General features: G+C 38.9%; 62 protein-coding genes (1 of these 62 running past the window's edge). 35 read left to right on the top strand and 27 right to left on the bottom strand.

Annotated features, from left to right (window positions below):
* Positions 1–51: 51 nt before the first annotated feature.
* A complete protein-coding gene (locus AC1DDK_RS22950; RefSeq protein ID WP_337716561.1) occupies positions 52–240 on the top strand; it encodes a hypothetical protein in 189 nt (62 codons plus the stop codon).
* 156 nt (positions 241–396) lie between these two features.
* Here the strand turns inward: AC1DDK_RS22950 and AC1DDK_RS22955 are convergent, their stop codons facing one another.
* The 6 genes from AC1DDK_RS22955 to AC1DDK_RS22980 all read right to left on the bottom strand — a co-directional run bounded on the left by AC1DDK_RS22955 (position 397) and on the right by AC1DDK_RS22980 (position 5,004).
* On the bottom strand, positions 397–1,473 hold the full coding sequence (locus AC1DDK_RS22955) for a serine hydrolase domain-containing protein (protein ID WP_172659784.1): 1,077 nt from the start codon (positions 1,471–1,473) through the stop codon (positions 397–399).
* A gap of 97 nt (positions 1,474–1,570) precedes the next feature.
* Positions 1,571–2,419, bottom strand: a complete 849-nt coding sequence (locus tag AC1DDK_RS22960) for an alpha/beta fold hydrolase (protein WP_288878995.1) — start codon at positions 2,417–2,419, stop codon at positions 1,571–1,573.
* 321 nt (positions 2,420–2,740) lie between these two features.
* A complete protein-coding gene (locus AC1DDK_RS22965) occupies positions 2,741–3,712 on the bottom strand; it encodes an aldo/keto reductase (RefSeq protein WP_172659786.1) in 972 nt (323 codons plus the stop codon).
* A 79-nt stretch (positions 3,713–3,791) separates the two neighbouring features.
* Positions 3,792–4,361 carry a Crp/Fnr family transcriptional regulator gene (locus AC1DDK_RS22970; protein WP_288878996.1) on the bottom strand — a complete coding sequence of 190 codons (570 nt, stop codon included), beginning with the start codon at positions 4,359–4,361 and terminating at the stop codon, positions 3,792–3,794.
* A 141-nt stretch (positions 4,362–4,502) separates the two neighbouring features.
* Complete coding sequence (locus AC1DDK_RS22975; RefSeq protein ID WP_430709565.1) at positions 4,503–4,724, bottom strand: putative toxin-antitoxin system toxin component, PIN family; 222 nt, start codon at positions 4,722–4,724, stop codon at positions 4,503–4,505.
* A 76-nt stretch (positions 4,725–4,800) separates the two neighbouring features.
* On the bottom strand, positions 4,801–5,004 hold the full coding sequence (locus tag AC1DDK_RS22980; protein ID WP_216854316.1) for a hypothetical protein: 204 nt from the start codon (positions 5,002–5,004) through the stop codon (positions 4,801–4,803).
* A 413-nt stretch (positions 5,005–5,417) separates the two neighbouring features.
* Here AC1DDK_RS22980 and AC1DDK_RS22985 point away from each other — a divergent pair, with 413 nt between their 5' ends.
* The 3 genes from AC1DDK_RS22985 to AC1DDK_RS22995 all read left to right on the top strand — a co-directional run bounded on the left by AC1DDK_RS22985 (position 5,418) and on the right by AC1DDK_RS22995 (position 6,538).
* A complete protein-coding gene (locus AC1DDK_RS22985) occupies positions 5,418–5,552 on the top strand; it encodes a hypothetical protein (protein ID WP_337716563.1) in 135 nt (44 codons plus the stop codon).
* Between the two features lie 97 nt (positions 5,553–5,649).
* Positions 5,650–5,997 carry a hypothetical protein gene (locus AC1DDK_RS22990; RefSeq protein WP_172659789.1) on the top strand — a complete coding sequence of 116 codons (348 nt, stop codon included), beginning with the start codon at positions 5,650–5,652 and terminating at the stop codon, positions 5,995–5,997.
* A 118-nt stretch (positions 5,998–6,115) separates the two neighbouring features.
* Positions 6,116–6,538, top strand: a complete 423-nt coding sequence (locus AC1DDK_RS22995; protein ID WP_172659790.1) for a DUF1016 N-terminal domain-containing protein — start codon at positions 6,116–6,118, stop codon at positions 6,536–6,538.
* On the opposite strand, the gene AC1DDK_RS23000 is transcribed toward AC1DDK_RS22995, so the two are convergent.
* A complete protein-coding gene (locus tag AC1DDK_RS23000) occupies positions 6,513–6,773 on the bottom strand; it encodes a hypothetical protein (protein WP_172659791.1) in 261 nt (86 codons plus the stop codon). The two genes, AC1DDK_RS22995 and AC1DDK_RS23000, sit on opposite strands and share 26 nt — an antisense overlap.
* Positions 6,774–7,095: 322 nt before the next feature.
* On the opposite strand from AC1DDK_RS23000, the gene AC1DDK_RS23005 reads away from it, so the two are divergent.
* The 6 genes from AC1DDK_RS23005 to AC1DDK_RS23030 are packed head-to-tail and all read left to right on the top strand — an operon-like array spanning position 7,096 to position 10,720.
* Positions 7,096–7,629 carry a YceI family protein gene (locus AC1DDK_RS23005; RefSeq protein WP_172659792.1) on the top strand — a complete coding sequence of 178 codons (534 nt, stop codon included), beginning with the start codon at positions 7,096–7,098 and terminating at the stop codon, positions 7,627–7,629.
* 11 nt (positions 7,630–7,640) lie between these two features.
* Positions 7,641–7,859 (top strand): tautomerase family protein, encoded by a 219-nt coding sequence (locus AC1DDK_RS23010; protein WP_172659793.1) that lies wholly within the window; start codon positions 7,641–7,643, stop codon positions 7,857–7,859.
* Positions 7,860–7,863: 4 nt separating this feature from the next.
* Positions 7,864–8,598, top strand: coding sequence for an SDR family NAD(P)-dependent oxidoreductase (locus AC1DDK_RS23015; RefSeq protein ID WP_288879000.1), 735 nt, complete (start codon positions 7,864–7,866; stop codon positions 8,596–8,598).
* Positions 8,599–8,622: 24 nt separating this feature from the next.
* On the top strand, positions 8,623–9,003 hold the full coding sequence (locus AC1DDK_RS23020; RefSeq protein WP_172659795.1) for a nuclear transport factor 2 family protein: 381 nt from the start codon (positions 8,623–8,625) through the stop codon (positions 9,001–9,003).
* 44 nt (positions 9,004–9,047) lie between these two features.
* Entirely contained in the window at positions 9,048–9,626 is a 579-nt protein-coding gene (locus AC1DDK_RS23025; RefSeq protein ID WP_172659796.1) for a Crp/Fnr family transcriptional regulator, read from the top strand.
* Positions 9,627–9,637: 11 nt separating this feature from the next.
* Positions 9,638–10,720, top strand: coding sequence for an NAD(P)H-dependent flavin oxidoreductase (locus AC1DDK_RS23030; protein ID WP_246269425.1), 1,083 nt, complete (start codon positions 9,638–9,640; stop codon positions 10,718–10,720).
* On the opposite strand, the gene AC1DDK_RS23035 is transcribed toward AC1DDK_RS23030, so the two are convergent.
* Positions 10,715–12,124, bottom strand: coding sequence for an aminotransferase-like domain-containing protein (locus AC1DDK_RS23035; protein ID WP_337716566.1), 1,410 nt, complete (start codon positions 12,122–12,124; stop codon positions 10,715–10,717). The genes AC1DDK_RS23030 and AC1DDK_RS23035 overlap by 6 nt on opposite strands.
* A gap of 92 nt (positions 12,125–12,216) precedes the next feature.
* Here AC1DDK_RS23035 and AC1DDK_RS23040 point away from each other — a divergent pair, with 92 nt between their 5' ends.
* Complete coding sequence (locus AC1DDK_RS23040) at positions 12,217–12,660, top strand: GNAT family N-acetyltransferase (RefSeq protein ID WP_172659798.1); 444 nt, start codon at positions 12,217–12,219, stop codon at positions 12,658–12,660.
* A 35-nt stretch (positions 12,661–12,695) separates the two neighbouring features.
* Complete coding sequence (locus tag AC1DDK_RS23045; RefSeq protein WP_172659799.1) at positions 12,696–14,162, top strand: WG repeat-containing protein; 1,467 nt, start codon at positions 12,696–12,698, stop codon at positions 14,160–14,162.
* A gap of 4 nt (positions 14,163–14,166) precedes the next feature.
* Here the strand turns inward: AC1DDK_RS23045 and AC1DDK_RS23050 are convergent, their stop codons facing one another.
* Together AC1DDK_RS23050 and AC1DDK_RS23055 are read right to left on the bottom strand one after the other, a co-directional pair.
* The gene (locus AC1DDK_RS23050) at positions 14,167–14,712 is read right to left on the bottom strand and encodes a GNAT family N-acetyltransferase (RefSeq protein ID WP_172659800.1); all 546 of its coding nucleotides are present in this window, start codon (positions 14,710–14,712) and stop codon (positions 14,167–14,169) included.
* A 129-nt stretch (positions 14,713–14,841) separates the two neighbouring features.
* Positions 14,842–15,264: a MerR family transcriptional regulator gene (locus AC1DDK_RS23055; protein WP_172659801.1), complete on the bottom strand. Its 423-nt coding sequence runs from the start codon at positions 15,262–15,264 to the stop codon at positions 14,842–14,844.
* A gap of 122 nt (positions 15,265–15,386) precedes the next feature.
* Here AC1DDK_RS23055 and AC1DDK_RS23060 point away from each other — a divergent pair, with 122 nt between their 5' ends.
* The gene (locus tag AC1DDK_RS23060; RefSeq protein ID WP_172659802.1) at positions 15,387–16,262 is read left to right on the top strand and encodes an alpha/beta fold hydrolase; all 876 of its coding nucleotides are present in this window, start codon (positions 15,387–15,389) and stop codon (positions 16,260–16,262) included.
* A 19-nt stretch (positions 16,263–16,281) separates the two neighbouring features.
* On the opposite strand, the gene AC1DDK_RS23065 is transcribed toward AC1DDK_RS23060, so the two are convergent.
* Positions 16,282–17,367 carry a metallophosphoesterase gene (locus tag AC1DDK_RS23065; RefSeq protein ID WP_337716568.1) on the bottom strand — a complete coding sequence of 362 codons (1,086 nt, stop codon included), beginning with the start codon at positions 17,365–17,367 and terminating at the stop codon, positions 16,282–16,284.
* Positions 17,368–17,477: 110 nt separating this feature from the next.
* On the opposite strand from AC1DDK_RS23065, the gene AC1DDK_RS23070 reads away from it, so the two are divergent.
* Together AC1DDK_RS23070 and AC1DDK_RS23075 are read left to right on the top strand one after the other, a co-directional pair.
* Positions 17,478–18,368, top strand: coding sequence for an SDR family NAD(P)-dependent oxidoreductase (locus AC1DDK_RS23070; RefSeq protein ID WP_337716570.1), 891 nt, complete (start codon positions 17,478–17,480; stop codon positions 18,366–18,368).
* Between the two features lie 20 nt (positions 18,369–18,388).
* Positions 18,389–19,183, top strand: coding sequence for a helix-turn-helix domain-containing protein (locus AC1DDK_RS23075; protein ID WP_288879006.1), 795 nt, complete (start codon positions 18,389–18,391; stop codon positions 19,181–19,183).
* Here the strand turns inward: AC1DDK_RS23075 and AC1DDK_RS23080 are convergent.
* The 5 genes from AC1DDK_RS23080 to AC1DDK_RS23100 are packed head-to-tail and all read right to left on the bottom strand — an operon-like array spanning position 19,180 to position 21,541.
* Positions 19,180–19,758: a YdeI/OmpD-associated family protein gene (locus AC1DDK_RS23080; RefSeq protein ID WP_172659806.1), complete on the bottom strand. Its 579-nt coding sequence runs from the start codon at positions 19,756–19,758 to the stop codon at positions 19,180–19,182. The two genes, AC1DDK_RS23075 and AC1DDK_RS23080, sit on opposite strands and share 4 nt — an antisense overlap.
* Positions 19,759–19,782: 24 nt before the next feature.
* The gene (locus AC1DDK_RS23085) at positions 19,783–20,349 is read right to left on the bottom strand and encodes a DUF4256 domain-containing protein (RefSeq protein ID WP_172659807.1); all 567 of its coding nucleotides are present in this window, start codon (positions 20,347–20,349) and stop codon (positions 19,783–19,785) included.
* 4 nt (positions 20,350–20,353) lie between these two features.
* Positions 20,354–20,737 (bottom strand): DoxX family protein, encoded by a 384-nt coding sequence (locus AC1DDK_RS23090; protein WP_172659808.1) that lies wholly within the window; start codon positions 20,735–20,737, stop codon positions 20,354–20,356.
* 6 nt (positions 20,738–20,743) lie between these two features.
* Positions 20,744–21,211, bottom strand: a complete 468-nt coding sequence (locus AC1DDK_RS23095; RefSeq protein ID WP_172659809.1) for an SRPBCC family protein — start codon at positions 21,209–21,211, stop codon at positions 20,744–20,746.
* 6 nt (positions 21,212–21,217) lie between these two features.
* Positions 21,218–21,541 carry an ArsR/SmtB family transcription factor gene (locus AC1DDK_RS23100; protein WP_172659810.1) on the bottom strand — a complete coding sequence of 108 codons (324 nt, stop codon included), beginning with the start codon at positions 21,539–21,541 and terminating at the stop codon, positions 21,218–21,220.
* A gap of 124 nt (positions 21,542–21,665) precedes the next feature.
* Here AC1DDK_RS23100 and AC1DDK_RS23105 point away from each other — a divergent pair, with 124 nt between their 5' ends.
* Entirely contained in the window at positions 21,666–22,247 is a 582-nt protein-coding gene (locus tag AC1DDK_RS23105) for a YdeI/OmpD-associated family protein (RefSeq protein ID WP_172659811.1), read from the top strand.
* Between the two features lie 214 nt (positions 22,248–22,461).
* Positions 22,462–23,901 carry an amino acid permease gene (locus AC1DDK_RS23110; protein WP_172659812.1) on the top strand — a complete coding sequence of 480 codons (1,440 nt, stop codon included), beginning with the start codon at positions 22,462–22,464 and terminating at the stop codon, positions 23,899–23,901.
* Positions 23,902–24,032: 131 nt separating this feature from the next.
* On the opposite strand, the gene AC1DDK_RS23115 is transcribed toward AC1DDK_RS23110, so the two are convergent.
* Positions 24,033–25,271, bottom strand: coding sequence for an MFS transporter (locus tag AC1DDK_RS23115; RefSeq protein WP_477634089.1), 1,239 nt, complete (start codon positions 25,269–25,271; stop codon positions 24,033–24,035).
* Between the two features lie 99 nt (positions 25,272–25,370).
* On the opposite strand from AC1DDK_RS23115, the gene AC1DDK_RS23120 reads away from it, so the two are divergent.
* The 3 genes from AC1DDK_RS23120 (at position 25,371) to AC1DDK_RS23130 (ending at position 30,466) form a co-directional block, all read left to right on the top strand.
* The gene (locus tag AC1DDK_RS23120; RefSeq protein ID WP_172659814.1) at positions 25,371–26,246 is read left to right on the top strand and encodes a LysR substrate-binding domain-containing protein; all 876 of its coding nucleotides are present in this window, start codon (positions 25,371–25,373) and stop codon (positions 26,244–26,246) included.
* Positions 26,247–26,341: 95 nt separating this feature from the next.
* Entirely contained in the window at positions 26,342–28,435 is a 2,094-nt protein-coding gene (locus AC1DDK_RS23125; RefSeq protein ID WP_337716571.1) for a CehA/McbA family metallohydrolase domain-containing protein, read from the top strand.
* A gap of 69 nt (positions 28,436–28,504) precedes the next feature.
* On the top strand, positions 28,505–30,466 hold the full coding sequence (locus tag AC1DDK_RS23130) for a beta-L-arabinofuranosidase domain-containing protein (RefSeq protein ID WP_477634090.1): 1,962 nt from the start codon (positions 28,505–28,507) through the stop codon (positions 30,464–30,466).
* Positions 30,467–30,508: 42 nt separating this feature from the next.
* Here AC1DDK_RS23130 and AC1DDK_RS23135 read toward each other — a convergent pair whose 3' ends face one another.
* The 5 genes from AC1DDK_RS23135 to AC1DDK_RS23155 are packed head-to-tail and all read right to left on the bottom strand — an operon-like array spanning position 30,509 to position 37,148.
* On the bottom strand, positions 30,509–30,916 hold the full coding sequence (locus AC1DDK_RS23135; protein ID WP_172659817.1) for a response regulator: 408 nt from the start codon (positions 30,914–30,916) through the stop codon (positions 30,509–30,511).
* Positions 30,906–31,985 carry a hybrid sensor histidine kinase/response regulator gene (locus AC1DDK_RS23140; protein WP_172659818.1) on the bottom strand — a complete coding sequence of 360 codons (1,080 nt, stop codon included), beginning with the start codon at positions 31,983–31,985 and terminating at the stop codon, positions 30,906–30,908. The genes AC1DDK_RS23135 and AC1DDK_RS23140 overlap by 11 nt, the downstream gene beginning before the upstream one ends.
* Positions 31,986–32,001: 16 nt before the next feature.
* Entirely contained in the window at positions 32,002–34,155 is a 2,154-nt protein-coding gene (locus AC1DDK_RS23145; protein WP_172659819.1) for a sensor histidine kinase, read from the bottom strand.
* The gene (locus AC1DDK_RS23150; RefSeq protein ID WP_048906766.1) at positions 34,148–34,843 is read right to left on the bottom strand and encodes a hypothetical protein; all 696 of its coding nucleotides are present in this window, start codon (positions 34,841–34,843) and stop codon (positions 34,148–34,150) included. Before AC1DDK_RS23150 ends, AC1DDK_RS23145 begins: the two co-directional genes overlap by 8 nt.
* Before the next feature lie 7 nt (positions 34,844–34,850).
* The gene (locus AC1DDK_RS23155; RefSeq protein ID WP_477634091.1) at positions 34,851–37,148 is read right to left on the bottom strand and encodes an Rv1355c family protein; all 2,298 of its coding nucleotides are present in this window, start codon (positions 37,146–37,148) and stop codon (positions 34,851–34,853) included.
* 125 nt (positions 37,149–37,273) lie between these two features.
* Here AC1DDK_RS23155 and AC1DDK_RS23160 point away from each other — a divergent pair, with 125 nt between their 5' ends.
* The 4 genes from AC1DDK_RS23160 to AC1DDK_RS23175 all read left to right on the top strand — a co-directional run bounded on the left by AC1DDK_RS23160 (position 37,274) and on the right by AC1DDK_RS23175 (position 41,659).
* Complete coding sequence (locus AC1DDK_RS23160; protein WP_172659821.1) at positions 37,274–37,738, top strand: response regulator; 465 nt, start codon at positions 37,274–37,276, stop codon at positions 37,736–37,738.
* 193 nt (positions 37,739–37,931) lie between these two features.
* Positions 37,932–38,402 carry a response regulator gene (locus AC1DDK_RS23165; protein ID WP_172659822.1) on the top strand — a complete coding sequence of 157 codons (471 nt, stop codon included), beginning with the start codon at positions 37,932–37,934 and terminating at the stop codon, positions 38,400–38,402.
* Between the two features lie 19 nt (positions 38,403–38,421).
* On the top strand, positions 38,422–40,641 hold the full coding sequence (locus AC1DDK_RS23170) for a T9SS type B sorting domain-containing protein (RefSeq protein WP_477634092.1): 2,220 nt from the start codon (positions 38,422–38,424) through the stop codon (positions 40,639–40,641).
* 1 nt (position 40,642) lies between these two features.
* A complete protein-coding gene (locus tag AC1DDK_RS23175) occupies positions 40,643–41,659 on the top strand; it encodes a PorP/SprF family type IX secretion system membrane protein (RefSeq protein ID WP_172659824.1) in 1,017 nt (338 codons plus the stop codon).
* A gap of 8 nt (positions 41,660–41,667) precedes the next feature.
* Here the strand turns inward: AC1DDK_RS23175 and rpoN are convergent, their stop codons facing one another.
* On the bottom strand, positions 41,668–43,140 hold the full coding sequence (gene rpoN / locus AC1DDK_RS23180) for an RNA polymerase factor sigma-54 (protein ID WP_172660307.1): 1,473 nt from the start codon (positions 43,138–43,140) through the stop codon (positions 41,668–41,670).
* 598 nt (positions 43,141–43,738) lie between these two features.
* Entirely contained in the window at positions 43,739–44,038 is a 300-nt protein-coding gene (locus AC1DDK_RS23185; RefSeq protein WP_353935603.1) for an Lrp/AsnC family transcriptional regulator, read from the bottom strand.
* A gap of 270 nt (positions 44,039–44,308) precedes the next feature.
* On the opposite strand from AC1DDK_RS23185, the gene mscL reads away from it, so the two are divergent.
* A complete protein-coding gene (gene mscL, locus AC1DDK_RS23190; RefSeq protein ID WP_288879021.1) occupies positions 44,309–44,737 on the top strand; it encodes a large conductance mechanosensitive channel protein MscL in 429 nt (142 codons plus the stop codon).
* Position 44,738: 1 nt separating this feature from the next.
* Here the strand turns inward: mscL and AC1DDK_RS23195 are convergent, their stop codons facing one another.
* Positions 44,739–45,605 (bottom strand): ChaN family lipoprotein, encoded by an 867-nt coding sequence (locus AC1DDK_RS23195; protein ID WP_172659827.1) that lies wholly within the window; start codon positions 45,603–45,605, stop codon positions 44,739–44,741.
* Between the two features lie 197 nt (positions 45,606–45,802).
* On the opposite strand from AC1DDK_RS23195, the gene AC1DDK_RS23200 reads away from it, so the two are divergent.
* From AC1DDK_RS23200 to tsaB, 8 genes are all read left to right on the top strand, one after another.
* Positions 45,803–46,576: a LiaF transmembrane domain-containing protein gene (locus tag AC1DDK_RS23200; protein ID WP_172659828.1), complete on the top strand. Its 774-nt coding sequence runs from the start codon at positions 45,803–45,805 to the stop codon at positions 46,574–46,576.
* 11 nt (positions 46,577–46,587) lie between these two features.
* Positions 46,588–46,959, top strand: coding sequence for a DUF4288 domain-containing protein (locus tag AC1DDK_RS23205; RefSeq protein WP_172659829.1), 372 nt, complete (start codon positions 46,588–46,590; stop codon positions 46,957–46,959).
* On the top strand, positions 46,949–48,010 hold the full coding sequence (locus AC1DDK_RS23210) for a sensor histidine kinase (RefSeq protein WP_246269427.1): 1,062 nt from the start codon (positions 46,949–46,951) through the stop codon (positions 48,008–48,010). The genes AC1DDK_RS23205 and AC1DDK_RS23210 overlap by 11 nt, the downstream gene beginning before the upstream one ends.
* Positions 47,988–48,728 (top strand): LytR/AlgR family response regulator transcription factor, encoded by a 741-nt coding sequence (locus AC1DDK_RS23215; protein ID WP_337716579.1) that lies wholly within the window; start codon positions 47,988–47,990, stop codon positions 48,726–48,728. Before AC1DDK_RS23210 ends, AC1DDK_RS23215 begins: the two co-directional genes overlap by 23 nt.
* A gap of 88 nt (positions 48,729–48,816) precedes the next feature.
* Entirely contained in the window at positions 48,817–48,975 is a 159-nt protein-coding gene (gene rpmH, locus AC1DDK_RS23220) for a 50S ribosomal protein L34 (protein WP_055133745.1), read from the top strand.
* Between the two features lie 64 nt (positions 48,976–49,039).
* Positions 49,040–49,453 carry a ribonuclease P protein component gene (gene rnpA / locus AC1DDK_RS23225; RefSeq protein WP_288879022.1) on the top strand — a complete coding sequence of 138 codons (414 nt, stop codon included), beginning with the start codon at positions 49,040–49,042 and terminating at the stop codon, positions 49,451–49,453.
* Positions 49,440–49,670 (top strand): membrane protein insertion efficiency factor YidD, encoded by a 231-nt coding sequence (yidD, locus tag AC1DDK_RS23230; RefSeq protein WP_172659832.1) that lies wholly within the window; start codon positions 49,440–49,442, stop codon positions 49,668–49,670. Before rnpA ends, yidD begins: the two co-directional genes overlap by 14 nt.
* 21 nt (positions 49,671–49,691) lie before the next feature.
* Complete coding sequence (gene tsaB / locus AC1DDK_RS23235; protein ID WP_172659833.1) at positions 49,692–50,375, top strand: tRNA (adenosine(37)-N6)-threonylcarbamoyltransferase complex dimerization subunit type 1 TsaB; 684 nt, start codon at positions 49,692–49,694, stop codon at positions 50,373–50,375.
* 129 nt (positions 50,376–50,504) lie between these two features.
* Here tsaB and AC1DDK_RS23240 read toward each other — a convergent pair whose 3' ends face one another.
* Positions 50,505–51,953 carry a DUF5723 family protein gene (locus AC1DDK_RS23240; RefSeq protein ID WP_172659834.1) on the bottom strand — a complete coding sequence of 483 codons (1,449 nt, stop codon included), beginning with the start codon at positions 51,951–51,953 and terminating at the stop codon, positions 50,505–50,507.
* Positions 51,950–53,533 carry a hypothetical protein gene (locus tag AC1DDK_RS23245; protein WP_337716582.1) on the bottom strand — a complete coding sequence of 528 codons (1,584 nt, stop codon included), beginning with the start codon at positions 53,531–53,533 and terminating at the stop codon, positions 51,950–51,952. Before AC1DDK_RS23245 ends, AC1DDK_RS23240 begins: the two co-directional genes overlap by 4 nt.
* A gap of 97 nt (positions 53,534–53,630) precedes the next feature.
* Here AC1DDK_RS23245 and AC1DDK_RS23250 point away from each other — a divergent pair, with 97 nt between their 5' ends.
* Positions 53,631–54,026, top strand: coding sequence for a DUF423 domain-containing protein (locus AC1DDK_RS23250; protein WP_172659836.1), 396 nt, complete (start codon positions 53,631–53,633; stop codon positions 54,024–54,026).
* Positions 54,026–56,279, top strand: partial view of a replication restart helicase PriA gene (priA, locus tag AC1DDK_RS23255; RefSeq protein WP_477634093.1) — the 5' portion only. It continues 248 nt past the right edge of the window; 2,254 of the gene's 2,502 nt are visible here — the first part of the coding sequence; its start codon is at positions 54,026–54,028; its stop codon lies off the right edge, out of view. Before AC1DDK_RS23250 ends, priA begins: the two co-directional genes overlap by 1 nt.

Consider the following 56,279-nt stretch of genomic DNA (forward strand, 5'->3'; position numbering starts at 1 on the left):
AATTTCTATTTGAGTTCCTGATGAAAGGGAGGCAGAAGTCTAAATCGAGACATGAGTCCAAACTCTGACGAAAGGATAGTTTACTTCTGCTTCCTTCTCATTCTAAAAATAATCAAAACAAATCTAAAGGACGATGGGAGAACCGAGCTCTTCAGCGCAGCTAAATCTCTTGGTTATGAAGCGGTAGCAAGTGATTTGCATGAGCAAGAGATCCCTCGGTTCCCCGGGATGACGGGTTAGGGTTGCTGGCACCAGGCAAATCCTTGCGATAATTTGATTGCAGGGATTTTTATTTTTTACTAAGGGCAACTTGCTCAAACGGGATCCTGAAACAAGTTCAGGATGACGACCGATCAGGAGGGGATGACGAGCGATCGGGTAGTGATGATGACGTGGCTATTCCATAATTTTATCTGCAAGTTTTGCTGCAAAATCATCCATATTGACTGTTCCGGTATTGCTTAGAATGATGATTGTTGAGTCATCTTCCAGGATATGAAAAAGCATTGCCTGAGCACCCATAATGCTGCCCGGTCTTTTAATAATGGTATACATCTTATTGTTGATCTTATAATCAAGATAGACCCATACACCCAGGCCATACTCGCCCAGGCCGGAGCTGAACATCTGTTTCAATGTTTCAGGTTTCAGGAGCTTTCCACCGAACAAAGCATTTGAAAACTTAAGGATATCATCCACTGTGGAGTACATTGCTCCGGAAGCATACCAGTTTTCGATATACGCGGGAAGGTCTGGTACCAGTTTTTTGATGTCATTCCTATAGAAATAAGTATTTGCCAGACCGTTTATAATTGTGTTCTGAGTCAGCATTCCGGAATTGGTTAAGCTTAGTGGAACCAGTATTTTTTCCCGTAAAACTTTCTCAAAACTTTTGCCACTCAACTTCTCGATGATTTTTCCCAGGATAATAAAATCAGCATTGTTGTAGTCAAATTCTTTGCCCGGTTCTTTTACCAGTTCCATACTGCAAAATTTCTCGAGCATCTGGTCGGAGGTATTTGGTAACTGATATTGAGGGAGCCCGTTCTTTAGTACTCCCTCGAGCGATGACCCGTTTTCATCCATATTACGCATGCCCGATGTCATGTTGAGTAGTTGCCTTATGGTTACTTTGTTTCCGCCGGCGCCTTTGTATTCAGGTAGATATGTGATGATCGGCTTTTCTAGGTCTATGTTTCCCTGCTCTACCAGTTGCAAAATGAGTACGGAGGTGAAAGCCTTTGTGATTGAAGCGACTTTATATCTGGTTTCAGGTTTATTCAGAATGTTTAAGGAAAAGTCGGCCAGACCAAAACTTTTTTTATATACGGGATGCGATTTTTTGGCAATCAGAATTGTTCCGTTGAAGTTGCTCTTTTTAACATAGGCATCGATAAAAGCCGCAGTCTTGTCGGGTTGTGCGAAAGCGATTGCGACTGTGAAGAGCAATAAGATGGTGAATGGTCCTCTCATGGTGTAAGTATTTGTATAATAGGACCTAATGAGAGAGAGAATGGTTGCATAAGAGGATTGATCACATCCCAAGCGCTCCAAAATACCTAAAGATTTCTTATTTATCGAGAAAGCTTTCCATCATTGGAATAACATAGTCTTCTTCTTTGGAATTGGATTTTAGGGTTGTTATTTCACCGATGTACTCACCATGTACGCCTGGTATTATGGCTAGTTTTGAGTCGGCAATCTGTCTGCTCATTTCTATAGCGTGCTCGGGTTTTATAACATCTTTATCGCCTATTATGATTAGCGTTTTGGCTTTAATGGATTTGATCTGTTCGTCTGGTATGTCTTTAAAATTTACCATGCGCTTTGCGTCTCTGTCGTGCATTATTTGAAGGCCTTTTGGATCAGGTGTTACAGCCAGATAAGCATCTTTTAGCTCCTGGGGCATATTTGTTAAGTTCGCTTGTTTCATGAAATCCCAAAATTGTGGAGGCATTCCATTTCGTTTAGAAAGTGCAGAGCCGAGAACGATTTTATCTACAATTTGAGGGTGGCGAATGGCTATTTGTATAGTGGTTGTGCCTCCGTTACTGAAACCAAAGAAGTCGGCCTTGTCAATTTTCAAATTCTTTAAAAGGGTTGCAACGTCGTCTGCGTCTTGTTCAAAGGTTGCATCTTTACCTCTGTCACTGGTTCTTCCGTGAGCCTGCAGTTCAACAGCAATAATCTTTCTGTGTTTAGCAAGCATCGGAATAACTCTTCCAAATGTTGTTTGAATGGTAGAGCCGCCACCGTGAAGTAAAACAAGGGGTTTGCCGTCTCCATAAATTTCGTAGTACATTTTAATCCCGTTGACTTCTGAGTAGCCGTGAGTTTTGGTTTGTTCCGGGCGGTTTGTATTGTTACAGGATGATAGTATCAGAGCTGTTAAAACAAGATGTGCGATTGTTCTTTTCATTTTGTAAATTTTGATAATGCAACCATTTGATTGCAAATATAAGAACAACCAAATGGTTGCGCAAATGTTTTTAAAAAAAGGTCTGGTTTTGTAAAAGGGGATTACCGGGGAGCTTGCTCAGAAGAGATCCTGACCCGTCAGAGCTGCGAAGCAAAACAAGTTCAGGATGATGGGGTGGTAGCGATGTGCTGAGTCTAGTTGTCGTCATCTCGACGCCAGGAGAGATATCATGGTTATGCTACTTCAAGAGATCTCTCTCTGCGTTCGAGATGACGGGTGTAGTGGTTAGGATGACGACAGACCAGGGCGGGTGATGTTTTATTATTTGCCTAGTATTGATTGTAGCTGTGCGGGGTAGCGGGCGCCGGAGATTTTGATTGTTGCTAATGCGGCGGTTATTCTGGAGTGAGCGTCATCAGTTAGCAAAAGGTTTGCGCTACCAATATTTTCTATGAGGCGGGTTAATTTTGTTGTGCCGGGTATGGGAACGATCCAGGGTTTTTGAGCCAAGAGCCAGGCTAATGCTATTTGTGCAGATGTAGCGTTGTTGTCTTTTGCAATAGAAATAAGTAAATCGACTAATGCCTGATTGGCTTCTCTGTTTTCTTTGCTGAAGCGAGGTGCCATGCTTCTGCCGTCGGTTTTATCAAATTCTGTGTCGGGGTTTATTGTGCCGGTAAGAAATCCTTTGCCCAATGGACTGAACGGTACAAAGCCAATACCCAATTCTTCTAAAGTTGGTATTATTTCTTTTTCGGGGTCGCGGTAAAACATGGAATATTCGCTTTGCAATGCTGTAACAGGCTGAACTGCGTGTGCTTTACGGATTGTTTCTGCATTTGCCTCGGATAAACCGAAGTGCTTTACTTTACCTTCCTGGATTAAGTCTTTTACTGTGCCTGCAACCTCTTCAATAGGTACATTGGGATCAACTCTGTGTTGGTAGAACAGATCAATATAATCGGTTTTGAACCGCTGCAAAGAGGCTTCGGCAACGGCTCTAATGTTTTCAGGGCGACTGTCCATTCCCAACATTGTTTTACCTTCCCTGAAGCCAAATTTTGTTGCAATGACTACTTGCTTGCGAAACGAAGAAAGGGCCTGACCCAGTAATTCTTCATTGTCGCCATAAGCTTGGGCTGTATCAAAAAAAGTAATGCCTTCTTCAAATGCGGAACGTAATAATTTAACGACTTCGCCTTTTCCAGGTGCATCGGGAAAGCTTAATCCCATACAGCCAAAACCTAATGCAGATACTTCTAATCCGCTATTTCCTAATTTTCTTGTTTTCATTTTTTATTGCTTTTGAAACTACTGTAGCAAAGTTGGTTCAATAAAAAATGGAATCATTTGCCATTTGGCAAAAAGTGATTTAGCGAATGTTTTTTCTTATTCTGCTCAATGAAGATTGGGTGATGCCCAGATAAGAAGCCACATATGATAGTGGTATACGATTTACCAAGGTTGGGAATTTTTCGAGAAATTCAAGGTAGCGTGTGGCGGCATCCTGCGAGACCAACTGACTTCTTCTTTCTAATTTTTTTCTCAGATATGTTGCCGTTATTTTTTGAATGATGCTATCCCAACCAGCAATGGTTTCGGAAATTTCTTTCCAGTCCTTTTTTGAAAATACAACGAGTTTGGTGTCGGTAACGGCTTGTAAATATTCGGAAGGGGTATAGCTTGTTTCCCCGTCATGGCCGTCCAGAATCAAATGGTTTTCTTCGATAAAGTAGCGAGTATGTTCTTCGCCTTCATTGTTATAATAGAAAACCCGAAGAATGCCGTGCGTAATAAAGCCAATCTTTGTTACCACTTTTCCTGCTTCCCAGAAATGTTCGTCTTTATGAAGTGTTACTTCATACGCTTTGCTTGAAATAAAGTCAATTTGTTGAGTGGTCAAATTGCCGAATTGTAAAACGTATGGTATAAAGCTTTTCATAGGGTAAAGATAAGTTTTTATTAACCTAGGGGAGATGATTAGCTTTTTACGAAATCGCTTATCGTCAGGGTTGTAGTTTTATTATACTTTTCTAGAACCAATAAATCATCATCTCCGGTTAATAATATGTCTGCTTTACCATCATGAGCAAGAGATAATAAAAAAATTGTCTTTTGTATCTCTGCATACTTCCACTTTTGCGGTCACCTCAACAAAGTCGGCATATTCCTGGATGGTCTCTAAGAGTTCCTCAACATCAGAAGCAGGAAAGAAACGGCGAAATTTAGGTCTGCGAGTTACTTCAAGAAATTCTTCCAATAATTCAGCACTAAAAACCAAAACACATTTCTTTGAAAAAAGAATATCGTCGAGTTTTGATTAGTTTTTAGAAATTAAAAAACTAATCCAAAGATTAGTATCTAAGATAACCCGTTGTGGTTTACTTTTCATATCGCTTTGCTCTCACCAACTCGACCTCTTTGGTAATTTCGTCAAGTGAAGGTGCCGATTTAGCTTTGGAACGCAGCTTTTTCAGAATATGAGCAAAACCACTTTTCGACGGACTTTGAACAGAAATAAGATTTAGGTCAGCAAGGTCTTTAATTAATTTTGCTGCCTTCGGATTTAGTATATCAATTGTCATGGTACTCATAGTTCAAAAACAAACATTCTTTACACAAAAGCCAAACCAATTTAATCTACCACTAAATATGGTGACGCCCAATTGGCCAGACACTGTCTGGCCAATTGGGGTAAAACTGATACGGTCGCCGAGATAACGGACTATGAGGTGTTTATTACGAATAACATCTTTTAGTGGCCTACTTTTACATCGTTTAATGGCCTAATTCGTTATGCTGAATTTATTTCAGCATCCCGCATATGCTATTCAAAACCTGCTCAAATGAGATCCTGAAATAAATTTGCTTCGCAGCTTCTTCGAGGTCAGGATGACGAGCGACTGGGAGTTGTTCGAGATGACGGGGAGTAGAGAATTATGCGAGTTCAAGAGATCTCTCTCTGCGTTCCTTAAAAAGAGTAGCTCATTGTGGTTTTGTGGAATGCTTACAAGGAGATTTTGTACAGACCATTGAGGGGAATACAAATGTAGAGGGCAGCAGAGAGGGTGATGGTGTTTACAGGCAATTAAGGCATAAAAGAACGATTGCCAAGTACGCTGATGGGCTGTAGTACAGGTTAGTGGATGCTAAAAAAATGTTTTTTTGGTAATTTAATTTTGAAATATTACTAAAAATATTAGTAAATTTGTCTATTCAATTTTACTGATATGGGCAACAGACCTCAACGAGAACATAAACCGTTATTTGAATATTCAGCTAAATATGAGCAAACGGTTAGAACAATAGATTTGATCAGAAAAATATTTAATAATGCGCTTAAGCAAAGGCTATGGGTGTTTGAGCCATCGGTGAAAAGATGGTTCAGTCCTGAGGAGTTCATGGAAATGTATGAGCGGTATGACAACCTGGATCCGAAATGGATTGCAAAGATTGAAGTGCGTGATCCGATGGAGGGGTTGGAAGCTGCGGATACACAGGTTGAGAGTATACTTGCCAGAAAGGCTATATTGACAAAGAAGATTATAGATTACGAAAGGTCTAAGCAGAAAAAATAGCAGAAAAGAAAAGTATTTTAAGCTGCATAGAATGGGAGTAAGTTTTAATGGCGGGATTACATTTGCTTTTGAGGAGTAAAAAAGTATAGCTTTGACTATACACTTTTTACACTTACATATGAATTTTGATTTTCATGTTCAACAGATTGAAAGTACACACACACTCTTAAACCAAGCTGCAGTTAAAGCTGTAAATATTCATTTGACGCTACGCAACTGGCTTATTGGGTTTTACATCGTTGAATTTGAACAAAAGGGAGAAAATCGATTGGAATATGGAGCTAAGTTGCTTCATCGCTTGTCTGCCAATCTAAACCAAAAGAAGCTTTTGAATATTAATGAACGAGAGCTACGACGATTCAGATCATTTTATCAAATCTATGCTAGTTTAGGGGATATTTTTTCGAAAGAAGCAATTCGGGGGACATGCTTAAAGGAAAACGATATTCCCTTTAAGCAGTTGCCAGATTATCAGGATACAGGAACAGCTCAGGAAAGAGTAAAAGTGATTTTACCTAATAAACCGACTTCCAGATCTTAAATGTGTTCTGATGGTTCCCGTCTATTTGCCTGATGACAAGGCAAAGGTGTTCTTCTCTCTGAGGGAAATATTTGTCAATGATTTGCTGAGTTTGCTGAATTAATTGTCCGAGGTGCTGTTCAAAATCAATGTTTTTAACATCTAAAATAACCTGATTCATTCTTGCTGAAATTGTGCATTCGAAGGTAAATTCTCTTTTGAGCGCTTTTACTACTTTTGACCTCAGTTTTTTCATTGAATTCTGATTTTGGGTTATTAAAAAGGGTTTCCCCATTAATTATTATCAGTCTAAACGTTAGCTGCCTGTAATAATTGTGCAGGAAAATGTCATTATTTTATTCTCCCGTTTTTATTTGGCAACATTCTAAATTAGCAAAAATAGTATAAGCGCCAACCTTTTCTGTATTGTTTTATTGTAACAAATTTGGGTGAAACCCAGAGTCACTTTGAGAGTGATCTGGATCACATAAAACAAGCTTCATTTTAATGGTGATGTAGGTCACACAACTTCTGGGCAAATCCTTCACAACTTTGATGTACAATTAAAAACAAAAGTTATGAAAACTCAAAAATTTGAAATCTTAGCTGCCCAAAGTAATATTGATTGGGTAGGCAAAAAAGTAACCGGCGCACACAATGGTACCATTGGTATTAAAGAAGGTGAAATTATTCTGAACAATGGTAAACTGGAGGGTGGTAAATTCATTATCGATACCGCATCTATCAAAATACTGGATGTTACTGACCCCGGAACGAATGCACAATTTGCCGGGCACCTGGCTTCTGATGATTTCTTTGCAATTGAAAAATATCCTGAAGCAACATTGGAAATTACTTCAGTTTCGGGTAACGATGTTGAAGCTGACCTGACCATTAAAGGTATTACGCACCCGATTAATTTTGATGCAGCGATAGCGGTAAATGGCGACAATTTAAGCGCTACCACCAAGCTGTTAGTTGACCGTACCAAATACGAAATGAAGTTCCGCTCTGGTAATTTCTTTCAGAATTTGGGAGATACCCTGATCTACAATGATTTTGAATTGTCCATTGATGTAACCGCTAAAGCTGTACAACCAGTGTTAGCTTAAATTATACAGCCATGCCATACATTAAAATTGAACTAACCCGCGAAGGGGTTAGTCGCGAACAAAAACAAGCCCTGATTAAAGGGGTTACAAATCTGATGACTGACGTATTGAATAAAGACCCTCAGCTGACTCATGTGGTGATTCAGGAAATAGAACTTGATGATTGGGGTTTTGCAGGTGAACAGGTATCTGTATTAAGGGAAAAAGGTATTACAGCCGATAAGAAATAAGGAAATGAAAAAGCAAACTATAATAGTTACCGGTGCCTCATCTGGAATCGGTAAGGAAATAGCCCGTCACTTTTTAGAAAATGGCGATAGTGTAGTGATCAATTCATCGACCCCAGAAAAACTGGAGCTGGTTTATCAGGAGCTTGGCGGTGGTGATAACCTGGCCATGGTAGCTGGTAATGTAAAAGATAAAAGTACCGGAGATCAGCTTTTGGCAATAGCGCTTGAGAAATTTGGTGCTGTAGATGTGCTGGTAAACAATGCCGGTATTTATGAGACCAAACCATTTCTGGAAGTGGATGAGGCTTATCTGGACCGTTTTTTAAATACCAATCTGAAGGGTACTTTTTTTACTACGCAGGCGATTATTCCACAAATGTTGAAACAGCAGGGCGGTGTAGTGATCAATATTGGTACCCCGCTGGTAAACCATGCGCTTGGTGGCGGCCCATCAACCGCACCAATGACTTCTAAAGGGGGAATACATGCGCTTACCCTGCAGCTTGCCGCTGAATTTGGTAAACATAACATCAGGGTGAATACCGTTGCCCCGGGCGTGATCCGTACACCTATGCATGGTGATGATGCTGATCAAAGTGCGGGATTGCATTTGCTTAACCGTGTTGGTGAGGTGGATGACATTGCACAAATGGTATATTTAGTTGCCAGAAGCAATTTTATAACTGGCGCGATCATCAATGTGGATGGTGGTATGGCTGCGGGGCATCACCTGAATTAATAGAACCTTTAAAAACTAAAGAAAATGAAAACTACTAAAGAAGATTCACTGGCAATAACCCAGGCACTGGAAGATTATTATTTTAAAGGTATTTATGAAGGTGATACTGATAAGCTGCGGAAGGTTTTAAATCCGGGTACTTTATTATTTGCCGATATAAAAGGGCAGCCTTATTTTAAAAAGCTTGAGGAGTACCTTGATGGGGTGGCCAACAGGCAAAGTCCGAAAGACTCTGGTAAGCCTTTTAAAGGAACGGTGATATCGGTAGAGGTGATCAATACGATTGCTGTGGCCAAGGTGCATGTTAAAATGTACGAGTTCAATTACGATGAGCTACTATCGTTTCATAAGATTGATAACCGCTGGATGCTGGTTAACAAAATGTTTACAGACGTAAGCGAATAGATTTAAATCTTTAACTTTAAAGGGTACAATGAAACATAGCTGATATGCCATCAGAAGCTAAAGAAATCTTAAAAGCCCATATCGATAAATCGGTTGTTCTTAGTGATGAACAGTTTGATTATTTCTTCTCTCATTTTAAAATACTGAGTTTTAAAAAAGGACAAGCCATTATTATGGAGGGCGATGTGGTAGATTGTGAATACTTCGTGATTTCGGGTTGTTTAAAAGCTTTCTTTATCAATGATGACTTGAAAATGTTTATCCTGCAATTTGCCATGCCTACCTGGTGGGCTTCTGATTATAACGCATTATACAACCATACCAAGGCCACCGTGAATGTGGACTGTATTAGCGATGCGGAAGTGCTTTGCCTGAGTAACAGTGACCGGGAAAAGCTGTGTAATGAGATTCATAAGGTAGAGCATTTTTTTAGGTGGCGGACTAACAGGGGCTATGTGGCGGTTCAGAAAAGGTTGTTGTCTTTTATGAATAATGATGTAAGATATAGGTATGAGGAGCTTTTAAAGCTGTATCCGGAGCTTTATAATATGGTCCCTAAGAAGCTGATAGCCGCTTATTTGGGTGTTTCGAGAGAGACACTGAGCCGGTTGTATAATGATTAATAAATTTTAAGATGATGTGGTACGAAACAAGAGCATCGAAAATACTGGGGATTGATTATCCCATTTTACAAGGGCCATTTGGAGGGAATCTTTCTTCTGTAGCGTTGGTGTCAACTGTGTCTAACGCTGGTGGACTAGGAGGCTATGGGGCTTATACATTGAGTCCGCAGGAAATTATTGAGGTAGACCAGCAAATTAAGGCTGCAACGAATAAGCCTTACAATATTAATTTATGGGTTTCTGATACAGACGCCGTGGACGGTACTGTGTCTGATGAGCAGTTTAAACAGGCTCAGACTTTGTTTAAGCCTTATTTTGATGAAGTAGGCATTGCTTTGCCCGAGAAGCCTGCGCCATTTAAATCGCGTTTTGAAAACCAGTTGGAAGTGATTTTGCATCAGAAGCCGCCTGTATTTAGTTTTATGTTTGGTTTGCTGGACGAGGATGTTTTGGAGCAGTGCAGAAGGCTTGGGATTGTTACGGTCGGGGCTGCTACTATTTTGGATGAGGCTATAGCTTTGGAGGCAACTGGGGTTGACCTGATCATTGCCTCTGGTTTTGAGGCGGGCGGGCATCGTCCTTCTTTTTTGGCTTCGGCTGAATCGTCTGTGACTGGAACGTTTGTGTTGCTTCAATTGATTAAAGAAAAGGTGAAAACTCCGGTTATTGCTGCGGGTGGTATTGCTAATGGAAGGGGTGTTGCTGCGGCGCTGGGGCTTGGTGCTGATGCGGCCCAGATTGGCACTGCTTTTCTGGCCACAGAGGAGTCGAATGCTACAGCCGTTCATCGAGAAATGTTGTTTTCGGATAATGCTAAGTATACTACTTTATCAAGGGCTTATACCGGAAGGCTTGGCAGGGGAATAACCAGCAGGCTTGCAAAGGATATGATCCATAAAGAACATGGATTTTTGCCGTTTCCGCTACAGACGCAGTTCATGTCGCACTTAAGAAAAGGTGCGATAGAGCAAGAGAAATGGGATTTGATTTTGTTCTGGGGCGGGCAGATAGCGCCCATATTGAAACACCGGAAAGCAGGGGTGCTAATGCAGTCTATACTGGAGGAGACTACGGCGTATTTTGATCAGTTATGATCCTGCCAGCCTGCCAAGTAATTTTAATTTTTGTTTGAGGGTTTCGGACCAGGGTAGGCCTAAGGAAAGCCTCATGCAGTTTTCAAACTGATTTTGTAGGGTAAACATCCTGCCGGGAGAAATGCTGATGTTCTGTTTCAGCGCCCTTTCGAACAGGATTGTAGTATTGATTTCTTTACTAAATTCTACCCATAAGGCAAGCCCGCCCTGCGGTCGGCTGGTTTTGGTTCCCTCCGGGAAATATTCGGCTATGGTATCTATATATTGCTGGTAGTTGTACTGCAAGGTTTGACGCAGTTTGCGTAGGTGATTTTCATATCTGCCGGTTTTTAGAAAGTTGGCTACTGCTTCTTGTGTAATGGTAGTTGAGGATATGGCGTGAACCAGTTTGAGCTTAAGGATCTGCTCTTTGTATTTGCCAGGTGCGATCCAGCCCACGCGATAGCCCGGGGCCAGGGTTTTGGAAATAGAACTGCACCAGAGTACTGTTCCCCCGGCATCAAAGGACTTGCAGCATTTAGGGCGCTGGGCACCAAAATACAGATCGCCATAGACGTCGTCTTCTATAAGTGGAACGCCGTGTTTGGCCAAAAGTGCAACGACTTCTTTTTTATGTTCATCGGGCATGCAGCTGCCTAAGGGTGTGTTGAAGTTTGGAACCAGCAGGCACAGGTTGATTTTGGAGACTACTTTTTTTAAGGCATCGATTTCGATTCCTGTAATAGGATGGGTAGGCAGTTCGATTACTTTGAGCCCTAAACTGCGGGCCAACTGCAGGATGCCGGAATAACAGGGGCTTTCCATTGCGATGGTATCGCCAGGCTTTGATAAGGCCATCATGCAAAAGGATAGTGCATTCATTCCGCCGGCTGTGGTGACCAGGTCGTTTTCATCAAAATTCCCTCCCCAGGTTAAGGAACGTGTTGCAATCATTCGGCGTAACTTCTCGTTGCCTTGTAAGGGTTCATATGCGGTGCCACTGTGGCTAAGTGAGCGTGTGGCGAGGATGATTTCTTTATTTAGCTTAGCTAAGGGCAGGAGCTGATCTGCGGGCGCTCCAATGGAAAAAAATGTAAGGTCTGTATTGCCCATGTTGGCGTAAATTTTATGAATCAATTCTTCCGGTTCCTGATTGCCGTTGATTAATGAAGGGCTGCTGACCTGCGCAAGCGGAAGTTTTTTGTAGGGAAGGCGACTTACAAAATAGCCGGACTGGGGTTTTGATTCGATGAGCGATTGTGCTTCCAGTTCGAGGAATACTCTTTTTGCTGTGTTCATGCTGATACCATGTTCTGTGCATAGCATTCTGACAGATGGGAGGCGGTCGCCCTCTTTTAAAACTCCATTTTTAATGAGCGTGGCAATGTTGTTTGATAATTCGGTGTACAGGAAGTTGCGCTTCATGAGGTAAAGATAACTGTGTCTGTTTAAATATCAAAAACTGTAACTGTGTTCATTTAGTGCTGCCAGCTACTTTTGTGTAAAAATCAGATATTATGTTAGAATTTATTGTTAAAACAGGTAAAGAGAATATGGATGTAAAGACGGTACACCGATTCTTAAGTGAGGATTCTTATTGGGCTAAAGGTATTTCGTATGAACTGGTAGACCGATCGTTAGCGAATTCTTTTTGTGTTGGTGCTTTTGTAGAGGGGGTGCAGGTTGGATTTGGCAGGGTGATTACGGATTATTATACTTTTGGGTGGTTCGCAGATTTTATGGTGTTGCCTGAATTTCGTGGAAATGGGATATCGAAGCTGATGCTGGCTCATATTTTTGAGCAACCGTGGTCGAAAAGGTTGAGGAGAAAAATGTTGAATACCAGTGACGCGCATGGTTTATATCGCCAATTTGAATTTAAAGACCTGGCTAATCCTGGCTTTATACTGGAAGTTTATAATCCGGAGGCTCATTTGCAATATAAAGGAGAAGATGCTTAACTTTATTGCATCTACATCATCCTAAAAAACATTGAATGCTATCTAATTACGCTAAATTTCTGCTCCTGCTGTTGTTAACGGCATGCTTTTCCTTCGCCTATGCGCAAAAAGAGAAAAAATATATGGCCCAGGTTCGCCTGAATGGCAAATGTGGGTTTATTGATGTTTCGGGCAATGAAGTGGTTCCGCTGGTTTATGACGATGCGGGTTTGTGGAACAACAACCTTGTACCGGTAAACATTGGAAAATACATCCCTAAATCATATCCGGTAGTGGAAATGTCTACTGCACAAAGTAAAAATGTAAACGTTGAGGTTGTAGACAACTCTGAAAAGGCAGGCAAATGGGGCTTTTGCAATGCAGCGGGCAAATTGGTAATTCCTGTTCAATTTACAAATGTGAGTTTCTTTAACGAGGGAATGGCAGGTGTGGAGGTAAATGACAAATGGGGCTTTATTAATACGAGTGGAAAAATGGTGGTTGAGGCGGTGTATGATACTGTCGGCTATTTTTCGCAAGGACTTGCTGTAGTTGCAAAGAATGGAAGCTATGGCTACGTGAATTTAAAGGGCGAAGAGGTAATAAAGCTTCAATATTTAGGTGCTGAGGCTTTTGAAAAAGGGTTAGCAAAGGTGTTTGAGAAATATGATTCGAAAAATGGTGACAAAAAAAGTATTGGCAGGCTTATTAACCTTCAGGGAAAAATAGTTACAGATGCTAAGTATGATATTGAGTCGAATTTTACGAATGGGTTGGCGAGTTTTTCATTTGCTGAAGCAAATGCTGAAGATAGCTTTACATATGGACTTATTACGACAACGGGGCAGGTGGTAGCTCCACCAACTTATAAGGAGATTTCGGCGTTTAGTAATGGCCTGGCCCTGGTGATGGTTTATAAGATACATGAGTTTTATAATGAGTATGTGCCGCATTACGGCTATATAGATGCGAAAGGAAAAGAGGTGGTAAAACCTACTCTTGCCAAAGGAGTAGACTTTAGTTATGGTATGGCGCCGGTTGCAAGATTTGACAGCAAGGATGATGGGCAATCGGAATATGCCCTGATTAATACCAAAGGAGAGCATTTACTTGACTTTAACTGGAGTAGTTTAGATATTCTGGATAGCAAGCATCTTTTGGCAAGCTCTATTAAGAATCCGTACGAGAAAGTAATAATTGATACGAAAGGGAAGCAGATACTTGCACTTGGTGATAACGGATTTGCCAGTTTGGGCAATGGTTTATTTTTTGTGAAGAATGTGGACTATGAGCCAACTGCTTTTATTGGTTTGGACAAAAAACCATTGATTGATCTGAGTAAAAATAAAAAGACAAGATTTATTTCGTACCAGCATGGCTTACTCCGTTTTGGTGACCTGGATGGTGATTACAGTGAAGTGAGTGCCATAAAACTTGGCCTGATGGATTTAAAAGGTACGGTGGTTGTGAAACCCAAGTATAACGAAATATTTGATTTTGAGGCTACGGATAACTCTTTATAAGTGCTTAGTTCTGTGTGATCTCATAAAAATCCTGAACCTGATCGAAAGGGTTTTTGTAGCGGAACTGTGCTTTCTTTAGGACTTTCTTGGCAGCAATGTTATCGCGGTTGACTACGGCACCTATGTTGGAAATGCCTTGCGACAGGATCTGGTCTACAATGGTCGGAAGGATGTCTGTCATGAGATAACATCCGCTGGCAAAACTGCTGAGGTAAAATTCGATGAAGAAAGGGTAGTGATCTATCTGGTAATGTTCCTGTGCTACCTGAGGGGAAATGAGATCGATAATGCCTACGACTTTGCTGAGTTTTTTATCTGTAATGAAATGGAGGTAGTTTCGCCCGGCATGGGCATTCATGAGCATGGTTTGCAGGAATAGTTCTGCTTCCTGAAATGTACTTAATCGTTTATTGGGGACGAATTTTAGGGTATGATCATCGGATAGGATGCAAAATACTTCTTTTGAGATTTGACCAAAACGTTCCAGGTCTTCGGGCCGGAAAGGGTGGATCAGGTAGTTTTCATTTTGAAAGGTAATGGGCTTGAACATAGGCTGGCCAAAAATAAAAAACTAATTCAAATTCTATGAATTGGGTGGGTTCTATTTTTGAAAATGTGGTAAGAATTTAAGAAGGTCTTGTATATACAAGTTGTTTTTTTATCTTTGTCGGTGAGAGCGTTAATACGGGGGTAGATCGAAAGGTCTGCCTCCACTAATGATAGTTTCATCAGCGTTTTCAATATTTTCATTTTCAATATTAAACTTGCAGATAGCAATTTGTTTTTTGACTGATTTTAATTCTTTGATTTTCTCTTCTATTTGCAGTAATTTCTTATCAAGAACTTGAATCTTTGCTTTTTTGCTGATTTGCTTTTTGTACCAGGCATCTACAACTTCTTTGATTTCGGCCAGCGTAAAACCTACCGCTTTTGCCATTTGTATAAATCTTAATTTCTCGACAACGTCATCTCCATAGTATACATAGTTATTGGTTTTTACTTCCTCTTTCTTTTCGCCGGTGAATAGACCTGTTTTTTCATAAAATCTTATGGTGCCGATAGGTATTCCTGTTTCTTTTGAAAGCTGATTAATTAATTTCATATTTCTTTGAAGTGTAAAAATAAAAGTGAACTATGCAGTATACTTCATACTTGTTGGTTGCAAAATTAGTGTTTAGTTTTGCTTTTACAATTGAAAATTGATCACTAATTAGAATTATCAAAATGCAGTATTCAGACGAAGAACTAATAAAATCGCTACCTGGTTTTAAAAACAATTATGCAGAAGTGAATGGGACGGTGCTGCATTATGTAGAGGGTGGTGAAGGACAGCCTTTAATTTTGATTCCCGGATGGCCAGAAACCTGGTGGGCTTATCATAAAGTAATGCCATTACTGGCGACAAATTATCGTGTTATTGTAATAGAAATAAGGGGTATGGGTAGTTCGCAGAAACCATTGGAAGGTTACGATAAAAAGAACATGGCGAAGGACGTTTATGAGCTTGTGAAAAAGTTGGGTTACGAAAAAATTAATATTTCGGGTCATGACATTGGTGCTCATGTTGCCTTTAGTTTTGCCGCGAATTTTCCAGAGATGACTTCCAAGCTTGTTATTCTAGATACCCCGCATCCGGATCCCGGAATGTATCAACTCCCTATGCTTCCAATATTAAGCGCAAACTATACTTATCCATGGTGGTTAGCCTTCAATCAGACAAAAGAACTTCCTGAACAGCTGCTGGCAGGTAGGATGTCTATTGTAATAGAATGGATTTTTAGGAACCTATTGAAAGATCAAAATAGTATTGATGAGTTCGATAAAGCTGCTTATGCTTTTGCTTATGATAGTAATGATGGAATACGTGCGTCAAATGCCTGGTATCAGGCTTTTCCGCAGGATATAGAGGATAGTAAAACTTATGGTAAACTCATGATGCCTGTAATTGGAATTGGTGCTGCCGGATATGAAATGTTGCAATATTCCCTGCCTAACTACGCAACAGATTTACAGTTTGTAAAAGTTGAGGATAGTGGCCATTTCTTGCTTGCAGAAAAACCTGAAGAGACAGCTAATCTTATAAAAGGATTTTTGGGGTAGATTTGAGATCGGGAGGTAATTAGCCAAGCAGGTTATCTAGCGTTGTTTCTTCAAGTACCAGATGTTGCGGTACACCATTGATGTCTTTTTTCCATTCTATAAGTCTGATTTTGCCGTCTTCTATTTCTATACCGGTGATATCCCCGTCGTTAAAACAGCAGCAACCAGCATTGAAATAAGTGTTTTTGGAATTTTCGAGCCTGGGAGAGGTATTACCGCTGATTTTTCCTGCAAGGAGTTCGGCTTCCAGTTTCTGAATGGTTGCCTTGTCGCCTTTTTTCTTAGCCTCATTGAGCCTGATGTAAGTACGTTCCAGATGGGTAAGTGAATTGAATACTGGCTGATGAGTGTGGCCGGTAATTAAGGCCAGGTTGGTTTGTTTGGCGGTCCAGTCGTACATAATCTGGTTGTGTTCGGACTTGAGCTGGTTATCAAAGGCAGGTGTATTTGGGTTGATGCGGAGGAAAGATTGAACTGGCCCCCAGATATTGGAGACGAACCATTTGCTGAACCAGTTTCCATCGCTTTGCATGTCGCCCTGATGGCCGTGGGTGATAAATATGTTGAGTTGCTGGTCTTTAACAGCGAGGGTGAAAATGATGCCCTCATAGATTCGGACCTTTGTTCCAAAGATATTTTTGAGCATAAAACCTGCGAGGGGGTCGTTGTCCCAGTAGAGATCGTGGTTGCCAAAAAGTTTGATGTAGGCATTGCGTTCGAGAAAGCGTTTTTCTGCTTCGAAGTTTGCTTTGTTGTGTTTGATGACATCCAGGAGCATGTTTTTCCAAAGCTCTTCGCTGTCGCCCATGTTGCAGTATAGAAAATCGTGCTCGTTGTAATAGCGTAGTGCTGCCAGGTAATTGTCTTCGCAAAGCGTGAAGTCGTCCTGATGGCTGCGGTTTCCTTTGTGCTGGTCTGAGAACAGAATGATGCGGTGTTTTGTGCCCAGATCGATGAGTTGGCCACGTTTGCCGGGGCGCTGTATGATGTCCTGGCATAGTGCCGATAGTGCTTTGTGTACTCTTGTACTATCTGGCCTTGATGCGTATTTATTGGCAAGCCTGATGATCAGGGGAGAAAATAGCTTCTGTAATAATTTGCGCATATACTAAAGATAAGGTTTACTGAGCTTTTTAACAAAGCAGTTTGAGCTTTTGAACAAAACGCTGCGCTGAATTGGGCTGTACCTTTGAATTGTATTTAAAAATTAAGACAATGGAAAAAGTATGGTTTATTACAGGCAGTTCCAGGGGATTGGGAAGGAGCCTGACAGAAGCAGTGTTGAGCAGCGGCGATAAAGTTGCTGCAACCGCACGCGATATTACGCAATTGAATGACCTGGTAACAAGGTTTACTGATCAGATACTTCCTATAGCGCTGGATGTAACTGATTATGAGCAGGTGTATGCGTCTGTTGCTGAGGCAGCGAAACATTTTGGACGTATTGATGTGTTGGTGAACAATGCGGGATTTGGTATCATCGGCGCTGCCGAAGCTTATACAGATGAGCAGATGCGCAGTCAGCTGGAAACAAACTTGTATGCACCAATTGAAATTACCCGCGCGGTTTTACCTTACATGCGCAACCAGGGTGAGGGACGTATATTGCAGATAAGCTCAATAGGCGGAAGAGTGGGTAATGCGGGTTTAACCATGTACCAGGCAGCAAAATTTGGTTTAGGCGGCTTTACTGAGGCTTTGGCTAAGGAAGTAGCACCATTGGGTATATATGTGACCAGTGTAGAACCGGGCGGTTTTAGAACTGATTGGGCAGGTGCGTCTATGACTTATGCACGTGAGATTGAAGGTTATGAAATGGTTAATCAGCGGACAGCACTATTTAAAGGCGGGAAGTTTGTCCCTGTGGGAGATCCTGAAAAAGCGGCAAAAGTGATGGTTGAACTGGCTTCGCACCCTGCGCCACCGGTGCATTTGGTACTAGGCAGTGAGGCGATAGGTATGCTGAACAATGCCAATGAGGTGAGGCAAGTGGAAATGGAAGAATGGCTGGATATGAGTTTATCTACAGATCATGATGATTCTGAGAACTTTCTTGCTAGTGCTGATGGCAAGTGGTACATCAGCGATGTTAAAAGAAAACAGTAAAATGCTTAATTTTATGACCTATGACTAATTCGCCCATTGCTTACTCTTGCTATTTTACCCGCAACAGGCAGGGGGAGCAATTTGTTCCCGAGCATGTGTTCAGCTACCAGATATCTGGCACGCTTACAATAAGCGACGGTATTACTGAGCATGTTTTTAACGAGGGTGATTTTCGGTTCATCAGACGAAACCAGTTGCTTAAGTTTGTGAAACAACCTCCTCCGGGAGGGGTTTTTAAATCTGTTTCCATTTATCTGGATCAGGCGGCTTTAAGCGACTTTAGCATGGACTATGGCTATAAGGCGGAGGGTAATAGAGGCAGGCCGGTTGAAAAAGTAAAGCCATTAGAAGGTTTTGGGCTTTATCAGAGTTTTATGAATTCGCTGTTGCCGTATGTTGCGGCTGATCAGTTGATTAATGCTGATCTTCAGAAATTGAAACAGCGCGAGGCGATTATGATTTTGCTGCAGACAAACCCTGAATTAAAGGATGTATTGTTTGATTTTAGTGAGCCGGGTAAAATAGATCTGGAAGCCTTTATGAATAAAAACTTCCATTTTAATGTGCAGTTAAAGCGCTTTGCCTACCTTACGGGGCGTAGTTTGGCTACGTTTAAACGGGATTTTTCGCAGGTTTTTAATGCCACGCCAAGCAGGTGGCTGCTGCAAAGGAGGCTGCAGGAGGCGCATTACCTGATTAAAGAGAAAGGCCGGGCACCATCAGATGTATATCTGGAAATTGGATTTGAGGACCTTTCGCATTTCTCGTTTGCATTTAAAAAGATGTACGGGCTGCCGCCATCAAGAATTTACTAATCATCCAGTCCTTTTCCGTTGAGAATTAGGGGCATGCATTTTTCGACCCTTGCTTCTCTGGTTTTGGATTGTTTGGCTGAAGTGAAATAGAGATGGTAGCCTCTTTGTCGGCCCGGAGTTAATGCTTCAAAAGCGGTTTTTAAGGCAGGGATGTGATCTAGTTTTTGCTGAAATTCGGCAGGGAATACGAGTTCTGTATGTTCCTTGAAATCGACTTTTAAACCGGCTTTTTCTACTTCAATGGCCTGGTGGATGTAGGATTTTAGTGCGGCTTCCTGTTCAACTATCTGGAGTGCGTTGGTGAAGCGGATTTGGCGTGCCGACTGCACATTCTTTGTTTGCTGAACCAGGATGCCATTAGGATCGTTTAACAGGGTGCCTTTGAAAAACAGCAGCGCACAGTATTCTTTAAATACGTGGATTAACACGATGTTGCTGTTCTGGTACGTGTAACAAGGGCAGCCCCATTTTAATTCTTCGGTAAGGCCGCTACTGAGCACGATTACTCTTAGCCGCTCTATTTCTTCCTGCCATTTTTTTTCTTTACTAAAATAAAAATCAACTTTAGGATTCATACTGTTCGTTAGTTTGGTGAAAAATTAGACCCTTAGTGCGCCACGGAAACCTCTGGCAGCATAGTAAGATTCTGCGCCGTTGTGGTACAGGAAAACGGTTCCGTAGCGGTAATCGCCAAAAAGTGCTCCTCCGAGTTTCCTGATGTCGGCAGGTGTTTTTAGCCAGCTAGACGTTTTGGTGTCGAACTTTCCGAATTGCTGCAGTTCGCGGTATTGTTCTTCCGTTAATATTTCTATGCCCATATCGGCAGCTACATCCATTGCGCTGTTTTGTGGCTTATGCTCTTTCCTTGCATCGAGTGCTGCGCGGTCGTAACAAAGGCTTCTGCGTCCTTTAGGGGTTTCGGCTGCACAATCGTAAAAGATATATTCGTTTTTGCTTTTATCGTAACCAACTACATCGGGTTCGCCGCCGGTTACTTCCATGTCATCAAGCGACCATAGTTTTTGAGGATTGGCTTCGAGCTTTGCCTGTACTTTGGCCCATTCTATATCTTTATGGCGGTTCATGTTTTTCTCGAATCGGTTTTTGAGCGTTTTGAGTAGTTCTTCGCGTTGTTCTGATGACAACTCTTTTTTATTGTTTTTCATACTTTTATAGATTAGTTGTGGTGGTTTTTCTATCTGCAGGTCTGAAATACCAAGATACAAAAGTGAGGACTAGTAATAATATCGGTCCAAAAAAATCTTTGCCTCCATCGCCATTGGCTAAGTGAGAAAATACTGCGCCCGACATGGCGAAGAAAAAGCCTGCATATGCCCATTCTTTTATTATGGGGAATTTTGGAACAAGTACTGCTATGACGCCCAGTATTTTCCAGACGCCAAGGATGGTTAGGATATAGATGGGGTAGCCTAAGTTTTTCATCATGGTTACTTCGTTTTCCATTTTGATTAATTGCACTATTCCGGTTGATAACATTCCTAATGAGAGCCAGATTGTGGCGATCCAATAGATGATTTTATTTCGCTTTGTCATGGTGTGTTATTTTAGTTTACTTACGATGTTTTGTAGTTTATTATGCGCCATATTGATGCCCTGCGCAAATGGTAGTTGCAATACCTGATCTCTGATGGCGGCTGATTTGTATATGATATGGATGGTGAGTTTGCTGGTATCGCCGTTAATTTCTTCGAATTGCAGGAACTCTAGCTGGGCATCGAAAGGTGCATTGTCCATTTCAAATGTCCGCGTGATTTTTTGGTTTGGGATAAATTCGTGAATGACTCCGTTGGCGTGGAATACGATGTTTCCCTTAGGGTCGCTGGTTTGGAAATGGTAACTGCCATGCTTTTTGTTTTCCATTTTAAGCACTTTTGTGCCCATCCATTGCTCAACGATTTCGGGTTCTATGTAGGCTTTGAAGAGCAGTTCTAATGGCAAATCAAATTCCCTTGTGATTGTTAATTCCTGTTTGCCGTTTTGGGCATCGATTTTAGTTTTTTGTTCCATAGGGTTCTATTTTTTTGATTGGTAGTTTTTCATTATGGTTTCCAATTTGTTGAATCGGTCGTCCCACATTTGGCGGAATGGTTCGATGAAGTCGGCTACGTCTTTCATTTTTTTTGCGTTTATGTAATAGTAAATTTCTCTGCCGTTTTGTTTTTGTTCAAGCAATTCGCACTCGGTTAATATTTGCAGGTGCTTTGAAACAGTGGGTCTTGCGGTATCAAAGTTTGAGGCTATTGAGCCTGCGGTCATTGATTGTGTGGCCACCAATAGCAGTATAGCCCTTCTGGTTGGGTCGGCTATGGCTTGAAATACATCTCTTCTTAAATTCATCGTGTAGCTATTTGACTACAAATATATATGTAGCTATTTAACTACGCAAATTTTTTTTGATATTTTTTTTAGAATGGTGTTTTTGCATATAATTGGTGTGGAGGGAATTATGTATTTTGGGGGTATGCAGAAAAAGGAAATAGAAACTTTTTGCCCGGCAAGCCGAGAGGAGTGGAGGCAGTGGTTAAAAGAAAATCATAGCTCAAGCCAGTCTGTTTGGCTTATTCAGTACAAACAAAAATCGACCAAGCCGAGTATACCCTGGAGCGATTCGGTGGATGAAGCGCTTTGTTTTGGCTGGATTGACAGTACCAGGAAAACGATTGATGAGGAGAGTTTTATACAGTTTTTTACTAAGCGCAAACCGAACAGCAACTGGTCGAAGATCAATAAAGCAAAGGTTGAGCGCTTAATTGCAGAAGGATTGATGGCGGAAGCGGGTTTAAAATGTATTGAGGTGGCAAAGAAAAATGGTTCGTGGTCTATACTGGATGCGGTTGAGGAATTGATTGTTCCGAAAGATCTGGAGGAAGCATTTCTGCTGAAGCCAGGTTCTGCAGACTATTTTAATGGTTTGAGTAAGTCTGTTAAAAAAATGATATTGCAATGGGTTACGCTTGCCAAAAGGCCTGAAACCAGAGAGAAAAGAATTAATGAAGTGGCAGAACTGGCTGCCCAGAAACTGAGACCCAAGCAGTTTAGGTAGGCTTAAAAGTGCGTGTTTTTAGCGTTTTTTAGCCTCAAAATTAGCGTTTCGATTAGCCAAAAATGGCTTCTGGTTTCCTGTTGGGGGTGGTATTTTTGCATCATGATAACAAGGAAACTATTTACGCTTTTAATCGTTCAAATGAATATAAGTTCCCACCTTTGTTGAAATTTTGAGGGATACTCATATTGTAATTGAATAAATACCATAAATATTGAAACAAGCTAGCGAAAAGCCTGAGGAGCAAAAACTGAAAAGAGGGTTGCAAAACAGGCATATTCAGTTGATTGCCCTTGGTGGAGCCATAGGAACAGGGTTATTTTTAGGCATTGGTCCGGCAGCTGTATTGGCTGGGCCGTCTGTAATTTTAGGTTATGCACTGGCCGGTATTATTGCCTTTTTTATTATGCGTCAGTTGGGCGAAATGGTGGTGGAAGAACCTGTTTCGGGAAGTTTTAGCCATTTTGCTTATAAGTACTGGGGATCCTTTGCGGGCTTTGCTTCTGGCTGGAACTATTGGGTGTTGTATATCCTGGTAAGCATGTCGGAATTAACTGCCATTGGCATTTACGTGCATTTCTGGTGGCCTGAAATTCCATTGTGGTCGTCGAGCCTTTTCTTTTTTATCGTTATTAATGCCTTAAACCTCACTTCTGTGAAGGTATATGGTGAGGTGGAATTCTGGTTTTCGATAATAAAAGTGGTAGCGATTATTGCCATGATCATTTTTGGTGTTTACCTGCTTGTTAGCGGGAGCGGAGGTGAGCAGGCAAGTGTTCAGAACTTATGGAATGATGGTGGCTTTTTTGCAAAGGGCTGGTTTAGCGGAGATGGGAAAGGGGGCTTTCAGGGGTTGTTTGCTGCTATTGCATTGATCATGTTTTCTTTTGGTGGACTGGAATTGATTGGGATAACGGCGGCAGAGGCTGAGCAACCGGAAAAAACAATTCCAAAGGCTACCAATCAGGTGATTTACAGGATCCTGATTTTTTATGTGGGTGCGCTTGTGATCTTGTTTTCATTATCCCCATGGAAAAACATTACTACAGATAGCAGCCCTTTTGTGATGGTTTTTGAAAGTTTAAAGGGCTTTCAGTTTACGCTTTTAGGAAAGACCATTTACTTTACGAGTGTGATTGCCAATGTGCTTAATGTTATTGTGCTGACAGCTGCCTTGTCTGTTTATAATAGTTGTGTTTATAGTAACAGCAGGATGCTATTTGGGTTGGCGGAGCAAGGAAATGCGCCTTCTTTTTTATCGAAGCTGAATAGGAATTCGGTACCTATAAATGCGATTTTGATATCGAGCTTGTTTGCCGCGATATGTATTATCATTAATAAGCTAATGCCGGAGAAGGCATTGGAGATTTTGATGTCGCTGGTGGTGTCATCGTTGATTATCAATTGGTTGATGATCAGTATTACACATTTGAAATTTAGAAGGAGTAAAGAAGAGGATCGGGTTAAAACCAAGTTTCCTTCCTTTATTTATCCGATATCGAACTATATATGCCTGGTGTTTTTGGTAGGTATATTGGTGATTATGTGGATAACGGGATTGAAGATGTCGGTTGAGTTGATTCCGGGATGGATTTTACTATTGTATGTTTGCTACCTGCTGGTTAGAAAAAAGAAAAGCGGAGATAAATCCTAAGATTTAACCCCGCCATCTAAATTAACGCTCTCATAAATATAAACGAAGAAAAGAGCAAAAGGTTTAAACGTTTCTGTGTTTTTTTGGAGGTATGACAGTAATATGATATTGTGAGAAGTTGATTTCTCACTTTACCTTAAATGCAGTAAGGTTTGGAAGGAAATTTGTCGGCCGGAGCGTTTGTTTTGATAAACAACGAACATCGCGGTAGCGCAAAGACCGATTACCCCTGCCAGACAAACTGCTAGTCGCGGACCAAAGGCTTGTGCTGTCCACCCGATAAGTAAGCTGCCAATCGGGATCATTCCCTGGTAAGCCATGATGTAATAGCTGATGGCACGGGCCCTCATTTCGGGAATGGTATGCGTTTGTATGTAGGTGTTTATGGCTGATGTTTGCGCCATCATACCAATTCCGCCGAAGGCCATGAATACAAGTGCTAACGATAATATGCCTGAGTAAGCCAGTAAGATTAAGCTAACCCCGAATATGGTACTTGCCAGCACTACGATTCTTTTTAGTGGTTTAGCAGATCTTAAATTGGCTAAATACATGGCGCTAATGACAGAACCTAAGCCGGCAGCGCTCTCGAACCAGCTAAATGTTCCTGCATCGCCATKAAAAAGATCTTTAGCGAAGATAGGCATGAGGGTGTTAAATGGTATGACGAACAGACTGCTGATGCCTATCATGAGGATCATGCTGCTCAGTTCTCTGTCGCCTGAAACATATTTGAAGCCTTCTTCGAGTTCGATCCAGATGCTTTTCTCTGATCGTTCGACAACGCCGAGGTTCAGTTTCATTAAGAATAAACACACGAGAACGGGGATATAACTTAAAAAGTTTCCGATGAAACAAAAGTCTTCACCAAAGGTGCTGAGGATTACCCCGGCAATGGCAGGCCCCACGATGCGTGCAAGATTTGCCATGGTAGAGTTTAGTGCAATTGCATTGGGAAGGTCTTCTTTATGATCGACCATTTCGACCATTAAGGATTGTCGGCAGGTTACATCAAAAGCATTTATGATGCCCTGCACCAGACTTAAAAAGATGATGGCAGGTATGTTGTAAAATTTGAAAAAGATGATTGCGGCAAGTGCTCCGGCCTGCATCATTGATATTACCTGGGTAATGACAAGGATTTTGTAACGGTTGTGCCTGTCGATTAAACTGCCTGCATAAGGTGAAAGTATGAGCGAAGGGATAAGACTGGCAAAAGCCACCAGGCCAAGTAAAAGTGCTGAGCCTGTTAGTCGGTATACCAACCAGCTGACAGCAGTTTTTTGCATCCAAGTTCCTATTAAAGAGATACTTTGGCCATAAAAGAAAAGCTTAAAGTTGCGGTATTTTAATGATCTAAATATATTCATGTGTAGTAGATGTCTTGAAGACGTTACAAATTTCGGAATAAGTTATTGAGTTGTAAAATTGATTGTTTTAATGATATTGATTAGTTTTAACGATTGATTATGGAACTTAGACAACTCAACTATTTTGTAAAAGCAGCTGAACATCTTCATTTTACTGAGGCTGCAGCTGAATCGTTTGTAACGCAATCGACCTTATCGCAACAGATAAAGCAATTGGAAGAGGAATTGGGCATGTTGTTGTTTGACAGGATAGGCAAACATGTTAGGCTGACGGAAGCGGGTGGTGTTTTTCTAATTCATGCAAAACAGATATTGCTTGATGTACAAAAATCTAAAGCCGCGATATCAGAATTGAATAATCTGGCGGTGGGCGATTTGAAGATTGGAGTTACTTATGCGTTTAGTTCCATGGTGTTACCGGCATTGGCTCCTTTTTCGTCAAAGTATCCGGGGATTAAGATATTTATTGAATATGGTACGCCGGAATCACTGGAGATTAAGCTGAAGGCAGCGGAACTGGATATCATTCTTAGCTTCCATGAAGAGTCTGATAACCAGGGACTGGAAATGCAGCCTTTGTTTTCTTCTAAAATAGTGATGGTGGTTTCGCGTAAGCATCCATTGGCATCTTTAAAGAAGATAACGGTGGCAGAGCTTGGTGCACTGGAACTTATTTTACCGGGCAAGGGCTTTAGTTCGAGAGATTATGTAAATGAGCTTTTTGGTAAACGCAAGATCGTACCGAAGATTAAGATTGAAATGAATGAGGTAAACTCATTGCTGACGCTGGTAGAAAGTACCTCGTGGGTTACGATTTTAAATGAAAAGGCCATCATTAGCTGGGATACGCTGATTGCTATTCCTATTGCTGGAAAGGAACGCTATAAAAGAGCATTTATATTGAGGCAAAAAGGAATTTATCAAAAGAAGGCCGCTAATTTATTTATTGAGGAGCTGAGCAAGATACTGTGGTAAATTGATACGCATTGGCGAAATATTGAGACGGATTGATTACTTAATCAGTTTCATATTGCCTTACTTTGTTTTATAACCATATATAAATTAAGAAGATGCGTAAACAATTAATAATAGTTGTACTCTTTTATTTGTGCAATATAAGTTTGGGTTTAGCTCAGGTTTCTCAAGTAAACACTCAGAAGTTTGACCGTAAATCGGGGGTGACTGCAACATACAGTCAAAGTATTTTGAAAATTACCTGGCCTGCCGGAAGTAATAATTACGGGCAGGTTGACCTTAACATGGAAAAAGGGAAACCGTTGTTTAGTCGCCTATTAATTGGCGAAGCTAAAAAGGCTAAACTGGTTTCAACAGATCTTGATCCAAGCTTTTTGCTCACCATTGGAAAGAGGGATTTGATCTCACAAAATGGATGGAACATATTTTTTGATAAGGTTCCTCAAAAAAAATATAAGACCTATAATGTAGAACTGGAAAAATCGGCTGCGACTGTAAAAACTGTAGGCAGCAGGACGGTGGTGACCATTTCTTCATTAAAAGCTGACCGTTTTTCGGGTGATCTGGAGATTACTTTTTATAACGGGAGCCCGATGTTTAACATAGCGGCAGTGATGGCTACTAAAATAGATTCAACGGCTATTGTATATGATGCAGGTTTAATTAACAGATCGGCAAGCTGGAAAAACATAGCATGGATAAATACGGGAGATAGTTTGCAAACTGCAAATGCGGTTAGTACTGATAGTTCAAAAAATATAGCTGTAAAATACCGCACCATAGCTGCAAAGGGAAAGGAAGGCGTTTTGGCAATATTCCCAGCGCCGCATCAATACTTTTATCCTTTAGATGAGGCCTTTAACCTGAAGTTTACCTGGTATGGCAACAACTACAGGAAAATGACTGATGGATATGGTATTGGGATCCGTCAGGATTTAGAGGGCGACAGGAGGTTTGTGCCTTGGTTTAATGCACCGCCTGATACTAAACAACGCTTAAATTTCTTTTGCCTGCTTAGTGCAGCAGATGAAAGCGCTGCGTTTACTGAGGTAAAGAAATTTACAAATAACGATACTTATGTTAAGCTACCGGGTTATAAAACCATGTCGAGCCATTTTCATAATGAGTTTATCATGAAAGTAGTGTTGGCAAACAAGCCAATTCCAGAAGTTCCTGATTTTGTGAAGGTGTTTAAGAATACGGGGATTGACATTGTGCATTTGGCAGAGTTTCATTATACGGCTCACCCTAAAGGACCGGATGAAACTAGGTTGAAAGAGTTGGAAGCGCTTTTTGAACAGTGTAAAAGACTGTCGGACAATAAACTTCTTTTGCTGCCCGGTGAAGAACCCAATGAGTTTTTTGGAGGCCACTGGCTGGCACTTTTCCCTAAGCCTGTTTATTGGATCATGTCGCGTAAGAAGGAAGCTCCTTTTACTGAAAATCACCCTAAATATGGTAAGATATATCATATTGGCGATAAAGATGACATGCTGAAACTGCTTGAGGATGAGAAGGGATTGGCCTGGACGGCACATGCCCGCACAAAGGGATCTGTTAATGCACCAGATGTGTACAAAGATGAGGCGTTTTTTAAATCAGATCATTTTATGGGTGCAGCCTGGAAGGCAATGCCTGCGGATTTGTCGCAACCAAGACTCGGGAACCGGGTATTGGATTTGATGGACGACATGAACAACTGGAATTTGAAAAAGACCGTGATTACTGAAGCAGATCTTTTTACGATAACACCGGAAAATGAGATGTACGCACACTTAAATGTAAACTACCTGATGATGGATGCTTTGCCTGAGTTTAACAAAGGCTGGCAACCGGTATTGGATGCGATGCAGCAGGGTAAGTTTTTTGCGAGTACAGGGGAGGTGTTAATCCCTGAATTAACTATAAGCGGGAAACGTTCGGGTGAAACAATAGCGTTGGATAAGTCGGGCTTTGCAAATGTTAAGCTTAAACTGAACTGGACCTTTCCAATGAATTTTGTAGAGATCATATCTGGTGATGGCAATAAGGTGTACAGGGAAAAGGTAGATCTTACTAAAACAAAGGCGTTTGGGTCTGAGCTGTTGCAGTTTAAAACTAAACTGAGCAACAGAACATGGGTAAGGGTAGAGGCATGGGATATAGCAGCAAATGGAGCTTTTAGTCAGACTTTTTATATTAAACATTAAACCAAACTACAATACACACACATGCGATTTAATAATTTGTTTTATACACTATGTATAGGTGKGATAACCATGTTAACTGGTTTTACCCTTCATACAAATGCACAGGTTAGTGCCAATCAAAACCCTTATAAAGAATTGCCTTTAGGAGCAATTAAACCACAAGGTTGGTTAAGGGAGATGTTGATCAGACAGAAGGATGGAGCTACAGGCAATCTGGATAAGCTTTATCCGGTTGTGATGAACGAGAGAAACGGATGGCTTGGCGGAGATGGCGATCAGTGGGAGCGGGGACCATATTGGATAGATGGACTTTTGCCGCTCGCTTATCTTTTGGATGATAAAGCACTTATCGCCAAAACAAAGCCCTGGGTAGAATGGGCGATTAAAAGTCAGCAACCCGATGGTTATTTCGGACCAACTAAAGACTATAGCTATGAGCGCGGTATGCAGCGCGATAACAGTAAAGACTGGTGGCCAAAAATGGTAATGTTGAAGGTACTTAAACAGTACTATTCTGCGACAGGCGATAAAAGAGTGATTACATTGATGACCAATTACTTTAAATATCAGTTAAAAGAATTGCCATCAAAACCGCTTGATCATTGGTCTTTTTGGGCGMGTTACCGTKGGGRCGACAACCTTCAGGTGATTTACTGGCTGTATGACATTACCGGAGATAAGTGCCTTCTGGATCTTGGAGAATTGGTGCATAAGCAGACTTTTGATTATACCAATGCTTTTTTAAATACAGACATGTTATCCACTTTTGGAAGCATCCATTGTGTTAATCTGGCCCAGGGATTAAAAGAGCCTATTATTTATTATCAGCAGCATCGCGATAATAAGTATCTGGAAGCCACGGATAAAGGTCTTAAAGACATACGTATACAAAATGGCGTGGCTCATGGGCTATATGGCGGAGATGAAGACTTGCACGGAAACAATCCAACACAAGGATCGGAACTTTGCAGCGCGGTAGAGATGATGTTTAGTTTAGAAAGTATGCTGGAAATTACAGGTAAAATTAATTATGCGGATCATCTTGAAAAGATTGCGTTTAATGCTTTGCCTGCACAGGTGTCGGATGATTTTATGGACCGTCAGTACTATCAGCAGGCCAACCAGGTTATGGTTACCAGACATACCCGTAATTTTAATCAGGACCATAGTGGAACAGATCTGTGCTATGGTTTACTTACAGGGTACCCATGCTGCACTTCTAATATGCATCAGGGATGGCCTAAATTTGCACAAAACCTTTGGTATCAGACAGCAGATAAAGGGATAGCTGCTTTAGTATATTCTCCAAGTGAGGTTAAAACCACAGTAGGCAACGGAGTAGAAGTGACCTTTAAAGAGGAAACAAATTATCCTTTCGAAGAGCAGATCAAGTTTACACTTAGCATGGCCAAAAAGGTAAAATCGGCTTCTTTCCCTTTTCACCTTCGTATACCTGAATGGTGTAAAAAAGGATCGGTAAAAATTAATGGACAGGTGTTTAAAGAAGCTGCGGGCAACCAGATCGTTAAAATAGAACGCGAATGGAAGTCGGGCGATGTGGTTGAATTGGAATTGCCAATGCATGTTTATAAAAACAGCTGGTATGAAAATTCAGTGTCTGTAGAACGTGGACCAATTACGTATGCTTTAAAAATGAATGAAGAAGTGACAAGGGTTAAGAATGATAAGGATCCAATAGAATATGGGAATTATTATGATGAGATAAGGTCATCTTCGCCATGGAACTATGGGCTGATTGAGACGCCAGATAACAAATTTGATGAGCAATATAAGGTAGAGAAAACAGGGATAGTTTCCAATTATCCATGGAACCTTAAGAATTCGCCAATTGCGATTAAAACAAAAGGCAAAAGAATTCCTTCGTGGCAATTGTATAATGAAATGACAGGACCAATTCCGTATAGTTTTGTATATGGTATAGAAACCTCTTTAGAAGAAGAAATTACGCTCGTGCCTTATGGCTGTACCAGCTTGAGAATTTCACAGTTTCCACTGGTTCAGCGGAAGTAAAGGTTGTAAGTAAACAATTGAGCTGTTACAGGAGTGTCTTTCTTAAGCAAGATACTTTTGTAACAGCTTTTCCAATTCCTGAGGAAAGAGGGGTTTCTTTAGAAGCTTAATTACATATGGATTGGCCTCAGCCTTTTTAATATCACCAAAATCCAGAGTAGATGAAAGTATTGCGATTAAGCATTTATCTTTTACAACTGCGGGGAATTTCTTGTAGATTTCTAAGAATTCGAATCCGTCCATTTCGGGCATTTGTATGTCCAGCAAAATAAAATCGGGTAGATTTGCTACATCGTCAATATGTTTGTTTAGATAAGACAGCCCTTCTTCACCAGAGTGACATAGAATCGTCTCATCAAACAATTTAGAGATTGAGATGATCTTTGAGTTTATTTTAAGATCCACCTCATTATCATCCACCAGCATTACTTTTTTGTACTTACTTAACATTAGGGATTGTAATTTTAAAAGTTGTTCCTTCTGCAGTATTTGAACTTACAGATATCTTTCCATTAATCTTGTTGAGCGCTTCTTTAACAATAAATAAACCTAACCCACTACCATGATTGGTCTTGCTTTTAAAGAACTGTGTGAAAATCTTTTCCAGATGTTCATTTAATATGCCCATTCCATTATCAGCAATGGTAATTTCTACTGCTGTTGGGCTGACATTAACATTGATATCTACTTTTTTATTCTTCTCATCTTCTTTTTGATATTTAATAGCATTAGATATCAGATTCCCTAATATCACTTCTATTCTGAAAACGTCTCCATGAAAAGGAATATCCTGTTTAATGTTTACATGGAAATGTGTGTCTCTATCACTATAAGAATAAAGCTCAATCAGTTCATTTATAAGGGTTGAGAAATTTACAGGTGTATGTTTGGCAACGGTTTTATTGTTTTTATAATATTGTAATGTTTTTTGAATATAGTAATCCAGTTTATTAGAACAGGTTTCTATTAAGCCCCAGTATTCGCCGCTGGAATTAAAAAGACCCTCCATTTTTACAAGGTTCACTATACCCATTGCCGAAACCAGAGGAGCTCTTAATTCATGAGAAATACTATAAATAAACCTATTTAGTTCATCATTGGTTTTCTCTAACTCAACAATTTTATTCCTTAAGTCTATTTTGGCTTTGTAAGCATCGTAAGCGTTCTTTATGGAATTATGAAGTTCCAAGTCATTCCATGGCTTAGTGATGTATCTGTAAATGTCGCCATGATTAATGGCATCTGCCAATGCTTCTATGTCAGTATAACCAGTAAGTAAAATTCTTATAGGGTCTGGATAGATTTCAATAATGCTTTTGAAAAATTCCACTCCTGTAGTTTGCGGCATTTTTTGATCCGCTATAATTACATGAACAGAAACATTTTCCAATATGGTTAAACCCTCGGCAGCTGAAAGAGCAGTATAGATCTCATATTGTCTTCTAAAGCCTGCTTTAAAAGCGTGTAAATTGTTCTCTTCGTCATCAATATAAAGAACCCGTACTGTTGGCGCATTCATAAATAAAGTGTTAATTTCAGTTTATAGGCAAGGTAATAATAAATTCGGTACCTTGATTCACTTTTGTTACAACATCAATATTTCCATGATGATTTTCTATAATTCTAAAAACTATAGATAGACCTAATCCTGTTCCCTCGCCAACATCTTTAGTAGTAAAGAATGGCTCAAATATTTTTTGCCTTACTTCCTCTGGCATACCCGTTCCAGTATCCTTTATGCTGATTTTCACTTGGTTACCGTCTTGCCATGATCTTATTGTCAGAATGCCGGGTTCATCTTTGGCGCCTTTCATTTTAATGGCATGTATCGCATTAGAGATTAGATTCATGAAGACCTGGTTAATTTTTCCAGGTAAACATTCTACTTTAGGGATATCTCCAAAATCTTTTATTACTTCAAGATGATCAGGGAATGTATTTTTAACGAGAACAAGGGTAGAAGCAAGGCCTTCATTCAGGTCAACAGGCTTTGTGTCATTTTCATCAAGTCTGCTAAAGTTTTTCAGGCTTTTAATAATTTCAGCAGTCCTTTTAGCTCCTTCAGAAATTCCTGACAATAGGGACTTGATCTCATCCCTTACAAAATCTATATCAATTTGTTTTTTAAATGAATCAATTTTAGCAAGCTGAGGATTAAGATCTTCATTGAAGTCCAGTTTCTCGTACATCATGATTACACTGTCCATGTCAAGAATATCCAATTCCAGCGGTTTGATGTTTGAGGTAACGAAATTAATAGGATTGTTGATCTCATGTGCTATACCAGCCGTTAGCTGACCTAATCCAGCCATTTTTTCTGAATCTACTAGCTGGCTTTGCGCTTCTTTTAAGTCGCTTAAAGTAACTTCAAGGGTTTGGTAAGACTCCTGTAATTCAAGCGTCCGTTCATTCACCTTTTTCTCTAATTCAATATTTTGTTGCAATATCAATTGCTCATTTTCAAGTGATATACGAAGTGCTTCGGCCTGTGAATCTTCTTTCTCCTTTTTAAAGATGTTGATTTTGTCTGCAAGCGCAAAGGATAGCAAGATCACTTCAAGGGCAGAGCCAAAAGGCATCATGTTGTAAGTGATCGTATTGTAAGGTAAAATATTATAGTCTTTAAGCACAAAAATACAAAGACCAAACAAGAACATGCTCCACGCAATTAGAAAGAATTTTGCTGGGCGATAACCTTTTCCGTAAACTAAAACTGCATTTAAAAGCATAAACAAGGCTACCGACATGGCCGCCATTTGAAGCAGCTGATAAGATACGTTCATGTTTCCCAAAAACATCAGTATAAATGCGATGAAGTATAGCAGATAGAAAACCCTTGAGAATTTATGCAGTTTTGGTAGGAATTCCTTGGTATGGAGGAATTTTTTCATAAACTCCAATCCTGTTAAAGCCGCCAGTGGTGTCAATATGTACACCGCATGGAACGAGATCCATACATTGTTCGGCCATAGATACTTAAAAGGGAAGCCTTGGAAATTTGCCTGAAGTAAACCTATAAATAAAATGTTGATGATGTAATACAGGTATGTATTGTCCTTTGTTGAAATATATAGGAATAAATTATAGGTAAACATAACCACCAATACCCCGGCAAAAATTCCAAATATCAAAAACGAATCTGCATTCTTGGCAGTAATGATATTGCTTTCGCACAGTGTGGTGGGAACCTGAAGCTGTTCATATCCACTTATTTTAAGATAAATGGTAGTGGTTTTTCCGGGGTCTAAGCTAAACTTGAAAGTGCTGAAAGGATTGTCAAATGTTCTCTTGTAATAAGGACGCCTGTCTCCTATAAATTCTTTGTAGACAACATTATTTTGGTCATCTAGCTGATAAAAATCAACATAATCTATTGTGGGTAAAGGAATTTGAAGGATGAGGTGAGGGTCATTTGTATTATTTTGTACTTTGAACTTTAGCCAGTAACTGAAATTACTTATGCCCAAATTAGGCACGTCAGAATCAACAGCTTTAAACTCTTCGCTGCTTATTACTGCCTTAAGGTTAAGTTTGTTGCTTGTATCGGTAAGCAATAACATTTGTTTGCCAAAATTGCTTAACGTCTCATCATTATGTAGTTTAATGGCTTCCTGACTTATGGCAGGTAATGCTATCGAGCACGTAAGTAGCAAGGCAAAGAATAACCTTAATAAAAAAGATCTAATCATAGACAGGTATTAATAACTGATAATCTATATCTATCTCACCCTTTGGCCCCTGCTCAATTGTATGTTGTATTGGATTATTTCTCAAATCAAATATACGATCTCTATCATACTCATCTGCCGTTTCCAAAGTTTCGGCATTCATCTTTCTCAATACTCTTGCAATATAGTCGTCTTTTGGATAAAAAAACTCACCATTATTACCAATTCCATTTTCAACTATGAAACCAACCCTTCTTACCATGGGCATGGTGTAGTCTCCACAGATGGTAAATAGTGATCCAAGTCTGATTTGATTTACAATTGCAATACCGGCTCTTACAAGCAAAAGGCTGATACCTATGCCTGCAACGCTTTTTGCATTCCACAAACCGCAGAGTTCACCCGTTCCATCGTCAAAGTATTCGTTGATCACGTGTGCTACTTTTGGATCCATGTATCCTACTGCCTTTTCGACCGGCAAGGGATGAATCCCATCTGCAATATGAACTCTTACTCCTCCAACAACGTTTCCCTCTTCATCCTCGGCAACTATACCATGTACACTTGGCAAATCCATCCACAGCCTGTTATTGGTTGTAATGTTAGTGATACCATAATCTCTCAATACCTGAACATGCCCATCTAGATACCTCTCGCAAGTGTCAAGATCTTTAATTGCTGTAAAAGATCGAAATGTAAATTTTCTCATATTGTGTCTAGGAAAACTTTAAAATATCTTCCAGTGGTCTTTTTAATGATCTAGAAGATGCTTCGTCAGCGTAAGACAACCTGAACATAAAAATTCCACAATTATTTCCCAAAGCAGGAAATATTTTCCGCAGGTCGTATTGTAGGGATTCAAGTTCCTTGGCCATATTAGCCGTCATACCAGCACCATTAGTCTGATTAAACCTATCAAATACAAACAGCGTGCCGCTGATAGGTTGAAACGAGAGACCGTTCAAATTAGCAGTGATCCATGCTCTTTGAAGAGCTTCGCCACCTTTCACAAAACTTTCCGGACTATACTCCGGCATGCTGATCAATCCGATGGCCGACGAAGAAGCAACCCCTCCTTTAGATATTTTTTCAAAAGCGCTTCCGCCTCCCCATTTGTTTAATAAAGTAATTACTTCAGGTTTAGCAGCAACCATCATTCCGGTCCTGTCACTCTCAGATAATTCCAGTGTGGCAATGTCGATTCCTTCAATTATCGGTGATCCGTCTGCAGAAGGCCATTTGATCTCTTTCGTAAAGAGGTCATGGTGGCCCTGAGGATGCAAGAATCTCAATCTTTCTACTGATGCTACAATGTTTGCTATTTCATTAATCGAGTCTCTATCTTCTACAAGATCCAGATGGGCATTTGGTTCATCAATGGTTACATTCTTACTTATTTTTGCAGTAACGGCAGCGTCAATAGGTTGCTGATCACCTTTCTTTCTATTAGTTAACCTTAATCCTACCCCAGCAATCAACTCATTGCGATAGGTTTGTCCCTCTTCTTTGCTAAATCCAAATGCTGCGATTAATCTACTGTCACTTCCTGCCGGAAACAAATTGATTGTTGTTTCCAAACCAAGGCTGGCAGCTTTTATTTTTAAATTMTCAATAGCGGCTCCAAGTGAAATATAAGAAGCTGTATTCTGAAAGTCCATCCATGAAATCGATTGGTTTTCATCATGGAACAAGAACAATTGTTCTTTATGATATAAAAACTTCCAAGGCTGGCTATTGCCTCCGGATGGGGCGAGTCCTGCAGCTGCAGCTAATTCTTTTACCTGCTCATGTGTGAGTGTCAGTTTTGAATGAATTTCAGTAGCTACTATATCTGCTGCTTTTTGCATCTCATCTAATTTCAACTCGGGAGCGGAATAATCTATCACCTTATAGAAATCGTCTTCAGGTTTTACTTTGTCGCTGATGATCTCTTCAAGGTCTACAAAATACCTTCCTGAATCATTGTATTGTCCTAATGCAATCCTTCTGCAAACATCAGCACCTAAAGCACCACCTAAAGCCACCGCCGAGGCCAATTGCGGCCAGGTAGTGATAGACTGCCCAACTTCAACCATAGAAGCTTTTAATCGATCTGACGACGTCTCTAAGCCCACCATAGGAAGGAGATAGGGGATCTTCTCTTCATTGGTCTTTAAATATTTAATTTTTGTGTGATCCAGGTGGTCTATTAGTCCATGTAATATAGCTCTGTCTGGCTCAAGGTCAAACCTTTCCACATCCAGCGTGCCTTTATCGCTGGCATCCATTACAACGGGAACACGAAGCGCTTTTGCCTTATGTCTTAGTAAAATTTTAATATCCAGTCCATCACACTCATCTACAATCACATCAAGTTTTCCGCCTTCCAAAAAGAAGCGATCCATATTCTCTTCCGTCATTCCATCTTCAAAAAGTGTAACTTTCAAAAAAGGATCTATTTCTTTAATTTCTCTGGCTACAATCACTACTTTCGGCAAGCCCAGGTTGTGTACACCAGTTCGGATCCTGTTTAGGTTTGTTAGTTCCAGTAAATCAAAATCCGCAAGTCTGATCTCTCCAAAACCACGTTCCATAGCCATAGTTATGGATACTGATTGGCCTACAGAAAGACCAACAACACCAACTTTTTGCCTGCCTAAAATATCCCTTTCTTCTCTTGTGATCTTGTAAATGTTGCGGCTGGTCCGCATTTCGATAAATTCTTCTTCATCAAGCAAATGCACTAAACGTTCAGACCATGGGTAATATACCCATACCCCATATTCCTGCATAGACAGATCACCGATATGAAGTTTTTTTAAGTGCTTTAATTCTTCTGCACTTGGTTTCTTTTTGGGTAATTTAGACTTTATTAAATCATCCAACTGAGTGTCAATTTGATCATGTATGGAGATGTGTTGCTTCTTTTTAAGCAATTCCTCTAGCCTGTTTTTGTCATTTTCCAAATAAATTCGAAAAAATAAAGGCTCTGTAGCCATAGTGTTTTCCACTGAGTTGTTCTCAAATAATAGCATCGCAATAATAGATAAAAAATATACCCCCAATTATTTATTTCAATAAATACAAAAATAGTATATTTGCTAAATATTTAACTATCTTAAGTAGGAGTTTAAACAATTTTGCATGGTTTTTTAGTTTTATGGATAGGCAAATAATAAGTGTATTGTATGTTGATGATGAAATACATAATCTAAACGCCTTTAAAGCTTCTTTTAGAAGGGTTTTCAATGTGCATACAGCAGAGTCTGCTGCTGAAGCAGTGCAAATATTGAAACAAGAACATATTAATATCATACTTACCGATCAGCGCATGCCTGTTACCACAGGTATAGAATTCTTAGAATCAATCATTGATGAATATCCTGATCCAATTAGAATACTTCTTACTGGATATGCTGATATAAATGCAGTTATTGATGCAATCAATAAAGGGCAGGTTTATCTATATATTGCTAAGCCATGGCAAGAAGAGGAACTCCGATCAGCTCTGGAAAAAGCTTTTGAAGTATATTCTTTAAGGGAGAGAAATAAAGAATTAAATGAGGAACTTTTACTTGTTAACGAACAATTAGAGTTTATGTTGAGACAGAAGTTATTGTCTTAAGTTATAGCTTTTGAGCCCTCAAATAAGATCTGAATAGTTCAGTTTGATTTGTCTGAAAAATCAGGCACTTGGAGTTTAAGTCAAACAATTATTTAAAATAATTAAAACTTGTACTAGAAAATAACTTTTAAGCTAAATAACTTCATTAAAACTTATTAAATCGATATATTTAACAAAAAACATTTCAGAGAATATGAGCAGCGGTGCCTCAATAAACGTTTTGTATGTAGATGATGAACTTCATAACCTGAACTCTTTTAAAGCCGGGTTTAGGAGGTTATTTAATATTTTCACTGCTGAGTCTGCGTTAGAAGGAAGAAAAATTCTTGAGGCAGAGAATATTCATGTTATTATTACAGATCAAAGAATGCCAGTTATGACTGGCATCGAATTTTTGGAATCTATTATACCTGATTTTCCTGATCCGATAAGGATTCTTCTGACAGGGTACGCAGATATAAATGCCGTTATTGACGCAATAAATAGAGGACAGGTTTATAAATATATTCAAAAACCCTGGATGGATGAAGATTTGAGGATCAATATAGAAAAAGCCTTTGAAATATATTCTTTAAGAAAAGAGAACAGGGAACTTACCCAGCAACTGATATTAGCAAATAAGCAACTAGAATTTTTGCTAAGGCAAAATAATTTGCTGCCTTAAATGTAAGAGCCGATCAATTATGAGAATCTGGAGAATAACTTTACTAACATTAATTCATCTCTCCTTTTTCTTAAGTATTCAGGCACAAAATATATCCAATGAAGGCACTGATTTTTGGTCAGTATTTCCTACACATGATCCCGCATTTTACCTGGGGCTCCCAAAGCTCGCCAACAATACCATTTATGTGTCTTCAAAAAATAATTCAGAAGTAACAGTTACCTGTGGGGCTTGGAGTCAAACTAAGAAAATTATGGCCAACGTTGTTGAACCATTTCTTATTCCGAGAGCCGATGCATACGTCGATTTAAAAGACATAAATACCGTTAAAGTTCAAAAGGGAATACATATAACGGTCACAGCCGGCATGCCCAAAGTAGCCGTGTATTCACATATCTATGCGGGCAGGCGTTCTTCAGCATCTCTGATCCTTCCAACAGACGCGCTTGGACAACAGTATTTTTCAATGAATTATACTCAAAATGGCAATATAAACGATGGAGCAGGCAGAAATTACTTGGCAATTGTTGCAACTGAGCCAAATACAAAAATAATAATACATACAAGAGAGGGGAAAAGATCAGTTTCCTTTAATAATGCAGGAGAGGTTTATGAATATATGCCGCCTGACCAGCGAGATTTAACCGGTACAATTGTTGAAATAGATCCACTTTCTCCTGACAACTGTAATAAACGATTTGCTGTTTTTTCTGGAAATACTTCAGTTTCTATTGGTAAGGGTAGTCCAGATGAAGATTCCAGAGACCCGCTATATCAGCAGTTATATCCGCCAACAAGCTGGGGTAAAAACTATAGTGTAGTTCCATTTAAAGATAGAAAATTCTTGTTAAGAATATTAGCGCAAGAAGATAACACCCGGGTAGACTTTAATGGTGGTACATTTATATTGAATAAAGGACAATTTTACGAGAGCCCTTCGTTGCTAATGGAATCATTGTTCATTAAGGCGAATAAGAAGATAAGTGTAGCACAATATTCTTTAAGTCAAATCTGGTCATCTGCAACAAATCTTGAAATGTTGAGCGATCCTGATATGGTATTGCTTAATCCGATAGAATTTAATGTTAAGGCTATCACACTATTCTCATCTACAAAAGAGCGCATCTCTGAGCGCTATATTAACGTGAGTATGAAAACCTCAGTAACATCAACTTTTAAAATTGATGGAGCCGCTCCGGAAAATGGCACATGGTCAGTAATACCATCCAATCCTGAGTATTCATGCATACAGATAAGAATTAGTAATGTAAGTTCAACATTGACCGCCAACGATGGATTTAATGCTATTGCTTACGGCTTTGGCGAAAAAGAATCTTATTCGTATTCTGCTGGAACAAACCTAGCGGCCGACAATTATCTTTTGATTCATAATCAGTTAACCAATACGGATTCAAAAAATGCTTGTGTTGGTCAAAAATCAAATTTTAAAATTGTGTTACCCTATAAGGCGCTAAGCATAACGTGGGATTTAGAGGGGTATTCTCCAATAGATTACACACCAGAACCTCAAATAATACCTACTCCAGATGGTSCTTCCTATGCATACTTATACAACAGGGATTTCATCTTTGATGAGTTAGGGAAATTGAAAATGCAGATCACGGCTGTAAGACCAAATGAAAATAATTGTTTAAGTGCTGAAATCGAATATGATTTTGACTTTGATATAAATCCCGTTCCTACGCCCATTATAAGTCTGGATCCAGAGGGGTTTGTAGATTCCTTGATTAGTTTTACAGATCTAAGCAATTCTAACTTAACAGATAAACCCCTGAATAAGTGGTTGTGGGACTTCGGCGATGATCAGGTATCAACAGCACAGAATCCAACTCATATCTATCGAAAACCTGGTGATTTTACCGTTAGGTTTTTTACAGGAAGAGATGACGGATGCATGTCTGAAGTGATTACAAAAGTTATACGTATCCGGACTAAAATAAATTATGATTCAACGGATATATGTCCTCCAAATGCTTTTAGTCCTAATGATGATAAAATAAATGATACCTGGATTATTGATGCTATTGAAACTTACCCTGATGTTACAGTAGAGGTTTTTACTCGTTACGGAGCGCGAATTTTTTTTAGCAGCGGGTATAGTGTACCTTTCGATGGAAAATTTAAAGGTGAAGCCTTGCCTGTGGGAACTTATTATTATATTATCGATCCAAACAATGGCACAAAAAGAGTAACAGGAGCTTTAACATTATTGAAATAACGTGAGAAAAAATATATACCTTATTCTGGCACTTGTATCACTAAATGTTGTGGCATTAGCGCAACAAAGGCCTCAGTATACCCAGTATATTTTTAACAATTACCTGTTGAATCCGGCCATTAGTGGTATTGAAAACTATACCGACATAAAAGTTGGTTATAGAAAACAGTGGGTTGGTATAAATGATGCACCTCAAACTTCATTTGTTTCAGTGAACTGGAAGCTTGGCGATGATTATTTATGGAGAAATCCGCTATCCTTGCCTGATAAGGGAGACAACCCGATGAGCAGGAATTATATGCAAAATTATACTGCTTCACCTTCACACCACGGGATGGGAATAATCGCCGTATTGGATGAAGTTGGGCCAATATCGAGATTAGATGCCAATATTACATATGCCTATCACCTGCAAATGGCCAATCAGTTAAATCTTTCGGTGGGTGTTGCTGCCGGATTAACAAGGATAGGGTTCGATTCGGGCTCATTGCAGTTTCATGATGGAGAAATAGAACCAGCAACCAGGAATGCCATTGAAAGTCAGGTTAAGCCAGATTTGGGGCTTGGAATTTGGTTATATGGAGCCAGATTTTTTGCAGGTGCATCGGCGCAGCAAATCTTATCTCAGAAGTTAAAATTTGTGAATGATCCTGGATTCAATCTTGGAAAGGAAGTTCCGCACTTTTTTGTTACCACCGGATATAGATTTTTTGTCTCAGAAGAGATATCTGCAACTCCTTCTGTGATGTTCAAAAAAGTAAGCCCTACACCGGTATCAATAGATGTAAATATGAAACTGTCCTTTAAAGACCGATTTTGGATAGGGGGGAGTTATCGTAAAGACGACTCATTTGCCGCATTGGCCGGGGTGAATATTAGCAAACTGATTAACCTTACCTATTCTTACGATTTTGTTACTTCGGATCTGAATCGTGTTACGAATGGAAGCCACGAAATTGTTTTAGGATTCCAACTCAATAATGTGTACGAAGTGTTTAGCACCACAAAAATGTGGTAAATCAAATATTAAAGCTCTTTTCTAAGGCGGGCCACAGGAATATTCATTTGTTCCCTATATTTAGCTACAGTTCTGCGGGCAATATTGTATCCTCTGTCTTTTAGTATCTCTGTGAGCTTTTCATCTGCAAGTGGTTTGCGTTTATCCTCATTGCCGATGCAGTCTTCAAGGATTTTCTTAACTTCTTTATTAGAAACCTCTTCACCACTTTCTGTTTGTATGGCTTCAGAAAAGAACGATTTCAATAGAAAAGTACCAAATTCGGTTTGAACATATTTAGAATTAGCAACCCTCGAAACCGTAGAGATATCCATATCTATTTTATCTGCAATATCTTTTAAGATCATTGGGCGCATTTTACGCTCATCTCCGGTAAGAAGGTATTCGTATTGATATTGCATAATAGCATTCATGGTTTTAAGCAAAGTCTGCTGCCTTTGCTTAATGGCATCGATGAACCATTTTGCCGAGTCCAGTTTTTGTTTTACAAATTGAACCGCTTCCTTCATCTTTTTATCTTTCTGGGCTGCTTTATCGTAATGATCAAACATGTCAATATAGGAGCGGCTAACCCTTAATTCCGGTGCATTCTTTGAATTGAGCGTAAGAATTAAGATACCATCATTATTTGATACATGAAAATCGGGAATTACCTGTAATTGTTTTGTTGTTACCTGATTAGAATCGCCAGGCTTAGGGTTGAGCCGTAATATTTCGGCAATAATCTCCTTAAGATCTTCACTGCTTAAACCTAAAGATTTTTCAAGTTTATCGTAATGCTTTTTGGTAAACTCGTCAAGATAATTTTCAACAATTTCAATAGCCTTTAAAATAATTGGGTTACTAGGGTCTTTCCGTTTCAACTGAAGGGTTAAGCACTCCTGCAAATCTCTGGCCGCAATACCCGGAGGATCAAATGCCTGAATAACCTTAAGCATTTCAAAAACATCTTCTTCTTCAACCATTACATTTTGAGAGAATGCAAGGTCATCAATCATTGAAGTAATTGGGCGTCGTAAATAACCGTCGTCATCCAGGCTTCCTATAATTTGTTTACCAATAATAAAGTCCTGATCTGATAAAGGAACAAGATCCAGTTGTTCCTGAAGGCTTTCAAAAAAGGTACTTTCAATCGCAATTGGAGTTTCCTTTTTCTCTTCATCGTCATCATTGTTATTGTACGATGTACTGTAATCATTTACACTATCGTCCTGCAAATAGTCATCTACATTAAATTCATCAACACTTTCTTCCTTTGCTCCGGCATCAAAATCATCCGGTGCATCATTTAAATCATCATACTCACTTTTAGGTTCTTCTGCAATCATTAGACTTGGATCTTCCAATGCAGGATTTTCTTCCAATTCTTCTTTAATACGTGTATCTAAAGCAACGGTTGGTACCTGCAGCAATTTTATAAACTGAATTTGCTGAGGCGATAATTTTTGAAGGAGTTTTTGTTGTAAATGTTGTTTAAGCATAGAGTAAGTGGCCCGGTAATTTAATATACCTGTTTCAAAAATACGCATTTCGTTTATATAATAGCAATTGCCACAATTATATTATAGAAAATACCTGATAAACAGAGCGAAATATATCAACCGTTTTTAGCGAAATATTTCATCGACATTACAAATATCTATTCCCCTTTGACGATGATTTTATATGAATGTTTCTTTATGATTAATGTAATTAATTTTAATGATAATTTGGTGCAAAAATACGTTGAAAAGGTTTTGAAATAGCTAGAAAAAGGGTTATGCGTGAATAAAAATTGGGTGGTCCAGGTCATTCAGCCCTCGTACCACTCCGGTTCTGTTTTTGTTCGGCTCTGGTCGAACGAGGTCCGAACAAGGTACCTATTAAAGTGCTGCAAAAACCGACTATATTACAGGCCCCAGTCAGCGCCCTTTCCAAATCTGAAACTAAACCAAAATTCATCCAATTTTTGGTAATCAATTGTATGGATTTACGATCAATTGATTTCATACGATTAAATATATTATAAATAAGAATATAATGCAACATTGTATTCTTATTTATAATACTTACTATCTCAAAATTTGTACTTAAAACAAATCACGAAAGTTTGAGCGCCGCTTCACGCTTATGTTCCGCTAATACATAATAAGTGAAAGTTTTTCCCACCATAGCCATTGCTTTAAGTTTTGTTTCAAAAAAAACATAAAAACTCTTAGAGCAGGTGGTCGCAACTTTAAGATGAAAATCATATTGTCCGGCGATCTGAGAACATTCCATTACCTCTTCGAAAGTGTTTATTTGCTGAAAGAAATTGTAAGCTGCCAGTGATGAATGGTCATTGAGTCTAACAAGTATATACGCCAATTCAATCTTATGGAGTTTTGTGTAATCGAGCAATAGTACAGATGCTTTTACAAAACCTCCCTTTTTAATAGTTTGATTCTTTCATGTGTCGCTGATTCCGATTTATGAATTTTATGAGCTATTTGCTTTATTGGCGGAGCCATGGTGGATGTCTGTCATAGGGGTGCCAATAACAGGTTAAATTTAGGCTAGAAAATGGCTTGGCCTGGATGGGCGGCCGTTTTTTTTTKAATTTCTTCAAAAACAATTCTTTGATATCTATGTTTAATTTTCTAATTTTAGATAAAACAAAACTAAACTATTATGGGGTTTGTAAAAGAATTTAAAGAGTTTGCCATCAAAGGCAGCGTGATGGATCTCGCAGTCGGTGTAATTATCGGTGGTGCTTTTGGTAAGATCATAGACAGTGTTGTTAATGACCTTATCATGCCGTTAATTTCAACAATAGTCGGCTCGGTTGATTTTAGTAATATGTATGTAGTACTAAAAGGAACTGTTTCCGAAGGAATGGCACTTGTTGATGCAAGAAAAGTTCCTGGGGCTGTTGTTTTTGCTTACGGTAATTTCATTACAGTAGCTATTAACTTCCTATTACTTGCATTAGCGGTATTTATGCTTGTAAAAGGGATTAATTCAATGAAACGCAAACAAGAGGCAGTTGCAGCCGCACCTGCAGGTCCTACTAAAGAAGAAGTTCTACTTACTGAAATCAGAGATTTACTGAAAAAGTAAATTAAAAGCTCTTTTTGACACCTGGGTCGGTTATAATAATATAATCACCCAGGTGTTTGTGTTTTTCCCATTCAGGGTTGTTAAAATCTGCCGAAGGGAAACACGACAAATTCGAAATGGTAAGTTTCTTCGAAGTACTTTTTAATTTTGCAAGCGTACCCAATCTTTCGTCACTATGAAAGCGGCCATTGAGCTGTAATATCTTTGTACCCTTATGTTTCTTTATATATCTGACAATAGACCAAGCCATTGTAGCATCCCAAAAATTCTGAGTCTGGTATATTTTCATGCTACCCATATTATGGCCGCCAAGTTCTTTTATAAATTTATTGTAATAGCTTCCGGTTGCTGTGTCTATAGGTAGTGGGGGTAAATAAGCTTTCGACTCTTTAGGAAGGGTATTTAAAACATTGAGCCCTGATTTACTAACCATATTGCTATATCTTGCAGCTCCATTAGCTCCAATTACATCTATTTTGTTGGCTTTTGCATATTCAATAAGGGGGCTGTAGTCCTTATAGTTGTTCCATGCCCTAGCTTCTTTCGTGAAATTTTTTTCAGAGATATAACCTCCTAGATATTCATTTATCACAGGCTGTACATCGGTATGAAACATTTCCATAGAAAGAGCAGTTTTGGGGTATGCAAGATGGATCTGTTTAAGAATTTCAAGCTCCAATGTGTGACCTACAGAATCATTGTGCTCTTCACCAAAAAATAAAACATCTGTTTTGTTTAGATTTTGGATCAATTCATTTACAGAGATAACTTTTCGATTTTTAACATCATAAATTTTATACTGCCGCGAAGTTTGCGCTAAAATAAATAAGGGCAGGCATATGCAAATAATAGTAAGGAGATGTTTCATGTGTCAAAAGTAAGGGATATTTTCACCGATTAAAAATGCACGTTTACCGATCTTTGGCGTAGATATAAATCATTAATGTTGGCTAATGGGATGGTTCTATATACATTTGATCTAGTACATTATATTAAAAGTTAAATAGAGCATAAAATTCATAAAGATTTTAATAGACTTTATTGAATTATATAAAATATACAGAAATGGAAAAATTTACGAACAACAACAGTTCTAGCAGATTATGGAGTGGGTTGATAATATTAGGTGTAGGTCTGGTGTTCTTTTTAAGGAATTTTGGCATCGATATTCCTCATTGGGTTATCAGCTGGCATACCTTGTTGATTGTAATCGGCTTGCTGGTTGGTTATAAGAGGAACTTTAACGGTGGTGGATGGATGATAATGGTGTTGGTAGGAGGGTTTTTTACACTTGAAGACATTGGAGAATTTGACTTGTCCAAATACTATTTTGCTATTGCATTTATTATTCTTGGTTTGTACATGATTTTTAAACCCAAAAGAACTGAATGGGATAAAGAGAGGTGGAGAAAAAGATGGAATAAAAGACATCCACGTTTCAGAAACTTTGATGAAGCTGTGAATACAGATGAAACGAAAGAATATAGCGATATAGATAAAGATGATATTCTTGATTCCGTGAATGTGTTTGGAGGCAGCCATCAAAATGTATTCTCAAAGAATTTTAAAGGAGGGGATGTGATCGCGATTTTTGGTGGCTCGGATATCAACTTAACGCAAGCTGATTTTGAAGGCACAATAATTCTGGAGGTGGTTGCAATATTTGGAGGATTAAAGATCGTGATTCCACCAAGTTGGGAAGTGAAATCTGAAGTTACCGCCATTTTTGGTGGTATGGATGATAAGAGAGCAATGGGTCAGGTGATAGACGGGCCAAGAAAAATAATAATTATTAAGGGGGTGGCATTATTTGGCGGGGTGGATATTAGAAACTTTTAAAACCCTATGTTATGAAATGGTTTTTAGTAAGGTATATTTATGAAATAGTTTGCGGTGAGGGTAGTTACAAACCGCAGTTTGATGAACAATTAAGATTAATGCTAGCATTAAATAGTGCAGAAGCACTTTTAAAAGCAGAAGAAACAGCCAATAGTTTTCATCCGCCATTTAATAACTGTAGTGGCGAACTGGTAACCTGGAGATTTATTTGCATTGCTGATCTGCATGAAATTCAAACACCTGATGATGGTGCTGAAATAGCATCAATAATGCATGAACCAATTGATGTCTCTGCTTTTTTAGATCAGATAGAAAAGAGACAGGCCTTTTTAAAAGAACATATACAACTTACAACTACAGAATTAGATTGTTTTGACAACTAGACCTCTATCAGTTCCACAGATCCAGAAGTTTGCCCTTGTTATATTTTTAGCCTGGGTAGCAATTTTTGTGTTCCTGTTTTATTATACACTGAATTTTACGCTGCCTGTTTCTGTTGCTGACAGTTTAATAACAAATGGGCTATTGGCTATAGCATGTATTATTCTGAGTAATTTATTAGGTTATTACCAACCTAAAAATGAAACGATATTGTTTATACTAGTGTTAACTCTAATGCTGGCTCTGATCATCACTTTTGCAAGTAAGTTTGCACTAAACTTTTTGTTTGTAGATAACCTTACTTACCAAAGTTTTTTAAACTTGTCTTTATTGGTTCGCTTTATTATTGTATTTATATTTTTAGCCTGGTGTGCTTTAGCAAATATATTATGGTACAGACTGGAAGAACAGTCTGCCACCCAGCAAAGATTGCTCACGGCTCAGAACTTATCAAAGGAAGCAGAATTAAATAAGCTAAGGCATCAGCTGCAGCCACATTTTTTGTTTAATAGCTTGAACTCTGTATATGCCCTTACTATAGTAAATCCTAAAGAGGCAGGCACCATGATCACTAAGCTTGCCGCCTTTTTAAGAGGTACATTAAAACGTGATGATGAGGTTTGGGTTAGCGTAGGAGAAGAGATGGAATATATCCAGCTTTATCTTGATATTGAAAAAGTAAGATTTAGCCACAGATTGAATATTGATATTAATATCGACGAGGATACGTTGAATCTGTATTTGCCAGGTACATTGTTACAGCCGATAGTAGAAAATGCAATAAAATTCGGCCTTTACAATACCTCGGCTGCAATTACAATCTCAATGCAAGTAAAGGTTGAAAATAATGTCCTGGTGATTATGGTACAAAATCCTTATGATCCTGAAATGAAGGCGGCTGGCGGAACTGGTTTTGGTTTGTCTGCTATTAAAAGAAGGCTATATTTGTTGTTCGCTGATGAAAAATTGCTGAAAACAAAGGCTACAGAAGATAATTTATTTATAACAACGCTTAAAATACCTCAGGCAAATGATAAGAACAATACTAATTGATGATGAACCCTTAGCCAGGGATATTGTGAAACATTATCTGAGCGACTTTCCAAATATTGAGGTGTTGGCAGAATGCAATGATGGGTTTGAAGGTATTAAAGCGATCACTCAGCACCAGCCTGATTTTATTTTTCTGGACATACAAATGCCAAAAATTAATGGTTTTGAGATGTTGGAATTAGTAGAGAAACCGCCTGCGGTAATATTTACCACGGCATTTGATGAGTATGCAATTAAGGCGTTTGAAGTTAATGCGGTCGATTATCTATTAAAACCTATTGAAAAGAGCAGGTTTGATCTTGCTATGCAGAAACTACCATCAAGGTTGAATAACAATAGTGATGAATCAACCAGAGAATTATTAGATTCTGCAGCGCTTAGTCCAACACAAAATAATAGGGTTGTAGTTAAAAAGAATGGGGTAATTAAAATTATTGCCGTTTCTGATATTCACTACCTGGAGGCAGATGATGATTATGTGAAAATGAGTACCGTTGAGGGGATATTTCATAAGAATAAAACAATGAGCTTTTTTGAACAAACTTTGGACTCCGCTCAATTCATTAGGATACATCGTTCATATATTATAAATTTGGCGCAGGTTACTAAGATCGAGCTGAAAGAAAAGGATAGTTATATTGTTCTTTTAAAATCGGATATATGGCTGCCAGTGAGTAAAACAGGGTATGTGAAGTTGAAAGCTGCACTAGGCTTATAGAAAATTCTAATTCTATTTGCAATTAGAAAAAAATCGCACTATATTTGCACCTCTTAATTAAAAAAATAGTCTAAGATATAATACAGTTATGAAAAGAACATTCCAACCTTCGCAAAGAAAGAGAAGAAACAAGCATGGCTTCCGCGAAAGAATGGCTACAGCAAACGGTAGAAGAGTATTAGCTTCACGTCGTGCAAAAGGAAGAAAAAGATTATCAGTTTCTGACGAACGTCGTCATAAAGCATAATTTTTGATTGCAGCACGTTTAGGTGTTAGCAGATCAGGACATCTGCAAAGTTGCGATCAAAAACATGAACACATTTAACAAAGAAGAACGGTTATGTAGCAGGAAGTTAATTGACTTGCTATTTAAGAACGGTTCTTCTTTTTTATTATACCCCTTTCGTGTATCTTATTTATACGTAGATACAGCGCACAAATATCCTGTGCAGGTTGTAATTAATGTTTCTAAAAAACGCTTTAAAAGGGCAGTAGATAGAAACTTGATTAAACGCCGCACCCGTGAGGTTTATCGCCTTGAAAAACAATCACAGCTTTACACATCTCTTGTCGGTTCTAATGAGCTATTGTTGCTTTCTGTGCAGTTTATTGGCAAGCAGATTTACGATTATTCATTTTTTGAGAAAAAAATGTCCGGAGTTTTTAAAAAATTAGTTGCAGCCGTTGGGACCAATGAAATGAAAAAAGCTGATGGGGATAATTAAAAAGCTAATTGGCTGGTTTTTTTTAGGCTTGATAAAGCTTTACCAATGGTTATTGTCTCCATTGCTTGGAGCAAGTTGCAGATATACGCCTACTTGTTCTCAATATGGTATTGAGGCTATTAAAAAGCATGGTCCGTTTAAAGGAGGCTGGTTAACTTTGAAACGTATTGGCCGGTGCCATCCTTGGGGTGGTCATGGCCATGATCCTGTTCCGTAATGATATTTTTAATTTAAACTGATGGCTACTATACTTCAAATTGAAACCGCTACACAAGTCTGTTCTGCTGCAATAGCACATGATGGTAAGACCATAGCTTTAAAAGAGCTAATGGCAAATAATATTCATGCCGGTAGCTTAACTTTGTTTATAAAGGAGGCTATGGATTCTACAGGATTGCAATTTGAGGATCTTGATGCTGTAGCAGTAAGTATGGGGCCAGGTTCTTATACAGGATTGCGTATTGGCGTTTCTACAGCAAAAGGACTGTGCTTTGCTCTTGATAAGCCATTAATTGCAATTCCTACTCTTCAAATGATGGCACAAGGATTTATGCTTCAAAATCCTGATTACGATGGACTGATTTGCGCAATGATTGATGCCAGAAGGATGGAGGTATTTACTTCTGTTTATGATAATAATCTTAGAACCGTGACTCCGGTTGTGGCTAAGATAATAGATGATCAGAGCTTTGCCGAGGATCTAAATGATAATGTAATAACTTTTATTGGCAACGGTGCCGCTAAGTGCGTTGGTGTGCTGAAGCAGGAAAATGCAAAATTTTCGGAACTGAATTTTAACTCAGCATCTTACATGAGTAAACTTGCTCATGATGCCTATGCGTGCTCCAGATTTGAAGATGTTGCTTATTTCGAGCCCTTTTACTTAAAGGATTTTGTCTTAACTACACCTAAAAAAAAGTAAGACAGTTGTTCTGATATTTTGGTATTAGAACAATAGATTCTTCCAGGTCATTATCCTTCCGTGTCATCTTGAACATCGTGAGAGATGACGACCGATCTAGAAATTAAACCATCATTGTGAATTTTTACTTCATCTCTTTTTAGAGAATACACTGAAAATGCGTTTGAAGAAACCTGTTTCCTGATCATCCAAGCCTGGTATATAGCTGCTGTTTTGGGGGTGTTCTACAGTATAGCCAAACTTAATACCTAATCCCATGTAAAAAGATGCACCATTATATCCTGACTTTGGCGATGTATCGGTTTTGATTGCTGCATAAGCGGTTCGAGTTGTCTTAAGGAGATTATCTGAACCTAAGAAGAACTCAAAGTTTGGGGTTTGATACATTCCCTGCATTCCAAAAAGAAACAGGTTATTGAAGTTGTAGATTGGAATTGCACTTATAGAAAAATCAGAATAGCGGAATTTATTTACAAGGGCTGCATCACCGCCATTATAAAACAGATTTTTTGACACCATAAAACTAGGTGTATAGAAACTGTATGTTTTAGAAATCAGGAAATCAGCTTTGGCATTTGTGAGGGTATAAAAGCTTTTATTTACCGCATCATTTTTTACAATATCTGTAATCTGGTTTCTTATCCTTTGATCTTTATCCCTCGGACTGCGGGGCGGGGTGTTTGGGCCATTATCCTCCGGGATTATGGTAGGATTAAGCATGTTGTCAAAATTGCTAACATAGGAACTGTTGCTCCATCGTATTACGCCAAGGTCTTTTATATTAGCCATAATAAACACCCCGCTTTTTGAGGTATATGTTGTGCCAAAGCTTAGCGCAAGTCCCGGGTTTTTAAATGTAGGAATCAGGTCGTTAGTTTCTAAATCTTTGGCCTCCAGAAAACTTGCTTTATATGTACCTTTTAATGATAAAGCTATTTTATCCGTTGTTGGTCCGGGCTGGATGGCCGAATGGTCAGTCTTTAAACTGTTAAAGGAAATTCCACTTAATAAACTAATCTTAACACCGAAAGCAAGCTTTTTAGTATAGTTTTCTCTGTAGGTTAGACTGAATTGATGATAAGATTGACCATATCCGCTATTGTTAAACGGATTTTTAGTTAAATTGGAATTGTTAATGAACCTGGTGTAATCATCTATTACGGCAAGCGATTCATTAGTGTATTTTGCATGAAGGTCTGTTCGCAATTGCCACGAAAAACCAATCTCCTTATGATACTTATAGGATTTAAATATCTTAAAATTGAATAAATATATGTTGGAATTTTGATAGACGCGGTTTAGCTTATTCGTTCCGATTGGAATGTCTTTTACTGAAAGTTTTCCACTGCTAATTAATTTATGCATTATATCCTCATTGCCTTTATTGATGGCATTTACTCCGAAATAGGGTAAGAAGAAATTTGAAGCATATTTTCGCGAGGAATCTAGAACGAATGTTTTTTGCGCTGGGTTCTCAAATCCATCAAATAAGGTTTTTGTATTGAAAAGACCATACTGTTGAGCTTTTAGCTGATTAAAAAGAAATAGAAATGAGAATAGGATCAGATATTTTCTCATAGTGAGTCATTTTCTAATATTAAAGAATCTTGCGCTAAAGGTTGTTGTTTCCTGCTCATCAAAACATTTGTTTGAAATTTACCATTATCTCCGCTAAGTTGGTATATAAATGATTGATAATTTTTTAATCCCTTTTCAGATGTGATGTGTTTGTAGTAAGGCAGGTATATATTTTTTAGAAATATATCTGAGGAATTATTGAGATCAATGAAGAAACTAATGCTGGAAGTATTTGGCAATTGATTGATGCTGTTGGCATAACTCTCTTTATTTATAAGAAGGTGGTTGTTTTTATAGTTGCTCAGGAAAGATTGTATTGTGCTGGCATTATTAGCAAAAACCATGTAATTATCTATAATGATATAGTAAGGCCTTTTAAATTTCTTAAATGGCTCTCCAAAATAAACATACAAGAGATCGTCCTCTTTAAATAGTTTAATGCCATCCCCATAATCTCCACTAAGATCTAGTAGTAACTGATCAACTTTTTCGCCGTTACTCAAATTGATCGCGCCAATTTTTTCTGCAGTGCTTAGCTGGAAGGTAATAAGCTGATCTTTGAAATATTTTGGGAATATCTGATTTGGATCTATGTGATATTTAAGACTAATGTTTTTTTGTACGTTAGTTACTTTATTTTCTTCTTTTTTACTGACGAACCAATTTTGTAGCTTTTCTTTCCAATTACTGTAACTTTCTATAGTAAAAACAGTGTAGTTGGCAGTATTTTCCGGTAGAATATTGGTTATGGTAGTTTTTTGGGCATTGGAGCTAGTGAATAATTCATAGTAGTTTTTTGGATCATTATTTTGTGTTACACCTGTAAGTAGTACTTTTTCTTTACTGAAATTGTATACAAGCGATGCAAATGCATGGTTATTATCAAGTACAGAAAGCTCTCCGCTAAGTTTGCTAGGCATGGTTGATTTTAACAGTTGAGGAAAGGTTTCGAAATTGATGTAAACTTCGGCGAGACTGTTTTTTGTGAGTCTCGTTGTCGATTTGATGTATTGGACAAATTTATTGTTACTGTTAGGGCTAGATAACGCATTTGAAATGGATAGAGCAGAGCTTGATAATAGTAAAAGGTTGTCTTTAGTGCCCAGATAGAATATCATGCTATCTGGTAGGGTTATAGTGGTTATCTTTTGTGAGGTATCTAATTGTAACTTAGCAGATGCCAATGAAATCAATAATTGATTTCTGTTGGATCCAGGATTTATCTGAGTGCTATATAACAAATCTATATGTTTGTCTTTTCCCGGAATGAGACTAATGTATATATTTTGTTTGCCAATAATACGGTTAATCTCTGGAGCTGACAGTATATGGTCCTTTATAGATTGCAGTTGAGCGAAATTGTCCTCTCCAATAATCTCCTGCAAAATATCCTGACCTTTTAAGATGTCAAATATGCTTTTGTCGTTTTGAAATGAAAAGATGAGTGATGAGTTTGCTGTAGCTGCATATAAACTACTGTCATTGCTTTCCCGATCTGTATTTAGACCAGAAAAATACATGTAGGCCAGGGTTAAGATGGCGGTAAACAGAGCTATTATTATGACAAGAATTTTTTTCATTTKCGGTTACTACAAATTTAATTTTAATAGTTGGGATTAATAATAAATGCTTCAAGTTTGTTAAGTTTGTTTTCTCAAATTGTGGGTTTAGAATATAATGGATAGACGTATATTGGTAACTGCATCATTATTTGGAGCTATTGCAGTAATGCTTGGAGCTTTTGGTGCACATGGCTTAAAGAATGTATTGGATGCCGGCTCTATTGAGATCTGGACAAAAGGAGTGGAGTATCAGTTTTATCATACCTTCGCATTACTTTTTCTTGCTCAATTTAAAGGTCGGGAAGCCGCGCAAGGCAAGTTCGTAAACCTGGCGTATGTTTTTTTTACATTTGGCATATTGCTTTTTTCCGGGTCGTTGTATTTGCTCGCAACACGAAGTGTTACAAACATTGGCTTTGTAAATTACATTGGTCCGGTAACTCCTATTGGAGGGTTATTGTTGATTCTTGGCTGGTTGTCGCTGCTTTTAGCGGCTTTAAAAAGTAAATAATGTTGGATTTTCTTGATCCGGAATTTGTTGAAAGAGAGACACTCTTTATTGAGGTCATTTTACCCCTTTCTCTGTCCAAAAATTATATCTATCGTGTTCCTTTTGAGTTAAATGATCAGATAGCAGTCGGTAAACGTGTAGTAGTTCAGTTCGGGAAGAATAAAATCTATACAGCCTTAGTCAAAAGTATCAGTAAAGAAGCGCCCGAAGTTTATGAGGCTAAATATATTATTGATGTTGTTGATACTTATCCTATCATTACCCCTGAGCAGTTGAATTTATGGGATTGGATGACTTCTTATTACTTATGTAATGAAGGCGATGTGCTATCGGCAGCATTACCAACCGGCCTGAAACTGGCAAGTGAAACAATCATCGTATTGAAGGAGGAAAGTCCGCTTTCTGATGATGACGGGGTTATTCAGGAGATCGTTTTTACAGATAAAGAGCAGATTATTTTAAATGCCTTAAGAAGCAGACCAAGATTAACTATAGATGATGTATCGGCATTATTGGGACAAAAAACGGTTTATCCGATCATTAATTCCCTGCTGAGCAAAGGGATGGTTTATATCGCTGAAGAAGTGGTAGAGAAATATAAACCACTGTTAAAATCTTTCGTTTCTCTGCAGCCATTTTACAATGAAGAGGAAAACTTAAAGCATCTGTTTTCGATTTTAGAAAGGGCACCTAAACAATTGAATGCGCTTTTGGCTTATTTAAAGCTTTCTAAGCAGCAGACTACGATTTCAAAGCAGCAATTACTTGAAGAGAGTGCTTGTGGCACAGCGGCCCTTAAAACGCTTGTAGATAAAGAGGTTTTTGCAATATACAAGCGGCCGGTTAGTAGATTACTGGAAAATGCCGATGACTTTGTGCTAAATTTTGAACTTAGCGAAGCTCAAAATAAAGCCCTGCAACAAATAGAAGACGGTTTTCTCACTAAGGATGTTATGTTGCTGAATGGTGTAACTGCATCAGGAAAAACACAGATATATATAAAACTGATTGAAAAAGCAATCGAAAAAGGAGGGCAGGTATTGTTCTTATTACCTGAAATTGCTTTAACTACTCAAATAGTAGAACGCATACAGCGCTATTTTGGAGATGCTATTGGTGTTTACCATTCTAAATTCAATAACAACGAGCGGGTTGAAATTTGGAATAAGGTATTAAATGGCAAATATCGGGTGGTTCTGGGCGCTCGTTCCGCGGTATTTCTGCCTTTTAAAGAACTGAGATTAATTGTGGTTGATGAAGAACATGAGTCTTCTTATAAGCAGCATGATCCATCGCCAAGATATCAGGCTAGGGATGCTGCGGTTTACCTGGCACATCTTCATCAGGCCAAAATTGTGCTTGGGTCTGCTACGCCATCTATTGAAAGCTATTACAATGCAGTTAGCGGAAAGTATGGTCTTGTAACAATTACCGAAAGATTTGGTGGTGTTGATCTGCCTTTGCAGGAAGTGATCAGTATCTCTGAAGAGACCAAACGTAAGAAAATGGTTTCTTATTTTTCAACTAAGCTGATTGATGAAATTGCTTTTACGTTGGAAAATAAGGAACAGGTAATCCTATTTCAAAATAGACGGGGGTACGCCACTATTTTAATTTGTGGTACTTGCGGCTATGCACCTAAGTGTGTGAATTGTGATGTGAGTTTAACTTATCACAAAACAAGTGGGAAATTGCATTGTCATTATTGCGGTTATCACCAAAGTAGCATTAACATTTGTCCGGCTTGCGGGTCTGTTCACATTGAACAGAAAGGATTTGGCACTGAAAGGGTGGAAGAAGAACTGAGTTTGATTTTTCCTGAAGCTAAAATCTCAAGATTGGATGTAGATAGCACACGTACTAAAAATGKACTGCAACAGATCATTTCTGATTTTCAAGAGAAAAAGACAGATATCTTGATCGGTACACAAATGGTTGCTAAAGGATTGGATTTTGATAATGTGACTTTAATTGGAGTAATTAATGCAGATACACTTTTGAATTATCCTGATTTCAGGGCTTTTGAAAGAAGTTACCAGTTGTTGGCTCAGGTTGCGGGTAGAGCAGGCAGAAGGGATAAGCAGGGCAAAGTTATTATACAGGCTTATGATGATAATCATAGAATCATTAATCAGGTTATTGATAATAAATACCTGGAAATGTATAATGAGGAACTTGCAGAACGGAAGCAGTTTAACTACCCACCGTTTACAAGGCTCATCTTTATTAATATAAAGCACAAAGATGCTGATC

The organism is Pedobacter sp. 05T44, from assembly GCF_056395985.1.

What these genes read in the sequence shown, in the direction of transcription:
- AC1DDK_RS22950 (WP_337716561.1), top strand. Translation starts at nt 52, where the DNA reads ATGAGTCCAAACTCTGACGAAAGGATAGTTTACTTCTGCTTCCTTCTC.
- AC1DDK_RS22955 (WP_172659784.1), bottom strand. Translation starts at nt 1,473, where the DNA reads ATGAGAGGACCATTCACCATCTTATTGCTCTTCACAGTCGCAATCGCT.
- AC1DDK_RS22960 (WP_288878995.1), bottom strand. Translation starts at nt 2,419, where the DNA reads ATGAAAAGAACAATCGCACATCTTGTTTTAACAGCTCTGATACTATCA.
- AC1DDK_RS22965 (WP_172659786.1), bottom strand. Translation starts at nt 3,712, where the DNA reads ATGAAAACAAGAAAATTAGGAAATAGCGGATTAGAAGTATCTGCATTA.
- AC1DDK_RS22970 (WP_288878996.1), bottom strand. Translation starts at nt 4,361, where the DNA reads ATGAAAAGCTTTATACCATACGTTTTACAATTCGGCAATTTGACCACT.
- AC1DDK_RS22980 (WP_216854316.1), bottom strand. Translation starts at nt 5,004, where the DNA reads ATGACAATTGATATACTAAATCCGAAGGCAGCAAAATTAATTAAAGAC.
- AC1DDK_RS22990 (WP_172659789.1), top strand. Translation starts at nt 5,650, where the DNA reads ATGGGCAACAGACCTCAACGAGAACATAAACCGTTATTTGAATATTCA.
- AC1DDK_RS22995 (WP_172659790.1), top strand. Translation starts at nt 6,116, where the DNA reads ATGAATTTTGATTTTCATGTTCAACAGATTGAAAGTACACACACACTC.
- AC1DDK_RS23000 (WP_172659791.1), bottom strand. Translation starts at nt 6,773, where the DNA reads ATGAAAAAACTGAGGTCAAAAGTAGTAAAAGCGCTCAAAAGAGAATTT.
- AC1DDK_RS23005 (WP_172659792.1), top strand. Translation starts at nt 7,096, where the DNA reads ATGAAAACTCAAAAATTTGAAATCTTAGCTGCCCAAAGTAATATTGAT.
- AC1DDK_RS23010 (WP_172659793.1), top strand. Translation starts at nt 7,641, where the DNA reads ATGCCATACATTAAAATTGAACTAACCCGCGAAGGGGTTAGTCGCGAA.
- AC1DDK_RS23015 (WP_288879000.1), top strand. Translation starts at nt 7,864, where the DNA reads ATGAAAAAGCAAACTATAATAGTTACCGGTGCCTCATCTGGAATCGGT.
- AC1DDK_RS23020 (WP_172659795.1), top strand. Translation starts at nt 8,623, where the DNA reads ATGAAAACTACTAAAGAAGATTCACTGGCAATAACCCAGGCACTGGAA.
- AC1DDK_RS23025 (WP_172659796.1), top strand. Translation starts at nt 9,048, where the DNA reads ATGCCATCAGAAGCTAAAGAAATCTTAAAAGCCCATATCGATAAATCG.
- AC1DDK_RS23030 (WP_246269425.1), top strand. Translation starts at nt 9,638, where the DNA reads ATGATGTGGTACGAAACAAGAGCATCGAAAATACTGGGGATTGATTAT.
- AC1DDK_RS23035 (WP_337716566.1), bottom strand. Translation starts at nt 12,124, where the DNA reads ATGAAGCGCAACTTCCTGTACACCGAATTATCAAACAACATTGCCACG.
- AC1DDK_RS23040 (WP_172659798.1), top strand. Translation starts at nt 12,217, where the DNA reads ATGTTAGAATTTATTGTTAAAACAGGTAAAGAGAATATGGATGTAAAG.
- AC1DDK_RS23045 (WP_172659799.1), top strand. Translation starts at nt 12,696, where the DNA reads ATGCTATCTAATTACGCTAAATTTCTGCTCCTGCTGTTGTTAACGGCA.
- AC1DDK_RS23050 (WP_172659800.1), bottom strand. Translation starts at nt 14,712, where the DNA reads ATGTTCAAGCCCATTACCTTTCAAAATGAAAACTACCTGATCCACCCT.
- AC1DDK_RS23055 (WP_172659801.1), bottom strand. Translation starts at nt 15,264, where the DNA reads ATGAAATTAATTAATCAGCTTTCAAAAGAAACAGGAATACCTATCGGC.
- AC1DDK_RS23060 (WP_172659802.1), top strand. Translation starts at nt 15,387, where the DNA reads ATGCAGTATTCAGACGAAGAACTAATAAAATCGCTACCTGGTTTTAAA.
- AC1DDK_RS23065 (WP_337716568.1), bottom strand. Translation starts at nt 17,367, where the DNA reads ATGCGCAAATTATTACAGAAGCTATTTTCTCCCCTGATCATCAGGCTT.
- AC1DDK_RS23070 (WP_337716570.1), top strand. Translation starts at nt 17,478, where the DNA reads ATGGAAAAAGTATGGTTTATTACAGGCAGTTCCAGGGGATTGGGAAGG.
- AC1DDK_RS23075 (WP_288879006.1), top strand. Translation starts at nt 18,389, where the DNA reads ATGACTAATTCGCCCATTGCTTACTCTTGCTATTTTACCCGCAACAGG.
- AC1DDK_RS23080 (WP_172659806.1), bottom strand. Translation starts at nt 19,758, where the DNA reads ATGAATCCTAAAGTTGATTTTTATTTTAGTAAAGAAAAAAAATGGCAG.
- AC1DDK_RS23085 (WP_172659807.1), bottom strand. Translation starts at nt 20,349, where the DNA reads ATGAAAAACAATAAAAAAGAGTTGTCATCAGAACAACGCGAAGAACTA.
- AC1DDK_RS23090 (WP_172659808.1), bottom strand. Translation starts at nt 20,737, where the DNA reads ATGACAAAGCGAAATAAAATCATCTATTGGATCGCCACAATCTGGCTC.
- AC1DDK_RS23095 (WP_172659809.1), bottom strand. Translation starts at nt 21,211, where the DNA reads ATGGAACAAAAAACTAAAATCGATGCCCAAAACGGCAAACAGGAATTA.
- AC1DDK_RS23100 (WP_172659810.1), bottom strand. Translation starts at nt 21,541, where the DNA reads ATGAATTTAAGAAGAGATGTATTTCAAGCCATAGCCGACCCAACCAGA.
- AC1DDK_RS23105 (WP_172659811.1), top strand. Translation starts at nt 21,666, where the DNA reads ATGCAGAAAAAGGAAATAGAAACTTTTTGCCCGGCAAGCCGAGAGGAG.
- AC1DDK_RS23120 (WP_172659814.1), top strand. Translation starts at nt 25,371, where the DNA reads ATGGAACTTAGACAACTCAACTATTTTGTAAAAGCAGCTGAACATCTT.
- AC1DDK_RS23125 (WP_337716571.1), top strand. Translation starts at nt 26,342, where the DNA reads ATGCGTAAACAATTAATAATAGTTGTACTCTTTTATTTGTGCAATATA.
- AC1DDK_RS23135 (WP_172659817.1), bottom strand. Translation starts at nt 30,916, where the DNA reads ATGTTAAGTAAGTACAAAAAAGTAATGCTGGTGGATGATAATGAGGTG.
- AC1DDK_RS23140 (WP_172659818.1), bottom strand. Translation starts at nt 31,985, where the DNA reads ATGAATGCGCCAACAGTACGGGTTCTTTATATTGATGACGAAGAGAAC.
- AC1DDK_RS23145 (WP_172659819.1), bottom strand. Translation starts at nt 34,155, where the DNA reads ATGATTAGATCTTTTTTATTAAGGTTATTCTTTGCCTTGCTACTTACG.
- AC1DDK_RS23150 (WP_048906766.1), bottom strand. Translation starts at nt 34,843, where the DNA reads ATGAGAAAATTTACATTTCGATCTTTTACAGCAATTAAAGATCTTGAC.
- AC1DDK_RS23160 (WP_172659821.1), top strand. Translation starts at nt 37,274, where the DNA reads ATGGATAGGCAAATAATAAGTGTATTGTATGTTGATGATGAAATACAT.
- AC1DDK_RS23165 (WP_172659822.1), top strand. Translation starts at nt 37,932, where the DNA reads ATGAGCAGCGGTGCCTCAATAAACGTTTTGTATGTAGATGATGAACTT.
- rpoN (WP_172660307.1), bottom strand. Translation starts at nt 43,140, where the DNA reads ATGCTTAAACAACATTTACAACAAAAACTCCTTCAAAAATTATCGCCT.
- mscL (WP_288879021.1), top strand. Translation starts at nt 44,309, where the DNA reads ATGGGGTTTGTAAAAGAATTTAAAGAGTTTGCCATCAAAGGCAGCGTG.
- AC1DDK_RS23195 (WP_172659827.1), bottom strand. Translation starts at nt 45,605, where the DNA reads ATGAAACATCTCCTTACTATTATTTGCATATGCCTGCCCTTATTTATT.
- AC1DDK_RS23200 (WP_172659828.1), top strand. Translation starts at nt 45,803, where the DNA reads ATGGAAAAATTTACGAACAACAACAGTTCTAGCAGATTATGGAGTGGG.
- AC1DDK_RS23205 (WP_172659829.1), top strand. Translation starts at nt 46,588, where the DNA reads ATGAAATGGTTTTTAGTAAGGTATATTTATGAAATAGTTTGCGGTGAG.
- AC1DDK_RS23215 (WP_337716579.1), top strand. Translation starts at nt 47,988, where the DNA reads ATGATAAGAACAATACTAATTGATGATGAACCCTTAGCCAGGGATATT.
- rpmH (WP_055133745.1), top strand. Translation starts at nt 48,817, where the DNA reads ATGAAAAGAACATTCCAACCTTCGCAAAGAAAGAGAAGAAACAAGCAT.
- rnpA (WP_288879022.1), top strand. Translation starts at nt 49,040, where the DNA reads ATGAACACATTTAACAAAGAAGAACGGTTATGTAGCAGGAAGTTAATT.
- yidD (WP_172659832.1), top strand. Translation starts at nt 49,440, where the DNA reads ATGGGGATAATTAAAAAGCTAATTGGCTGGTTTTTTTTAGGCTTGATA.
- tsaB (WP_172659833.1), top strand. Translation starts at nt 49,692, where the DNA reads ATGGCTACTATACTTCAAATTGAAACCGCTACACAAGTCTGTTCTGCT.
- AC1DDK_RS23240 (WP_172659834.1), bottom strand. Translation starts at nt 51,953, where the DNA reads ATGAGAAAATATCTGATCCTATTCTCATTTCTATTTCTTTTTAATCAG.
- AC1DDK_RS23245 (WP_337716582.1), bottom strand. Translation starts at nt 53,533, where the DNA reads ATGAAAAAAATTCTTGTCATAATAATAGCTCTGTTTACCGCCATCTTA.
- AC1DDK_RS23250 (WP_172659836.1), top strand. Translation starts at nt 53,631, where the DNA reads ATGGATAGACGTATATTGGTAACTGCATCATTATTTGGAGCTATTGCA.